This is a genomic window from Aminobacter sp. SR38, from assembly GCF_014843375.1.
Taxonomy (GTDB): Bacteria; Pseudomonadota; Alphaproteobacteria; order Rhizobiales; family Rhizobiaceae; genus Aminobacter; species Aminobacter ciceronei.
Window position 1 is genome coordinate 517,255 of record NZ_CP062113.1, and the last position, 42,959, is coordinate 560,213.

At 62.3% G+C, this 42,959-nt stretch carries 35 protein-coding genes and 1 pseudogene (1 of these 36 running past the window's edge); 15 read left to right on the top strand and 21 right to left on the bottom strand.

The genetic code is table 11. From position 1 onward, the window contains the following. The 10 genes from IG197_RS30230 to IG197_RS30275 form a co-directional block, all read right to left on the bottom strand. A protein-coding gene (locus tag IG197_RS30230; RefSeq protein ID WP_192320277.1) for a polysaccharide pyruvyl transferase family protein crosses the window boundary here: on the bottom strand, window positions 1-413 show its beginning. It extends 748 nt beyond the left edge of the window; only the first 413 of its 1,161 coding nucleotides appear in the window; the start codon lies at window positions 411-413; its stop codon lies off the left edge, out of view. A gap of 235 nt (window positions 414-648) precedes the next feature. After that, complete coding sequence (locus IG197_RS30235; RefSeq protein ID WP_246765451.1) at window positions 649-2,076, bottom strand: methyltransferase domain-containing protein; 1,428 nt, start codon at window positions 2,074-2,076, stop codon at window positions 649-651. A gap of 342 nt (window positions 2,077-2,418) precedes the next feature. Continuing rightward, window positions 2,419-6,861 carry a glycoside hydrolase family 99-like domain-containing protein gene (locus IG197_RS30240; protein ID WP_192320281.1) on the bottom strand — a complete coding sequence of 1,481 codons (4,443 nt, stop codon included), beginning with the start codon at window positions 6,859-6,861 and terminating at the stop codon, window positions 2,419-2,421. A gap of 452 nt (window positions 6,862-7,313) precedes the next feature. Beyond that, window positions 7,314-8,054, bottom strand: coding sequence for an XRE family transcriptional regulator (locus IG197_RS30245; protein ID WP_154384337.1), 741 nt, complete (start codon window positions 8,052-8,054; stop codon window positions 7,314-7,316). A 156-nt stretch (window positions 8,055-8,210) separates the two neighbouring features. Next, complete coding sequence (locus IG197_RS30250; protein WP_192320283.1) at window positions 8,211-9,512, bottom strand: glycerate kinase; 1,302 nt, start codon at window positions 9,510-9,512, stop codon at window positions 8,211-8,213. After that, complete coding sequence (locus IG197_RS30255; protein WP_192320285.1) at window positions 9,512-10,486, bottom strand: D-glycerate dehydrogenase; 975 nt, start codon at window positions 10,484-10,486, stop codon at window positions 9,512-9,514. The genes IG197_RS30250 and IG197_RS30255 overlap by 1 nt, the downstream gene beginning before the upstream one ends. Window positions 10,487-10,645: 159 nt before the next feature. Further along, complete coding sequence (sucD, locus tag IG197_RS30260) at window positions 10,646-11,545, bottom strand: succinate--CoA ligase subunit alpha (RefSeq protein ID WP_067967870.1); 900 nt, start codon at window positions 11,543-11,545, stop codon at window positions 10,646-10,648. 11 nt (window positions 11,546-11,556) lie between these two features. Continuing rightward, the gene (locus tag IG197_RS30265; protein ID WP_154384334.1) at window positions 11,557-12,741 is read right to left on the bottom strand and encodes a malate--CoA ligase subunit beta; all 1,185 of its coding nucleotides are present in this window, start codon (window positions 12,739-12,741) and stop codon (window positions 11,557-11,559) included. 13 nt (window positions 12,742-12,754) lie between these two features. Continuing rightward, on the bottom strand, window positions 12,755-13,720 hold the full coding sequence (locus tag IG197_RS30270; RefSeq protein ID WP_067967863.1) for a CoA ester lyase: 966 nt from the start codon (window positions 13,718-13,720) through the stop codon (window positions 12,755-12,757). An 11-nt stretch (window positions 13,721-13,731) separates the two neighbouring features. Next, window positions 13,732-14,922, bottom strand: coding sequence for an aminotransferase class V-fold PLP-dependent enzyme (locus tag IG197_RS30275; protein ID WP_067967860.1), 1,191 nt, complete (start codon window positions 14,920-14,922; stop codon window positions 13,732-13,734). A 284-nt stretch (window positions 14,923-15,206) separates the two neighbouring features. Here IG197_RS30275 and IG197_RS30280 point away from each other — a divergent pair, with 284 nt between their 5' ends. After that, window positions 15,207-16,457 carry a S41 family peptidase gene (locus IG197_RS30280; RefSeq protein WP_371746578.1) on the top strand — a complete coding sequence of 417 codons (1,251 nt, stop codon included), beginning with the start codon at window positions 15,207-15,209 and terminating at the stop codon, window positions 16,455-16,457. Window positions 16,458-16,462: 5 nt separating this feature from the next. On the opposite strand, the gene IG197_RS30285 is transcribed toward IG197_RS30280, so the two are convergent. Continuing rightward, entirely contained in the window at window positions 16,463-17,788 is a 1,326-nt protein-coding gene (locus IG197_RS30285; RefSeq protein WP_192320287.1) for an FAD-binding oxidoreductase, read from the bottom strand. 133 nt (window positions 17,789-17,921) lie between these two features. Here IG197_RS30285 and IG197_RS30290 point away from each other — a divergent pair, with 133 nt between their 5' ends. Genes IG197_RS30290 through IG197_RS30300 form a run of 3 tightly spaced genes read left to right on the top strand, consistent with a single transcriptional unit; the run spans window position 17,922 to window position 20,588 of the window. Next, a complete protein-coding gene (locus tag IG197_RS30290; protein WP_067967852.1) occupies window positions 17,922-18,863 on the top strand; it encodes a nucleoside hydrolase in 942 nt (313 codons plus the stop codon). Between the two features lie 11 nt (window positions 18,864-18,874). Next, on the top strand, window positions 18,875-19,474 hold the full coding sequence (locus IG197_RS30295; RefSeq protein WP_192320288.1) for a TetR/AcrR family transcriptional regulator: 600 nt from the start codon (window positions 18,875-18,877) through the stop codon (window positions 19,472-19,474). Window positions 19,475-19,490: 16 nt separating this feature from the next. Beyond that, window positions 19,491-20,588 carry a histidinol-phosphate transaminase gene (locus IG197_RS30300; RefSeq protein WP_192320290.1) on the top strand — a complete coding sequence of 366 codons (1,098 nt, stop codon included), beginning with the start codon at window positions 19,491-19,493 and terminating at the stop codon, window positions 20,586-20,588. On the opposite strand, the gene IG197_RS30305 is transcribed toward IG197_RS30300, so the two are convergent. Next, entirely contained in the window at window positions 20,585-21,940 is a 1,356-nt protein-coding gene (locus IG197_RS30305; protein ID WP_192320292.1) for a glucoamylase family protein, read from the bottom strand. The genes IG197_RS30300 and IG197_RS30305 overlap by 4 nt on opposite strands. 512 nt (window positions 21,941-22,452) lie before the next feature. Between IG197_RS30305 and IG197_RS30310 the strand changes: the two genes are divergently transcribed. Further along, window positions 22,453-22,716 carry a DUF1488 domain-containing protein gene (locus IG197_RS30310; RefSeq protein WP_182574363.1) on the top strand — a complete coding sequence of 88 codons (264 nt, stop codon included), beginning with the start codon at window positions 22,453-22,455 and terminating at the stop codon, window positions 22,714-22,716. 68 nt (window positions 22,717-22,784) lie between these two features. Here the strand turns inward: IG197_RS30310 and secD are convergent, their stop codons facing one another. The 4 genes from secD to IG197_RS30330 form a co-directional block, all read right to left on the bottom strand. Next, window positions 22,785-25,319, bottom strand: coding sequence for a protein translocase subunit SecD (gene secD, locus IG197_RS30315; RefSeq protein WP_192320293.1), 2,535 nt, complete (start codon window positions 25,317-25,319; stop codon window positions 22,785-22,787). 99 nt (window positions 25,320-25,418) lie between these two features. Then, complete coding sequence (locus tag IG197_RS30320) at window positions 25,419-25,799, bottom strand: hypothetical protein (protein WP_192320295.1); 381 nt, start codon at window positions 25,797-25,799, stop codon at window positions 25,419-25,421. Window positions 25,800-25,937: 138 nt separating this feature from the next. Further along, the gene (locus tag IG197_RS30325) at window positions 25,938-26,642 is read right to left on the bottom strand and encodes a response regulator (RefSeq protein ID WP_185910437.1); all 705 of its coding nucleotides are present in this window, start codon (window positions 26,640-26,642) and stop codon (window positions 25,938-25,940) included. 65 nt (window positions 26,643-26,707) lie between these two features. Further along, window positions 26,708-29,044, bottom strand: coding sequence for an ATP-binding protein (locus IG197_RS30330; RefSeq protein WP_192320297.1), 2,337 nt, complete (start codon window positions 29,042-29,044; stop codon window positions 26,708-26,710). 33 nt (window positions 29,045-29,077) lie between these two features. Here IG197_RS30330 and IG197_RS30335 point away from each other — a divergent pair, with 33 nt between their 5' ends. The 5 genes and pseudogenes from IG197_RS30335 (at window position 29,078) to IG197_RS30355 (ending at window position 32,258) form a co-directional block, all read left to right on the top strand. Further along, window positions 29,078-29,707: a hypothetical protein gene (locus IG197_RS30335; RefSeq protein WP_192320299.1), complete on the top strand. Its 630-nt coding sequence runs from the start codon at window positions 29,078-29,080 to the stop codon at window positions 29,705-29,707. A gap of 307 nt (window positions 29,708-30,014) precedes the next feature. Further along, complete coding sequence (locus IG197_RS30340; protein WP_192320301.1) at window positions 30,015-30,380, top strand: hypothetical protein; 366 nt, start codon at window positions 30,015-30,017, stop codon at window positions 30,378-30,380. Window positions 30,381-30,493: 113 nt separating this feature from the next. Continuing rightward, a pseudogene (locus tag IG197_RS30345) lies at window positions 30,494-30,682 on the top strand (DUF1127 domain-containing protein); the annotation flags it as partial. A 31-nt stretch (window positions 30,683-30,713) separates the two neighbouring features. After that, the gene (locus IG197_RS30350) at window positions 30,714-31,577 is read left to right on the top strand and encodes an alpha/beta fold hydrolase (protein ID WP_192320305.1); all 864 of its coding nucleotides are present in this window, start codon (window positions 30,714-30,716) and stop codon (window positions 31,575-31,577) included. A gap of 444 nt (window positions 31,578-32,021) precedes the next feature. Beyond that, entirely contained in the window at window positions 32,022-32,258 is a 237-nt protein-coding gene (locus tag IG197_RS30355; protein WP_067967820.1) for a DUF1344 domain-containing protein, read from the top strand. 122 nt (window positions 32,259-32,380) lie between these two features. On the opposite strand, the gene IG197_RS30360 is transcribed toward IG197_RS30355, so the two are convergent. Then, the gene (locus tag IG197_RS30360) at window positions 32,381-32,827 is read right to left on the bottom strand and encodes a DUF983 domain-containing protein (RefSeq protein ID WP_067968489.1); all 447 of its coding nucleotides are present in this window, start codon (window positions 32,825-32,827) and stop codon (window positions 32,381-32,383) included. 361 nt (window positions 32,828-33,188) lie between these two features. Between IG197_RS30360 and IG197_RS30365 the strand changes: the two genes are divergently transcribed. The 4 genes from IG197_RS30365 to IG197_RS30380 are packed head-to-tail and all read left to right on the top strand — an operon-like array spanning window position 33,189 to window position 36,705. Beyond that, window positions 33,189-34,619 (top strand): cytochrome ubiquinol oxidase subunit I, encoded by a 1,431-nt coding sequence (locus IG197_RS30365; protein WP_192320307.1) that lies wholly within the window; start codon window positions 33,189-33,191, stop codon window positions 34,617-34,619. A gap of 4 nt (window positions 34,620-34,623) precedes the next feature. Then, entirely contained in the window at window positions 34,624-35,631 is a 1,008-nt protein-coding gene (cydB, locus tag IG197_RS30370) for a cytochrome d ubiquinol oxidase subunit II (protein WP_067967817.1), read from the top strand. Continuing rightward, on the top strand, window positions 35,631-35,774 hold the full coding sequence (locus tag IG197_RS30375) for a DUF2474 domain-containing protein (protein ID WP_083948827.1): 144 nt from the start codon (window positions 35,631-35,633) through the stop codon (window positions 35,772-35,774). Before cydB ends, IG197_RS30375 begins: the two co-directional genes overlap by 1 nt. A gap of 16 nt (window positions 35,775-35,790) precedes the next feature. After that, window positions 35,791-36,705 carry a hypothetical protein gene (locus tag IG197_RS30380; protein WP_192320309.1) on the top strand — a complete coding sequence of 305 codons (915 nt, stop codon included), beginning with the start codon at window positions 35,791-35,793 and terminating at the stop codon, window positions 36,703-36,705. Here the strand turns inward: IG197_RS30380 and IG197_RS30385 are convergent. After that, window positions 36,702-38,090 carry a PLP-dependent aminotransferase family protein gene (locus IG197_RS30385; protein WP_192320311.1) on the bottom strand — a complete coding sequence of 463 codons (1,389 nt, stop codon included), beginning with the start codon at window positions 38,088-38,090 and terminating at the stop codon, window positions 36,702-36,704. The genes IG197_RS30380 and IG197_RS30385 overlap by 4 nt on opposite strands. A 363-nt stretch (window positions 38,091-38,453) precedes the next feature. Continuing rightward, complete coding sequence (gene hutH / locus IG197_RS30390) at window positions 38,454-39,938, bottom strand: histidine ammonia-lyase (RefSeq protein ID WP_192320313.1); 1,485 nt, start codon at window positions 39,936-39,938, stop codon at window positions 38,454-38,456. Window positions 39,939-40,530: 592 nt separating this feature from the next. Here hutH and ftsZ point away from each other — a divergent pair. Beyond that, window positions 40,531-41,565: a cell division protein FtsZ gene (ftsZ, locus tag IG197_RS30395; RefSeq protein WP_192320315.1), complete on the top strand. Its 1,035-nt coding sequence runs from the start codon at window positions 40,531-40,533 to the stop codon at window positions 41,563-41,565. 55 nt (window positions 41,566-41,620) lie between these two features. Here the strand turns inward: ftsZ and IG197_RS30400 are convergent, their stop codons facing one another. Both IG197_RS30400 and IG197_RS30405 read right to left on the bottom strand, forming a co-directional pair. After that, the gene (locus tag IG197_RS30400) at window positions 41,621-42,028 is read right to left on the bottom strand and encodes a group II truncated hemoglobin (protein ID WP_067967807.1); all 408 of its coding nucleotides are present in this window, start codon (window positions 42,026-42,028) and stop codon (window positions 41,621-41,623) included. A 146-nt stretch (window positions 42,029-42,174) separates the two neighbouring features. Further along, on the bottom strand, window positions 42,175-42,837 hold the full coding sequence (locus IG197_RS30405; RefSeq protein ID WP_246765469.1) for a 5-formyltetrahydrofolate cyclo-ligase: 663 nt from the start codon (window positions 42,835-42,837) through the stop codon (window positions 42,175-42,177). Window positions 42,838-42,959 lie beyond the last annotated feature (122 nt).

Below are 42,959 nucleotides of genomic sequence, written 5' to 3' on the forward strand. Positions count from 1 at the left end.
TCACCGCGAACGCCGATAACTTTGCTGCGGTCCGCGACAAGCTGAAGCAGATGCATGGTTCCTGCAGGGATACCCTCTATCCGCGCGCTATCGACCGTCGGTGCCTGCGCCCCCAACCCAACCATCATGCAAGGCAGCGTGGTCGCTTCGACGAAATCGGCAAGGTAGCCAAAGTCGAAATTCTTGAACAAGAAATTTGCCGCAGGTATCAAGATCATGTCGAAGCGTTCTGAGGCTTCCTTTGGGTTGATCCCGTGACCGAAATGAAAATCCGAAACAGAAATCTCCTCCCGCAAAGACTGCCCTATAAGAAGATTGCCTGTATTATGTCCAAAATATTGGAATTTTTCCCGCCACGATAGCGAGGTATCAGAATGCGGAGCAATCGGCGCTCCGAGAAAAAGAACCTTCATTCAACAGTTCCTACGACTCAACCCAACTACCGGCAGCTGCCGCCCACCATCGGCGTGTTAGAGCATGCGATTGGCCCCTTGGAAACCCTTTGCGATTTCATCCGGTCTAAGTCAAAGGGGCAACGTCACGCCAAACCAGACTTAAGTAAGCGTCCGCTAGTAGCGGCACTTGGCTACCCATAGTAGCCAAGTGCCGTCCTCCGTCGCAAATTTGCCCGGATTTACTCGATCGACATTACTCTCCAGCTGGCTTCACTCGATTCCCGACGCGAGCAGCAGTGGAAGGTTTGCGAATGACATAAAGATCCTGGTGTTCCCACCAGCCTGCGGGCTCGTAGGTTAGGTACTCGGCGCCGGGCAATAGCGCGATATTCGTGTCTACAAATTCCTTTGATGTGATCGTCTGGCCGTATCTCGTGGCATCGGGACCGCCGTGGCCGACATTCTGGTCAAACCAGTAGCCAGTGCCATCCAGCGTCGCCTGCGGGAAATACTGCATACTCGTCGTGCCGTGGGTCGTGAAAAGGAAGATGCCCCCCGGTTGGAGTCCGGCATAAAGCCGCTGGAGCCATCGCCCCCAAGTCGAGCGCGGCATGTGCGAAAAGAAAGAAAGCGCAAAGACGACGTCGTATTCAGTCGGTAGCGAAAGCTCCTCGGGTACGTCTGTCGACGGTACCGACCTGACGCCCAATACGTTAGTGAGGAAGTCATTCGCGTGGACGTCAGAACTGTGCAGGGTGTGTGGCGCCAGCGCTGCCGTTGCATGCCGGGTCACGGCTCCATAACCCGCCGCAAACTCAAGAATAGTCAGCAGCTCTGCACCGCCCGTCCATTCATCGATGATCTTCCGCACCTTGGCGGCGGAACGCGCACCGTCATTGAAATAGTAGCCGATTGCCTCGTCCTTTGTCGGAAACCCCGGATGGTCGTAGACAAAGCGAAAGCTAAGATCTTCCTTGTGCACGTCTGGCAACACCCCGTGGGGATGGGATGCGTTTACGCACATGGCGTGGACCTCAGCCGGCCACCCGTCATCGGCATTGAGAGTTGCTGTTTCCCCCTCTCCCTGCGAAGCCATTCCGAACGGCTTTGTCGCTAGGTACACCTCGGTAAAATCGCCGATAATGCCGCGGCCGTGATCGTGGAAGCGCACTACCTCCACATCCATCCCCGACCATTTGTGAATCAGTTCCGCGAGATCGTAGCCGTAATGGAAGGTTACCAGCGAGTTAGCGTCACTGACGGGGTCGCCGTGATACTCGGGTTCGCCGTAGTGCTCCACAGAGCCGTCTGGTCTGTACAGCGCACGCCGCTCGCTCGTTGCTCGCTCCTTGTACGTCGGCACGGTGAAGAGGTAGACGCCCCCGGGCTTGAGAGTCCGCGCGATTTCGCGCAGCACCTCTGCCGGTTGGTTAACATGCTCCATGACGTCCAGGGTGACGACCAAGTCAAAGCTCTCGTCGGGGAAAGTCTGAAGTTCCAGATTTTCGTTGCGGTAGCCAGCAATCTGCTTGCCGAGCAGCCTGCCCGGAAAGTACTGCGAGGCTACGTAGCCGGCGCAGTCACGCTTCAACTTAGGTGAGATCCCGCCGATACTGGGTGAGGGTTCGTGGATTGCAAGCGTGCGCCAATGCGGAAAGTGGCGCGTCAATACCAGCGCCAAGGCCCGCTCCCTTGGAATAGACCCGCATTGCGAACAACGCAGGTGATCGCGATACCAGTCATACTGCGCCGCGAACTTAGTAGTCGCCTCGCAAATCGAGCAATAACCGACGCGGCTGTAGGGAGAGTGTTGGTTCATCGGACCATTTTCGGAGCGTTGTTGTGCGTCATGGCGGACGCGGTATGAGGGGGAGGGAATCGAGGTTTTCGACATCGCCTTATGAGACGACAACTGCCGTTGAGGCGCGTCTGTCGCGGAAATCTCGTTTCGCTTGATGGATGTCGGACCACGTTGCTCCAACAACGGCCACAGGTTCGTCCAGCTTCGCTTTCTCAAATCTGTTCATGCAGCGCCCTTTGCCCTGCCAGGAGTATCCGATAACTCCGGGTTCAAGCCAAAGCGGGGATGCTTGCTTGTTGCCAGCCCGAACTGCTCGTAGAGCCGCTGTGCGTAGCGGTCTGAAGCGACTTTGGCCGACGCGCCGAGCTGGAACCGTCGGATGGTCTCGCGCTGTACCTGCACGATCTCGCGTAGCTGCCCAAGGTTAAAATTGCCCACAGTGATGCTTTGCTGGTGACGCCGGTGCGAATTGCGCGACTTGGGCGAAAAGGCAAGTGCGCCTTTTTCAAGCAGACGCAGATAAGCCACCCAGTCGCCCGCGTGCCGGAACGATGCGATCTCCTCGCCATGCGAGGCGAGCATCGCCTGCAGCGCATCCCGCCGGAACAGCACCGCGCTGACATTCGGTATGGTATTCTTGACGTGGAGGGACCGTTCTATCTCCTCGCGGCCCTCGGCAACGTAGGGCTTGGTCCAGCGATCGACGTCGATGTCGGCGACATAGTCGAGGTAGTCCTCGCTCAGAATCTTGCCTCCGCCGTCCATCTGACGCGACTGGCAGTAGCTCATGACCACATCGGTCCGCGCAAATGCCGGCAGCAGTTCGCAGAGGAACTCCGGATCGGCGAGATCATCGGCCTCAGCGATCCAGACGAAATCGCCACGCGCCATCTCAACACCTCGCTGCCACTGGCGAAACACAGAGCCGGAATTCTCCGAGTTGACGACCAGCGTCGACGGGATCGGGCAATCAGCAAGGAACTCGCCGATAACTTCGACGCTGGCATCGCTCGAGGCGTCGTCGAGCACGATCAGTTCGTATGGAACCACCGTCTGTGCTGCAATCGAGGCAAGGCGGTTCTTGATATAGCGGGCGTAGTTGTAATTCGGGACCACGACCGAGACCCGCGGCAGCGGGCTACCCGCGAATGCCATCAGGTCATTCAGGTAGTGGCGGAAGCTAAATTCGCGCTCGACTATGGCTCGGCCGTTGCGCCCGAGCTCTGCCGCGCGCATAGGCCCGTTGAGCAGTTCAGCGATGCCCGCAGCCATCGCGTCAGTATTAAAGGGCGGAACGAGCTGGCCGCAACCACGTATGAGCAGGTCGGTGAAGCCGCCAGCACCGTCGAAGGCCACCACTGGTACCTCGACATCGAGCGCCTCAAGTACAACTGAGGGGAATGGGTCCTCACGCGACGTCAGCGCGTAGACGTCGGCGGCGGCATAATATTCCTGCGGCTTTTCGACCAGTCCGGCGAAGGCGAATCGGTTGGCCAGGCCCGCAGCCCGGATTCGCTTCATCTGCGTGTCCATGAGTTGGCGCTCCACGTTGCCAACCCAGACAGCGCATGCCCGTCGGTCACTCGCGAACAGGGCTATGCAGGCGTCGATGAAGAGATCGAAACCCTTTCGGTGATCGCCGTAGCCGACGCCGAGTACGATAGAAGCGTCGGGAGCAAAGTTGAGCTTCTCACGCACCGTGCGGCGGGCTGTGTCCACATGATCTGATCTGCGGAACGGAGTACGCTGGTACAATCCCTGCGGTCGGATCACTGCCTGCTCAACGGACTTGCCGACGAACCTCTCGAAGCCGTCCTGCACCTGACGGGCGGCAAAGACCACTTTGTCCGCATGCCCGGCGATAGCGCGAGCATGGTTCATTAGCTCGTAGCTGTTCAGGATCCCTGGCAATTCATGCACCAGCGAAACCGTGCGGAATCCCGCATGCTTAAGCAGTGGAACCAGCAGGCCCGAAACGGTTGTATTGGCAATTGCGACTTCCGCGCCATTCTCGCGCAATCGCTCTAGTCGCCTGACCACTTCCACTTCGGACTGACTGTTCAGATCGATGCGATGAACCGTGGCCACCTCCGCAAAGCGAGGCAGCAATGGACCTTCTCCGAGCACGATCATGTCTGTGTCGAAACCCAGCTCGCCGAAGGTGCGGGCCATGTGCAAGGCAAGGTACTGCGCCCCATGTGGATGCGCGTCGTGTGATACCACCACCATCCGCTGCCTGCCGGAAGGGTTGGGCTTTGGACCTTCCAACGCGTCACGCGTGGCCTGCAACCAGGCGTAGCCATAACGGGCGTCGGGCTCGAGATGAGCTCCTTCCGCCCACTCGTTCCAGGCATTTACGAAGATCAGCCGTTGGTCCGGGTTAGTGAAACGCTTTTTGGTGTCGTCGATGGCATCGGCCAACCATCCGCGATAGAGCGCGGGCGTGTTGTTGATGAAAGCCGTGCCGGCGTTCTTGCGCCGTGCCGTGTTATCCCAGCCGGGGCAGACAGTTCGGTACAACGAATAGCCAGGGCGGCTGTAGGATCCGCTGCGCTCCTTGAAAATACGCCAATCGTAGACCTTCATCGAGAATTCTGCATGCAGCGGCGTAACCGCTTGCGTCACGTCCGGTGGCTGCGATCGATTTGGCGGGAATTCGATCGCCGCGTCAAAGCCATATACGCTTGGGTCCACCTGCTCGAAGGACTGTGTGTATGCCAGGTGGATATCGCCTATGCCATTCTCGACACACCATTTGCGCCAACGTTGCGCGGTTTGTTTTGCAGATGGTAGCTCGCTCGGACGGTAGACCAAGAGCAGAGGCTTGCCATCGACACGAATGTACCGTGGATCACGCAGATATGGTGCCGCCTCGGCGATGAAGGCAATATCATCCTCTGGCGAGTGCTTCTGGTCGATGAGAATTTCCGCGTCCAGTCCGTCCCAGCGACGCGTCCAGTTTTCGTTCGCCCAACAAAGGCAGAATGGCAGATCCAGGCTCTTGTCGTTCAGCCAGTTCTCGACTGGCTTCTCCAGCAGCCTCTTGCCGCCGAACCAATAGAAATAGAAGCAGAACCCCTCAACGCCATAAAGTTTCGCCAATTCGATCTGTCTGCGCTGCACAGCCGGATTGAGGAGATTGTAATAGCCGAGCTCCCCCGGCACGTGGGGCTGATAATGACCTTTGAACTGAGGCACCGCAGCGCGTACGTTTGTCCACTCGGTAAAGCCCTTTCCCCACCACTGGTCGTTTTCAGGAATGGCGTGAAACTGCGGGAGGTAAAAGGCGATGACGCGCGCGGGCTTTGTCATAAGGGCAGCGACCGTCGTCAACGGTACGGGGACGACGGGCGCATCGTCCAACTCAACCAACGCGTTAGGTCGCCTGCCTTCGGCGCGTCCCTTCGAGATGTAGTGAACAAAGGGGTTCACCCCACGTGCCACGACATCCGGATGGTTCTCAAGATAATAGGAAGTCGAAAAAGTTGGTGTCGGATCGCGTCCTTCCCTCCAGCCGGTCCGAAGATAGTGCAGGAAGGGATCGACGCCAGCAGCTGCGATGTCAGGGTTCTGAAGAAGATAATAGGCGGCGTCGAATTCCCGCTTTGCCCGCCAGCGTCGCCAGAACTCTTTCAGCCTCCGCGGCAACGAACGTCGCCGGCGCCTGGCGGGTTGCACGACGGTTGCGACCGGGTGCGGATCCTGCACTTCGACCTTTTCAACGTCTGCGTGCGTGTCACCGGCGCGCCATTGCTCCAGCGCTGCGCGTAATCCTCTCGCCTGTCTCTCAGCCCTGTCCAACTGAGATCTCAACGTGGCGATTGCGCCTTCCGAGGTGCTGATACGCTTGTTCAGCTCGTCAATTGTACTGTGCAGGTTGCCGAGATAGGCGCCGCTAAACAAGAGGCTATTGGCGACGTCAGGCAATTCCCCCGTCGAAGCAATTGCCACGAAATAGTGGGGCGAAGGCACGCCAGAATGGTGTGCGTAGGCCAACCCGTCTGGACTGTCGAATCCTTCAAGCGGCGAGCGCGCACGCGCTTCCGCCATGATGACCGAGCCATCGATGGAACGCTGTTCCAACAGCACAACATTTGCAAACTGCGACTGCAGCGCCGTACGGAACTCCTCGCGGTCAAGTTCGCGCGCGTGGAACGGATTGGCGTGCTGGTTCTCCTCGGAATATACTGGACGGTTCGGAGACGAAATGATCAGCAAGCCGCCAGGGCGCAAGACGCGCGCGACTTCGGCGAGAAACCGTTCGTGATCGGCAAAGTGCTCGATGGTCTCGAAGCTTGTGACGACGTCGACACTCTCGGCTGGCAGCGGAATGGCGGTTGCGTCGCCGATTTCGAACCTCAGGTGAGATGAGGCATACTGTCCCTGCGCATAACGGATTGTTTCGTCATCGATGTCGACTCCGACCACCGAACTCGCAATTTGCGCAAGAAGGTGGCAGCCATAGCCTTCGCCGCATGCAATATCGAGCACGCTACGGTCACGGCAATATGGGGCCGCGAAAAGATAGCGATGGTAGTGCTCATGTTGGATTGGGCCCGCCAGGCCGGTAACGTAGCGCTCACCAGTGAAATCAATCTTCTTTTCTGGATTTGGGAACGTGAATCGGCCAAGCGTATTGCGACCGGTGCTGTCAATATCGTCCATAGGCAACTCTCGCTGGCTAGCCATTCACATTCCCGCGGCAAAGCCAAATATGCGGCGTTTGGCTGACACCATTGCTCTCAAGCAACGTCGTCTCTCTGTCCTCGATCAAGAATCGTCCCGAATATCGAGAGGTCGACTGCGCATGCCAGACGCCGGCAGCCATGTAAAGCTCTCAGAACTGAACAAAGAACGGCGACCTTCAACGCCCAGGGTTGCTCAAGAGCCAATTCTCACAACTAAAAGTACATCGGGAAAACGGGCGAGACCTAGAGAACGATAATGCAATTGCGATGGCCAGTGCCAGTGATCAACACTGATTGGTCGCCGCCTCAAACGCCTCAGCCACGACCACCTGCAGCCAGAATCCCGCAGCGATTTGCCGCCCGGAAAATGGGGGCATCCGTAAATTCATGGCTGTGAACGGAGCGAAGGCCATCCTGGGCGAGCTGACCTCAGTCCCCGCCGCGGCCGCGCGGATAAGAAATAATCGACAGATACTTGATCGGCAGATGGGTCAGCTCCTCCGGGCCGTGCGGCGCATCGGCATCAAAGAACAGGCTGTCGCCCGGCGTCATGCGGTAGAGATTGTTGCTGTGGCGATAAACGACCTCGCCTTCCAGCATGTAGAGGAACTCCATGCCGTCATGCTGGAAGGTCGGGAAGACATCGGAATCTTCCGACAAGGTGATGAGATAGGGCTCGACCGTCACGCCCGATGTGTCGGAACCGATATGGCCGAGCAGCGTATACTGGTGCCCGGCACGCGTGCCGCGGCGTTCGACGTCGACGCCCTCGCCCGATTTGACGAACACGGCGTTGCGCTCCTCCTCGAAGCGGCGGAAGAAGGCCGTTACCGGCACGCCGAGCGCTCGCGACAATGCCTGCAGCGTTGTCAGTGACGGCGAGGTGATGCCGTTTTCGATCTTCGACAGCATGCCGAGGGAAATGTCGGTGGCCGAGGCAAGGTCGGCGACGGTGATGCCGAGCTTCTTGCGGAAGGCCCGCACCTCGTGGCCGATCGCCACTTCAAGCACTTTTTCGCGCGTGTCGCGGACGGCGTGCGGATCCTGGTGCAGCGGCGGCGAGACGTGAGACAGCGCGGACTTTGCGGCACCGGCTGAAACCGCAGCCGACATGGCCTTGCCATTCTTCTTCGAATGCCCGTTCTTTTCCGCTGCCTTGTCCTTGCTCATATGCCGCCGCCTGTCTCTGCTCGCTGAATCTATTTCACCGAGAGTAAACATTTTCGGCGGCGCGTTCAACAGATTCTGACAAACGCAGCAATGCGGTCAACAGGCCAGCGACTGGCCGAGCGCAGACTGGACAGGTTCCGAAGAGCGCAGTCGCGGCTACTGCATCAGCAGTATTTGCAGGTCGGCGACATTGGTGCCGGTGGCGCCGGTCATCAGCAGGTCGCCCGACGATGCCAGCGCATGATAGGAATCGTTGTTCTGCAGATGCGCCACCGGGTTGCAGCCGAGCTTGCGCATCCAGGTGGTCGAGCCGGCGTCGACGATGGCGCCAGCGGCATCCGTGGGGCCATCGCGGCCATCGGTGCCACCGCTCAGGAAAACCCAGGGGCGCTTGATCGAGGTCCACTCATTGAGCAATGCGAAACGCAGCGCCAGTTCCTGGTTGCGTCCGCCCTTGCCGTTGCCGGCGACGCGAACCGTCGGCTCGCCTCCGGCGACGATCGCGACGGGACCGCGCTGGCTGGCGGCGAACACCGCCATGCGGTGCAAGGTCTTGGCGACATCCGAGACGTCGCCGCTCAGCCAGTCATCCGCCTTGACGACGACCGGATAATTGGCCTCGGCGCTGTGCATCACCCTTTGCAGGCTAATGCCATTGCTGCCGATGACGATGTTCTCGACATGGTCGAAGCTGGTCGCGACCTCGTCGCGTTCTACGAGCAGGTCGAGATGCGCCTTGAGCGCCGGCGACAGCGTCCTGACCAGACCATAACGGTCGAGAATGGCGATGGCCTCGGCCTGTGTCGCCGAAGGCCGCGCGGTCGGACCGCTGGCGACAGTGCCGACATCATCACCGGGCACGTCGGACAGGATGAGCGACAACACTTTGGCCCGCGACGCGAGTTGGGCGAGGCGTCCGCCCTTGAGCCGCGAAAACAGCTGCCTGACGGCGTTGATTTCGCTGATGTCGGCGCCGCAGCGGATCAGCGTGTCGTTGAGCGCGATCTTGTCGGCGAGCGCAATACCGGCGGCAGGAGCGCAGGTGAGCGCTGAACCGCCGCCGCTGACCAGCACCAGCACCAGGTCGCCCGGTTCGGCCGACAGGGCTGCGCGCTCTATGGCCTCGGCACCCCTGATGCTGCCTTCGTTGGGCAAGGGATGACCGCCTGATATCACTTCGACGCCTTCGATCTCCGTCAGGTTCTCGAAATTGGTCACAGCAACAGCGGCAACAAGCTTGTCGCCGATGAACGGCAAGGCCGCGCGCGCCATCGGGCACGCCGCCTTGCCGAAGGCGATCAGGATGACACGCCTTGCCGCGGCGATCTCATCGGTTCTCGTTTCAAGCGTGGAAGTGACCGCCTGCTCGGGATCGGACGCCGCGATACCTTCGCGAAACAGGGCGGTTGCCTGCGCGCGAAGCTTGACCAGTGCCGAGACCGAGCAGTCGAGATACATCACACCACCTTGTCGGGTAAGGCGCGGCCCTCGAAGAAGGCGGTCAGATTGTCCACCGCCTTCATGCCCATGGCCACGCGGGTTTCCTCGGTGGCGCTGCCCAGATGCGGCAACAGCACCACATTTTCCATGCGCATCAGGGCGCCGGGCACGTCAGGCTCGCCGTCATAGACATCGAGGCCGGCGCCGGCGATGGTGCCGCTGTCGAGTGCCGCAACGAGTGCCTTCTGGTCGACCACGTCGCCGCGCGCCGTGTTGATCAGGAACGCGCCGCGCTTCATCGCAGCGAGACGCTCGGCATTGATAAGGTGCCGGTTCTCGGCACCGCCGGGGCAATGCAACGACACGAAGTCGGACGCTGCCAACACCTCTTCGATGCTTGCCAGCTGCCGCGCGCCCATGGCGCGGGTTTCCTCGTCGTCGACCTTCGAGCGATTGTAGAAGACGACATCCATGTCGAAGCCGAAATGCGCGCGCTTGGCCATGGCCTTGCCGATACGGCCCATGCCGATGATACCGATCGTCTTGCCAGTGACCTTGGCGCCGATCATGTGGGTCGGGCACCAGCCCGCCCACTGGCCGGCGCGAACCTGGCGCTCCCCCTCACCTGCACGGCGGGCGACCGAAAGCAGCAGGCTCATGCCGATGTCGGCGGTGCAGTCGGTGAGCACGCCAGGCGTGTTGGTCACCACGATGCCACGGGCGCGAGCGGCGTCCGTGTCGATATGGCTGAAGCCGACGCCGAAATTGGCAAGGATCCTGGTGCGGATGTCGGCATCGGGGAAGACCGACGCCGGCAGCTTGTCGCTGACGGTCGGCAGGATCGCGTCAAAGTTCAGGAACGCCGCCTTGAGCTCGGTCGGGCCAAGCGGCGCATCGCCCTGATTGAAGGTCGTGTCGAAGCGCTCCGCCAGGATCTGCTCGACTGCCGCAGGCCAGCGGCGGGTGACGATAACGCGAGGTTTCATTTCCATTCCTTGGTCATGCTTGGAGCGCCACGAATCCCGGTCGGATGCGCACGACGCACTTTAGCAGTTCGAAACGACACATCATGCGATGGATCATCGATAATCGGCCGGTGCACCAGACGGACCGAGGGGAGCCGGTCGGCGCCGGCTCCCCAGAAGGCCGGGTCAGGCGGCCTTCTTCTGCTGCTCGAGCACGCTGGCGACGGTCGGGCCGAAGGCGGCCGGGGTCGGCACGATGGTCACACCGGCTTCGCGCAGGATCTCGACCTTCTCCTGGGCGGACTCGCCGAAGGCCGAAATGATGGCGCCGGCATGGCCCATGCGCTTGCCCTTCGGTGCCGAAAGGCCGGCAATGTAGGCGATAAGCGGCTTGCGCATGTTGTGCCTGGCCCATTCCGCAGCCTCGGCTTCCTGTGGACCGCCGATCTCGCCGATCATCACCACGGCATCCGTGTCCGGATCGTCTTCGAACAGCTTGAGGATGTCCTTGAAGGACGAGCCGTTGATCGGGTCGCCGCCGATGCCGACAGAAGTCGAAACACCGATGCCCAGCGCCTTCATCTGCGATGCGGCTTCATAGCCGAGCGTGCCCGAGCGGCCGACGATGCCGACCCGGCCCGGCAGGTAGATGTTGCCGGGCATGATGCCCATCAGCGCCTGGCCCGGCGTGATGACGCCGGCACAATTGGGCCCAACGAGGCGCATGCGGTCTTCGTAGCGGAAGCGGCGCATGTAGCGCTTCACCCGCATCATATCCTGCGAGGGGATGCCGTCGGTGATGCAGACGCAGAGCTTCAGGCCGGCCTCGGCCGCTTCCATGATCGAATCGGCCGCGAAGGGCGGCGGCACGAAGACGATGGAGGCTTCGGCGCCGGTCTCGCGAACGGCACCGCGGACGGTGTTGAACACCGGAATGCCCTGGTGGACCTGCCCACCCTTGCCCGGAGTGACGCCGCCGACAACGTTGGTGCCGTAGCGCTTCATGTCGTCGGCATGGAACGAGCCGATCTTGCCGGTCAGACCCTGGACGATGACACGCGTCCGGCGATTCAAGAGAACTGCCATTTCGACCTCCCTTAGTTCTTTTTTGATTTCGCGTAGGCGCGCATCGCTTCGACCGATTTCTCGGCTGCCTCGGCGAGCGTATCGGCGACGATCACCTTTTCGCCCGACTCGGCGAGAATGCGCCGGCCCTCTTCGACATTGGTTCCGGCGAGCCGCACGACCAGCGGCACGTTGACGCCGACCTCGCGGATTGCCTTGATGACACCCTCGGCCACCCAGTCGCAGCGGTTGATGCCGGCGAAGATGTTGACGAGGATGGTCTCGATGTTCTTGTCGGCCAGAACGGCGCGGAATGCCTTGGCGACTCGCTCGGGCGACGCGCCACCGCCGATGTCGAGGAAGTTGGCAGGCTCGCCGCCGGCGATCTTGATCATGTCCATCGTCGCCATGGCGAGGCCGGCACCATTGATGATGCAGCCGATGTTGCCTTCGAGGCCGACATAAGACAGGCCACGGTCGCTGGCGAAGGTTTCGCGCGGATCTTCCTGTGACTTGTCACGCAGCTCCGAAATCTCGGCGCGGCGGAACAGCGCGTTTTCGTCGAAGGACATCTTGGCGTCGAGCGCGATCAGATTGCCGTCCTTGGTGATGACGAGCGGGTTGATCTCCAGCATCGAGGCGTCGAAGTCGCGGAAGACTCGGTAGCAGCCGAGCAGCGTATCGACGGCCTTGCCGATCAGGCTGTTGTCGAGGCCGAGACCGAAGGCGATCTCGCGGGCCTGGAACTGCTGCATGCCGGCGCCCGGATCGACGATGGCGCGGATGATCGAGTCGGGCTGCTTTTCGGCGATCTCCTCGATCTCCATGCCGCCGGAGGCGGAGGCCACGATCATGACGCGCTCCGACTTGCGGTCGAGCACGATGCCAAGATAGAGCTCCTGGCGGATGTCGACGGTTTCCTCGACATAGAGGCGCGACACCAGCTTGCCTTTGGGGCCGGTCTGATGCGTCACCAGCTTGCGGCCGAGCATGGATTCGGCGGCCTCGGAGACCTCGTTGTCAGTGGTGCAGATACGGATGCCGCCGGCCTTGCCGCGGGCACCGGAATGGATCTGTGCCTTAACCACCCATTTGCCGCCGCCGATCTCGCTGGCGCGATAGGTCGCCTGCTCCGGGCTGTAGGCCAGGCCGCCGCGCGGGATCTGCACCGAGTAGCGGGCGAGCAGTTCCTTGGCCTGATATTCATGAATATCCATGTCGAACTCCTCCTCAGTTTGGCAGGCTGTTGCGCGACCGCGCCGACTGCTCGATTGCGTCGTGCATGACCAGGACGTTGCGGGCCATACGTTCGGATGCGGCGTCAATCATCTTGCCGTCGAGAGCTGCGGCACCCTTGCCCTGCTCCTCGGCTTCCTTGAGCACTTCGATGATGCGGCGGGCGCGGGTGACTTCCTTCTCCGGCGGCGAGAACACGGCGTTGGCCAACTCGATCTGCGAGGGATGGATTGCCCACTTGCCCTCGATGCCGAGGGCTGCCGCACGCTTGGCGGCGGCGATGTAGGCCTCCGGATCGGAGAAGTCGCCGAACGGGCCGTCGATTGGGCGCAGGCCGTAGGCGCGGCAGGCAACCGTCATCCGCGACAGGGCGGCGTGCCACTGATCGCCGGGGTAATCGGGGTTGAGGCCACCGATGCTGACCGTGCGCGCCTTGCAGCTGGCGGCATAGTCGGCAACGCCGAAATGCATCGCCTCGAGCCGGCCGCCATAGGCAGCAATGGCCTCGACATTGGCCATGCCAAGTGCTGTCTCGATCAGCGCTTCCAGGCCGACGCGGGTCTTGAAGCCTTTGGCCATCTCGATCTGGGTGACCATGGCGTCGACCGTATAGAGGTCGGCGGGCACGCCGACCTTGGGCACCAGGATGGTGTCGAGCTTGTCACCTGCCTGTTCCATCACGTCGACCACGTCGCGGTACATGTAATGGGTATCGAGGCCGTTGATGCGGACCGAAATGGTCTTGCCTTTGGCGCGCCAGTCGATTTCGTTCAGCGCCTGGATGATGTTCTTGCGCGCCCGCTCCTTGTCAGGCGGCGCCACCGCATCCTCGATGTCGAGGAAGATGTAGTCGGCTTCGCCGTCGGCGGCCTTGCGGATCATCTCCGGATTGGAGCCCGGAACGGCGAGCTCCGAGCGTTGCAGGCGCAGCTTGCGGAGGTGGTGGAGTGTATGGCTCATGCGATCCTCCCTCAGGCTGCCTTGGCGACGGCCGGCTGAGCCGACAGGCGATAGTGTTCGAGTGCGGCACCGACGCCAGAGCCCGGCTGAACCTTGACGCCGCAGTCGCGCAGCGACATCTCGGCGGCCGAGATCGCACCGCACATCATCACTTCGTTGACCCAGCCGAGATGGCCGATGCGGAACACCTTGCCGGCGACCTTGTTGAGGCCGACGCCGAGCGAGGTCTGGTAGCCGTTATAGGCGCGGCGGACGATGTCGGCGCTGTCGATGCCTTCCGGAACCACGATCGCGCTGACCGTGTCGGAATTCCACTTCGCTTCCTTGGCGCAGACGCGCAGGCCCCAAGCGTCGACCGCCTTGCGCACGCCGGTCGCCAGCCGGTGATGACGTTCGAAGATGTTGTCGAGCCCTTCTTCCTGGATCAGGTCGAGGGCAGCGCGCAGGCCGCGCAGCAGTTGGACGGCCGGCGTGTAGGGGAAGTAGCCGGTGTCGTTGGCGCGAATCTGGTCCTCGAACGAGAAGTAGCAGCGGCTGAATTTTGCAGTCTTGGCAGCGTTGAGGGCCTTCTGGCTGACCGACAGGAAGCCGAGCCCGGGCGGCAGCATGAAGCCCTTTTGCGAGCCGGACACTGCGCAGTCGACACCCCACTCTTCCTGGCGGAAGTCGATCGAGCCGACCGACGACACTCCGTCGACGAACAGCAGCGCCGGGTGCTTGGCGGCGTTGAGGGCGGCACGCACGGCGCCGACATCGCTGGTCACGCCGGTTGCGGTTTCATTGTGGGTGACGAAGACCGCCTTGATGCGGTGCTCCTTGTCGGCTGCCAGGCGTTCGGCATAGATCTCGACGGGAACGCCCGTGCCCCATTCGACATCGACGACGTCGACATCGAGGCCGAAGCGCTCGGCCATGTCGACCCACAGATGCGAGAACTGGCCGAAGCGCGACATCAGCACGCGATCACCGGGGCTCAGCGTGTTGGTGATGGCGGACTCCCAGGCGCCGGTGCCCGAGGACGGGAAGATGAAGGCGCGGCCGGTCTCGTTGCGGAAGACCTTCATCAGATCGGTGAACAGACCGCGCGTGAAGGTCGGATAATCCGGCGCCCGCATGTCCTCCATCGGCATGTTCATCGCCTGCCGGACACTCTCCGGAACGTTGGTCGGTCCTGGAACGAAAAGCTGATTGAAGCCGGCCATGAAAAGTCCTCCCGAATATTGTTGCGGCGTGGCGCCTGTCTGTGGCTTTCGGGAGGATGATCGGTTTTGCACCGCCGGCTCACAACACCTGCCGGGATAGATTCGCGGACCTTTGGGCGTTGGACCGGGCCTACTCTTTCAGATGTGCCGACCCCCTGTCGGATAGGGTGAAACCTACCCGGCCACCGCATGCATGGCGCCAGTTCCGCTCACGCAAACTTGTCAGCAAGGGGGCTCGTCCTGCCGCCGCTTAGGCCGATAATGGACCGGAGAAGGAACCGCCCATGGACATCAAGACCCTCGGCTTCCTCATGGCGACAGCCCTCCATCTGCTGCAGCCTTTGGCAGCTATGGCGGATGAGGCACCGCCGAAATCGGGCAACGCCGTCTTTGACCGCGCCGTCGAGCTCGTCATCGACAATTTCCACGACGCCTCGGCGCTGCCACGGTTCAGCGCAGCAGTCAGGCAGGAAATCGGTACCGGGCCACTCAACGCGAACAGTTCGGAGACGCGGGTCGACAAGGCGATCGATATCGTGCTTGCCAGTCTTCAGTCCTCCCACACCGGCCGTTTCGAACCCGACACGATCGCGTACTTCGAGCTCGCCGACATCTTCCGCTTTGCCATCCGCAACGACATGCGGCGGCTGTTTCCGCCCGACGGCCAGGTCAGCTATCCCGGCATCGGCATGATCGCCGAACCGCTGGCAGGGTCGCTGTTCGTCAGCGACGTCTATGACGGCTCCCCGGCGGCCCGGGCAGGGATCCTGACTGGCGACGAGATCCTTTCGGTCGACGGCGCGCCCTATCATGAGATTGCATCATTCAGCGACAAGGTCGGCCGCACCGTCGAGATCAGGCTGCGCCGGAACGCCGGTGCCGAACCCACGACCGTCAAGGTAGCGGTGGAGCGGCTGCGTCCGCTCAGGACATTCGAGCAGGCGATCGAGGCAAGCGTCGGCGTCTCCGAGCAAAACGGAAAGCGCATAGGCTATGTCAGGCTATGGACCCTTTCGGCACCTGATGGTCTCGACATCGTTGCCCGTGAAATGGCCGACGGTCGCCTCAAGGACGTCGACGGCATGGTCGTCGACCTGCGCGGCCGCTGGGGCGGCGGCCCTTCCGATGCGGCCGAGCTGTTTGTCGGCGACACACCGACATTCCGGCTCATCCCGCGCAAGGGCGAGGCGACACTTGCCAATATGCGCTGGCAAAAACCTGTTGTCGCGATCATCGGCGAAGGCGCGCGAAGCGGTCTGGAACTGTTCGCCTATGCGTTGAAGAGCAACGGCATTCCGCTCGTCGGCGCCCGCACCGCCGGCGCGTTGCTGGCCGGGCGTGCCTATCTGCTGCCCGACGACAGCCTGCTCGAAGTGGCGGTCTCCGACGCCGTCATCGGCGACGATGTGCGGCTGGAGGGGATCGGCGTCGCACCCGACATTCCGGTGGCTTTCAGCCTGCCCTACGCCGCGGGCCGGGACCCGCAACGCAATGCCGCCGTGCAAGAGATGCAGCGCATCCTCGCCGGCGGCTGAGCCCATCACACCCCTGTCGTCGGGCGATGCCTGGTGCCGTCGATGAAGCGCTCGTAGCGAAAAGCCGTGGGGGCCACCAAAGGCGTGTCGCCGGTGACGATATCGGCTGTAAGTCGCCCGGCGGCCGGGCCAATGCCAAAACCGTGGCCGGAAAAGCCAGTGGCGATGACCAGCCCGGGCAGCGATTTGACAGGCGAAATCACCGGCACGGCATCCGGCGTGGCGTCGATGAAGCCGGCCCAGCGCTGCAGCGTGGGTACGCCTTTCAGCACCGGGAAGACCTTCTCCATGTTGGCGCGAGCAGCCTCGAGCGGGGCAACTGCCGGTTCGGGATCAAGCGTGCGGTGCCGCTCATAGACACTGCCCTCGCCTTCCAGCCTGGGCGAAAGCCCGAATGGGCCACCGAGGAAATCGCCGAAGCGCAGGCCGATGGAGCGCCACTCCCGCGACAGGATCGGCAGGAAATCGGTGAAGTAGCGGAAGCTGTCGGGGTTCACATGATGATAGCTGATGGTGCCGTCGGCGATGGTGTAGCCGCCGTCGAGACGCTTGCGGTAGGCAAAACCTTCCGTCCAGGCAGCGCCATCGGGGCCGCCTTCGACAGGACCGGTACGCATCACCGACGAGCGCACGGCAAGTTGCGGCAAGCGGATGCCGACCGATCGACAGAGGTGGCTCGACCACGCGCCGCCGGCGACGACGACAGTGCTCGCCCGGATCGGTCCGTTCTCGGTCACCACGCCCGAGACGCGGCCCGCTTCGGTCTCGATCTCGCGCACCGCGCAGCGCAAAAGGATGCGTGCGCCGGCGCGCTGGGCGGCACGGGCGATCGCGGGTGCTGCTTTCTGCGGCTCGGCCCTGCCGTCGCTCGGCGTGTGCAGTGCTGCCCTAAACGTCTTTTGCGCGCCGGGCATGAGATCGGCCAGCGCTCTTCCCTCGATCATCTTCGAGTCGAGCGCATAGTCGCCGGCGCGTCTCACCCATTCGGCATGGTGCTCGACGTCGCTTTCGTCCTGGCAGAGATACAGGATGCCCGTGCGGCGAAAGCCCACGTCTTCGCCGACCAGCTCTTCGATGCCGCCCCACATCTTCAACGCTTCGACGATCAGCGGCAGCTCGCGCGGGTCGCGGCCCATGCGCCGGCACCAACCCCAGTTGCGGCTCGACTGCTCGCCGGCGACGTGGCCCTTCTCGCAGACGACGACCGAAATGCCCTTCCTCGCCAGGAACAGCGCAGCACTGACGCCGATGATGCCGCCACCGACGATGACGACGTCGGCGATCTTCGGCTGGATGTCGCCAGCGGGCACCGGATCGACTGAAGGCCCCATTCATTTCTCCCCGATGTGCCAACGGGAGGTCTGCCAACCCGTCTTGAAAATAACATACAGTACTGTATGCATTGACGCCCAATCCATGCAATGCCGCCGAAGCTATCCGGCGATCGAACCGGGGGGAAGAGCCATGTCGCCGCGAAAGATCATCATCGACACCGACCCCGGCCAGGACGACGCCTTTGCCATCCTGTTCGCGCTGGGCTCGCCCGAGCTCGAGGTGTTGGCGCTGACCACCGTCGGCGGCAACGTGCCGCTGGCGCTGACCTCGCGCAACGCGCTGCAGATCGCCGAGCTCGCTGGCCGGTCCGACGTGCCGGTCTATGCCGGCTGCTCGCGCCCGATGGTCAAGGCGCTCAAGACCGCCGAATATGTCCATGGCCCGACCGGCATCGACGGCTGCGTCCTGCCCGAGCCGGAAAAGCCGCTGCAGGACAAGCATGCCGTCAACTTCCTTGTCGACACGTTGATGGCCGCCCCCGAAGGCGAAATCACCGTCTGCACGCTTGGACCCATGACCAATCTCGGCATGGCGATGGTGATGGAGCCGCGCATCATCCCGCGCATCCGCGAAGTCGTGCTGATGGGCGGCGGCTTCTTCGAGGGCGGCAATGCAACCCCGGCCGCCGAATTCAACATCTGGGTCGACCCGCATGCGGCTGCGGTCGTGTTCGATTCCGGCGTGCCGGTGACCATGGCCGGCATCGATTGCACCTACACCGCCCAGATGACGCCGGAATGGCTGCAGCAATTGCGTGCGCTCGGCACCCGTTCGGCAATCGAAGCCGCCAATATGGCCGATTTCTACCGCCAGTACGGCTCGCACAAATTCCCGACCGAGGCCCGGCCGATCCACGACGCCTGCGTCACCGGCTACCTGCTCGCACCGCATCTCTACGAGCAGAAGCAATGCAACGTCACAATCGAGTTGATGTCGCCCGAGACCATCGGCATGACCGTCGTCGACTGGTGGCACGTCACCGGTCGCCGCAAGAACTGCAACGTGCTGCGCCGCATCGACGCCGATGGTTTCTTCGCGCTGATGCTGGAGCGCTTCGGCAACCTCCCCTGAGGAACGACGAGATGAAGCGCAGCCCGACGTCTCCCGAACGATCGGCCAGGTCCGAAGCACGGAAAACGCTGTCGCGCGAGGCGTGGATTGCCGCTGCCATCGCTGCGCTGGAAAAGAAGGGCATCGCCAACGTCAAGATCGATCACCTGTCGAAACAGCTGAAGGTCACGCGCGGCAGCTTCTACTTCCACTTCAGGAACCTGAAGGATTTGCTCGACAGCCTTCTCGAGGAATGGCGTCAGCGCAACTGCAAGCCGTTCGAGGCACTCATCGACCAGGAGGTCATCGACGGCCCGGCCTTCTTCGACGCGGTAACCGGCGTGTGGATCAGGGAGGACCCGTTCAGCCCGCGGCTTGATCTCGCCATCCGCGACTGGGCGCGCGGTTCGGCAGTGATCGCCCGCAAGGTGCAGGCACAGGACGATTTTCGTATGGCGCTGCTTGTCCGGGCTTTTGCCGCGATGGGCTATGACCAGGACGAGAGCCTGATCCGCGCCCGCATCACCTATTTCCAGCAGATCGGCTACTACGCCACTCACTTCAAGGAGCCGCCGGCGGACCGCAAGCGCTTCCGCTCGCTCTACACCAAGATCCTGATCGGCTCCGACTAGACTTCAAGGAAGCGAAATGTCCCTGCCAGTCCCTTACCTGTCCGCCCGAACGCTGACCGTCGTCAAGAAAATCGACACCACGGGTGCGGCACGCGTCGTCAATCTCGGCCTCAACGAAAGCTGGCTCGGATCGGCGCCCGGCGTGGTCGAGGCTATTCGGGAGGCAGCTCCCAACGTCTATCGTTATGCCGACCCGAACTGCGGAACGATGCGCGCGGCGATCGGCAAGCAGTTCAATCTCGACCCCGCCCGCATCGTCTGCGGCAACGGCTCGGAGGAATTGCTCGATGCCGTCGGCCGCGTCTATGCACGCGCCGGCGACGAGATCCTGTTTCCGGCCTATTCTTTCCTGCAGTTCGCCATCGTTGCCTATCGCCTCGGCGCCAAGGCGGTCGAAGCACCGCTTGGCCCCGACTTCTCTGTCGATGTCGATGCGCTGCTGGCCGCCGTTACGCCCAAGACGCGCGTCGTCTTCCTCGCCAATCCCAACAATCCCACCGGCTCGGTGGTGCCGATGAACGAGGTGGCGCGGCTGGCGCGCGAACTGCCGTCACACGTCGTCCTGGTGCTCGACGCCGCATATGCCGAATATGTCGACCCGGCCGAGGCGGTCGCGACCTTCGAGACCGCCGATCACCACCCCAACGTCATCGTCACCCGCACCTTCTCCAAGGCCTACGGCCTGGCCTCCGCACGCGCCGGCTGGGCCTATGCCTATCCGGAGGTGGTTTCGGCGCTGAACAATGTCCGCGGCATCGGCAACGTCAACGGATTGGCTCAGGTGGCGGCTACTGTCGCGGTCGGCGAACAGGACTTCGTCCAGCACGTGCGGACCCGCACCGCCGAAGAACGCGACTATCTCGAAGGCGAACTGCGCAAGCTTGGCTTCGAGATTTCGTCGAGTGCCGCAAACTTCGCCTTCGTCCGCCTGCCCGGCGCCTATACCGGTTGGGCCCAGGAGACCGTGGCGCGGCTGGCCAGGAAAGGTTTCATCATCCGCTCGAACGAAGACTACGGCTTGCCGGAATGGCTGCGCATCTCGATCGCCGACCGGGCCGATCTCGATGAAATGCTCGCCCTGTTGCGCATCGAGGTACGTGCCGCCAACGGCTAGGTCGCAACAAACCCAGCTGCTTTGCGCCGGGAGGGCGAAGCGTGAACGGTGTCCGCACCTAGGTGGTCCTTCTGCTGTTTGGCTCCAGTTCTGGTGAAACCCAACCTGGCAAGACCAAGCCGGACTTCATGAGCCCCCATGAACAGCTTCCACAAGAGCCCGGTTCTGTGGTTTTCGATCATTGCGACGATGGGGCCCTGGTTTATGGCCAGATAGGTCCGGGCATACCAGTTGCGGTTTTCGCAGAACGCATCGACAAAGCCGAAACGACCCCAGATGCGATCCCTCGGCTTGGTCAGGAAACCGCGTAGGGCGGCCATCGCCTGGTCGGGCACATAAGGAAAACTGGACAGGGCCGCACTCGGCGTAATGACCCCGACATCCCTGTCAGGAGCATGCGCGATGTAGGCAGTCGGCCCGTGAGACGCGGTAAGCCCCCAGCAATCCGCGCCATAGCCTTTGTGACCATGCGGGTTGAGCACGCAATGCTGGTGGTTGATCAATGCGTGGCAAGTATTTTGCTGCCAATAGTCGGCATAGCGATCACTGAGACCGTTGGGATCGAGCCCGCAAAAGGAGTAGTGCGCGAAAAAGAGCGGTCCGCCAAAGTTAGGTCCAAGCGGCAGGACGATTCCGTTGTAGTTACGCCCGTTTTCAAAGGTTGGGGCGCGAGCAAAACCGTCGTGGTAGCAATCCGGATCAATGGCATGATGCTGCGATCCCGCCGCAAGAACGAATGCAAGTAGGCACTCGTTCCAACCCTCGATCGGATTGTTCATGGCCCAGCCATGTCTGGGGCTCCAGTGCCAGTAGAGCTTGCCTTTCCGCGCAAACCAGTCCCACTCGGCCTGAGCCAGCAGCGTGTTCACCCGAGCGCGAAAACGCTGCTCCTCGCTCGCAGTCTGATCAAGATATTCGCGGGCACAAATCAGGCCCTGAAATAGAAACGCCGTCTCGACGATGTCAGCGCCATCGTCCTTTCGTCGGAACGGAATGGTGTCGCCCGTACTGCCGTTGATGAAATGCGGCAACATGCCGTGGTAGCGCGGCGAGCCCTCAAGCAGATCGAGCATCCGATGCAATCGATGAAGGGCTTCAGCGCGATCGACCCAGCCGCGCTCCACCGCAACGATGATGGCCATGATCCCGAAGCCGGAACCACCGATCGCCACGAGATCGTTCGGCGCATCGCCAGCGGTCTTCTGGCGGTCGCGGGCAAGACCGCTGACCGGATGGGCACCCTCCCAGAAATAGCGGATCGTCTGCCGCTGCACGATATCGAGCAGCACGTCATCAGCAAATTCGAGCGCATCGTTTGGAAGGTCGGGCGTCCGACAGGAGGCAAGAATCATGAAGCCAGTATGCAGCCAAATGCGTCGTTGAGACGCTCATTCGCGCAAGCTAACCAGACGCACCCCAATCCATACGCCCTCGGCGCTTGACTTTGCCCAGCGCAAGCAAATCCAAATGCAACGCGCCACGTATTACGTGGCTCTGCTCATTGCCATTTCAGAATCGTTTGCCGCGCGAAATATTTCACAATCCGCATAGACGGGAACTTAATAAAGGCGCAGGGTCGATTGTCGGCCGCTCGTCTTAGGGCGCGGCTGATTGAGGGCGGCCATCGTGCCCTAGCCCCAACTGAAAGGAGGACACCCTTGTCTTCCAACTGTCTGAATTCCGAAAACATGAGCGCGATCGGCGCCCCTGATTAGAGCGAACCGATTTCCAGGCGATGGACGTTTGGGTTCCAATCCGCAGGAAGCCAAAGCTACGCCTGGGACCTAGCGCCTTGGTGGCTCACCATTCGTTGGGCGCCCTTCGGCAATCTGATCTTCCCGACGACATTGTATTGGAGCAACCGATGACACTTGCCTTTCCCAACAGAAGCCGCAGTTATGACGCCGCGAGAAAAGCCATACGTTTCCTTGGATACGACGGCACGTTCGAAGTTCCGTTTTTCGTCGAGGTTCAGGCGCTCAAAGCCAGCCAGCCGGCGGTTGACAATGAAACGCGATATCTTGCCGCCTTCGATGCAGCTCGCATCTCAATCCAGGACGTCGCTCGTGAAGTCTATTCTCACGGGCGCAAGCGCCTGTATGTGCTGACCGCATACGACTTTAAGTGACGCGCTTCCGGCCGGCCTGAGGTCGGCTTTTGTCGGAGTCGCCACAAGGACGGCTCCGACAGGGACAGCTAGGCCTTGGTTGCGGCAACCGCAGTCGATGGCTCGCGGCCTGCACTGCGGTGCTGCCACCAATCACCGAGCAGGAGCAGGATCGGTGCTGCGATGAAGATCGACGACGTCGTTGCGATGAACACGCCGAAGACCATCGGGACGGCGAAGTTCTCGACCGCGCTGCCGCCCCAGATCGCCATCGGCAGCATCGACAGCAGGATGGCGACGGAGGTGTAAATACAACGCGCGAACACCTGATTGATGCTCATGTCGATGATCTCGCGCAGCGGCATCTTCTTGTACAGGCGCAGGTTCTCACGCATGCGGTCATAGACAACCACCTTGTCGTTCACCGAATAGCCGATGATGGTCAAAAGCGCGGCAATGGCCGTCAGGTTGAAGTCCAGCCCGAACAGCGCGAAGAAGCCGACCATCTTGGTGGTATCCAGCACCAGCGTGGCGATGGCGCCGATGGCAAAGTTCCATTCGAAGCGCCACCAGATGTAGACCAGCATGGCAAGGGCTGCCAGCACCACCGCCATGATGCCGGACTGCGCCAGCTCGCCGCTGACCTTCGGTCCAACCACTTCGGTGCGTTCGAACTTCACGCTCGGGTCGAGCTTCTGCACCGCTGACTTGATGGTGTCGACGGCAGCGGTCTGCGCCACCTCGCCGCCCTCCTGGCGCTGGACACGGATCAGCACGTTGCCGTCGCTGCCGATCTGCTGCAGCGCCACCTCGCCGATGTTCAAGCCGCCCAGCGTGCTGCGCAGTTGCGCCAGGTCGGCCGGCGTCGACGTCGCGATCTCGACCTGGATGCCGCCCTTAAAGTCGATGCCGTAATTGAGACCCGGCTTGAAGAACAGGCCGATCGAGGCCAGCGACAGGAAGATCGACATGCCGATACCGAGATAACGCGCCTTCATGAACGAGATCGAGGTCTTTTCCGGGAAGAAGCGGACCAGCGGTTCGATGGTGATGGTCTTCAGGCGCCTGCGGCGAACGACTGCCGCCATCAGGATACGGGTCACCGAAACGGCGGTGAACATCGACAGGCAGGTGCCGAGGAACATGGTGATGGCGAAGCCACGCACCGGACCGGAGCCGAACATGAACAGCAGGCCGGTGGCGATCAGCGACGTCACATTGGCGTCGACAATCGTCGAGTACGCGCGCTTGAAGCCGTTGTCCAAGGCGGCGAAGGCGCTGAGCCCCTTCTTCGATTCCTCCCTGATGCGTTCATTGATCAGGATGTTGGCGTCGACGCCGAAGCCGATGCCGAGAATGATGCCTGCAATGCCAGGCAGAGTCAGCGTGCCGCCGATCAGCGTCAACACACCGAAGGTCAGGATCAGGTGCAGCAAGAGCGCGAAATTTGCGATCATGCCCCAGGTGCCATAGAGCGCCACCATGAACAGCACGACGGCCACGAAGCCGGCGATGCCGGTGTAGATGCCCATCTTGATGACGTCGCCGCCCAGGTCGGGACCGACGGTGCGCTCTTCGATGACGGTCAGCGGTGCCGGCAGCGCGCCGGCGCGCAGCAGCGCCGACAGCGTCACGGTCTCTTCAACGCTGAAGCTGCCGCTGATCTGGCCGGAACCGCCGGTGATCGGTTCGCGGATGTTTGGCGCCGACAGCACCTTGCCGTCGAGCACGATGGCGAATGGCTTGCCGACATTGGCGGCGGTGATCTCGGCGAACTGGCGCGCGCCGACGCTGTCGAAGCGGAACGAAACGAGCGGTTCCTGAGTGCGCTGGTCAAAGCCGGCGCGCGCATCGGTGAGGCGTGCGCCATCGAGCGCGACACGGTCCTCGACGGGATATTGTGCGCCGGACTTGGCGTCGGGCAGCATGGTGACGCCACGCGGCAACGGTTCGCCATTGGCGACATTGGCCACCATGTGGAACGTCATCTTGGCGGTGCTGCCAAGCAGCTCACGCAAACGGGTCGGATCCTGCAGGCCGGGTAGCTGGACGAGCATGCGGTCGCTGCCGACCCGCTGGATCGTCGGCTCGGCAACGCCGACCTGGTCGACACGCTGGCGCACGATCTCGAGGCTCTGCTGAAGGGCTGCGTCGAGCTTGTCGCGCTGGCCAGCCTCGGTCAGCACGACCTTGATCTGCTCGTCGGCAGTGGTGACCTCGATGTCCGGCGTGCCGCCGCCAAGGCCGAGGCCGCCACTGACGGGAACAGCCAGTGCCTGCAGCGTTGCCAGCGCCTTTGCGCGCTGCGCATCGTCGGCGACGTTGACGACAATGGCATCACCGGCAAGTCGCGCCGAAGATGCGTTGATGCGCTCCTTGCGCAGGGCGCCGCGCACATCGTCGAGCAGCGAGCGCAGGCGGTCTGTCTTCAGGGCCGCCGCATCGACTTCAAGCACCAGGTGCGAGCCGCCCTGGAGATCGAGGCCGAGCGTGACCTGCTGTTTCGGGAACCAGCTTGGCAATGCCGCCAGTTGCTTGGCGGTCAGAACGTTGGGAAGCGCGGCAATGATGCCGGCCAGAATGATGATGGTGTATGTCCACACCACCCATCGGGAGGTCCGCATATGATCTATCCTGCAAAGGCCGTCGCCGCGGCGTCGGGACGCGCGGACGACGGCTGTTCGTTCAGCGGCGCGGCGTCGGGCCGCACCATTCACAAATGGTCAGGAGATTGCTGGCGGCGCGCGAGCGCCATAGGTCGGCCCAGAGGGCAAGACATCCGTCTGCAAGACGAGATCGGCCTGCGGACGGGCAATGGCCATCGCAAGCATGTCCATCCTGGAAGGGATGATTGCCGACTTGCCGTCATCGTGCTGCGGCATCGCCTTGACGCTACGCCAATCGACGACGACGAACGATCGTTCGGGAATGGCGGGGCCGCCATGCCGTCCGCGTGCGTCCATCTGACCCGAAGCGGGCTCTGTGGCACACGATGCCTGAGGCAGGCTGTCGACCAGCGACCCGCCAAGCATCACCGCCAAGCACAGCAGCATGGCCGGCAAAAGGCCGGTCGCAAGCGATCTATATGCCTTGGTCTGGTGCATCAGGCGGTGGCGCGGTCCGTGATCTCTGGGGCTGAATTGCCCAAGACGCCTCCCAGTACGGCATTTTGATGGATACGCCAAGCAAGTCTCGCTGCCTGAGGCGAGCACACCGGTGCAAACGCAAGGCCTGTTGCCTGATCAGGCGTAGAGATAGCCGACCCCGCGAATGGTCTTGATCACCTCGGGCTTTGTTGGGTCAGTCTCGATTTTCTTGCGCAGCCGCGAAATTCGGATGTCGATGCTGCGGTCGAACGGATCCCAGCCGCGGTCATGCGCAAGTTCGAGCAACTGGTCACGGTTGAGTATCCGCCCCCTGTTCTCGGCGAACACTTTGAGCAGCCGGAATTCCATCGGGGTGATCGCGATATCAAGGCCGTCGGCGTCGAACAGCTTGCGCTGCTCAAGGTCCAATCGACAGCTGCCGAATTGGGCGCTCTGGGGCCCAAGCGCATTTTCTGCAACACGATCCCTGCCCGTTGTCCTGCGCAGCACGGCCTTCACCCGCGCCAGCAGTTCGCGCAGGTCGACCGGCTTGCCGATATAATCGTCGGCACCGATCTCGAGACCGACGACCCGGTCGATGATCTCGGCCGAGCCCGTCAGCATGATGATCGCCACCTCGGAATGCTCGCGCAGGTAGCGCGCCAGCGAGAGGCCGTCTTCGCCGGGCATGCGGATATCGAGGATCACGACATCGACGGGCTGGCTCTCGACGATCTGGCGCAAGGCCGGCCCGGCATCGGCTGTCGTCACGGCATAGCCGTGGCGTTCCAGATATTCCGCGACCATGTCGCGGACATCGGGCTCGTCATCGCAAACGACGATCTGCGAAATGGCAGTCACCGGGTCCTCACCTCGACTGGAAAACTACCTCGCTTCGGCGAGGGCGGCAAATCAAACGACATCCCTCACACCTGCCTGACGACCAGGCCTGAAACAAACCGGCGCAGTTCGATCGGCTTCACCGGCTTTTCCAGATAGGGCCGCTTGGTGGCGCGCAGGAACACCTGCGCGTCGGGGCTGATCGTGTCGCCGGTCAGGAAGGCGAGCCTGTCGACTTCGGCCGGGTGGTAGTCGGCGATGTAGTTGTAGAGCCGCCGGCCATCCATGCTCGGCATCTTCAGGTCGCTCAGGATGACGGCAAACGTCCGCTTCCTGAGCTGTGTCAGAGCCTCTTCGCCCGAGCGCGCAACGACGACAGTGAAGCCGTCGCGCATCAGGACCTCGGCGATCAGGTCGGCAACCTCCCGCTCGTCGTCCACCACCAGGCATGAAAGCCCTGCCGAGTTCTCCGGCTCGTCGTCTGAAGGTCCTGACGTTTCGACGAACCGGTCGGAAGCCGGCAGCGAGACGACAAAGGTCGAGCCGCCGCCAGGCATGGTCTCGACCTCGATCGTTCCCTGATGGGCCTGGATAATGCGATGGCAGAAGGACAGGCCGATGCCCGTGCCGGCGCCCACCTCCTTGGTGGTGAAGAACGGCTCGAAGATGCGCGGCAGGATTTCTTCCGCAATCCCGGGGCCAGTATCGGTGACACTAATGGTGATGTTGCCGCATTCCGGATGCCGTCCCGTGGCAACGAGTATCTTCCTTGACCCCTCCCAATGGTGGAGCGCGTGCTCGGCATTGACCAGCAGGTTGATCAGCACCTGGCTGAGCTGATCGGGGTCACCCCAGATCGCCGGCAGATCCGGCTCAAGATCGAACATGAGCTGGATGTCGGAAGACCGGATCGAATAGTTGACCACTTCGAGAGCTGCCGAAACAACCTCGTCTATCGACACATTCGTGGCGCGCGTCGGCTGCTGCCTGGCCATTGCCAGGAAGGTCTTGACGATACGGGCGCAGCGTTCCGCTGCCTTGCTGATCTTGTCGGCTCGCTCGACCGTCTTAGCGTCGACCGATGTTTCCTTCAGCGTCAGCGACATGCCGAGCACCACCGACAGCGGATTGTTCAGCTCATGGGCAACACCGGCCAGTAACCCGCCGAGAGCCGACAGCTTCTCGTTCTGGTGCAGCTTCTCGCGCTGGTGCTCGACCTGCTTCTGCAGCTCGATGCGGTCGCTCAGGTCGTGCGTATGGGAGACGATGACCTGCTCGCCATGGAAATCGATCAGTCGCGACGAGATCGAGCACCAGAATGTCTGGCCGTCGCTGCGCTTGAGCTGTGTTTCGAATTCATCGACAGCGCCATCACGCAGCAGGCGTTCGATATATTCGTCGCGATGCGCCTGACTGGCGAAGTGGTCGAGCGCGCCAACGACATCGCCCAGCAACCTCGTCGTCGCCGGGCTGCTGTAGAGCTGCTTGCCGTCGTGGGCGCGCGTCATCTGGATGCTGACGGGGCTGGCCTCGAGGACCCTGCGCACGAGGTCGTCTGCTTCCTTGGCCGCCAGTTCAGCTCGCTTGCGCTCGGTTATGTCGAGGCGGGTGACGACGAAGCCGCCCTCCCGTGTCGGGCTGTTCGAAACGAAAAACCAGCCGCCGTCTGCATGCTGGAATTCCTGCTGGCGGTACTCGCGCCGATCCCTCGCCCGCTCGGCCAACCACTCGTCGATCTTGTCGCCGGGAACACGGAACTGGCTGCGTTCAGCAGTCACCCGCAGGAAGTCGAACCAGTTCACCCCGGGGACCAGCACGTCGGCGCATATGGCATGCATCTTCCGATACTGGCTGTTGGCCAAGACAAGGCAATCGTCCTTGTCATAAAGCGCGAACCCTTCGGCCAGCGACTCGATCGCGTCGGTCAGGCGGTTGTTTGCCTGGCGCGTCTGTTGCTGCGCCATGATCATGGCGTTGATGTTCGTGGCGTTGGAAACGATCACCTTCTTGCCCTGGAAGTCGATCAGCCGCGCCGAAAGCGAGCCCCAGAAAATGGTGTTGTCGGAACAGTATTGCCGCACACGGAAGTCGTCGATGCTGCCCTTGTCCAGCAGGGTGCTGACCAGAATTTCCCGGTCGGCCGGGTTGACATAATAGTCAGCGATGTGAGGGCGATCGCCGTAGAGTTCCCGGCTGGCGGGATTGGCATAGAGCGTCTCGCCTTCGATCGTCGACATGCGTGTCGGCGACGGGCAAGCGTCCAGCACCCGTTGCATCAGCGATGTCGCCTCGCGTTCCGCTGCTTCGGCTTTCTTGCGCTCGGTGATGTCGAGCACGCCGATGACCAGCGACGGGCGCGAACGAAAGACGCTCCGCCGCCAGTTCGTCGAGCACCAGACATTTGAGCCATCTTCACGCTGCATCTCAATCTCGCAATCGCGCAAGATGTCGTTGCCGTGGACATGGCGACAGGCCTGATCGAATTCGTCCGGGTTCACAAAATGGTCGGTGAGGCGCTGTTGCTGTTGCGGCTGCCATTTGCGGCCAAGCAGGTGCGACCCGTCGAGGCTCTCATAAAGGATCTGTTTGCTTTCTTCGTCGACGACCCAGACCGGCAGCGGATGGCTGTCGGTGATACAACGGAAGATCTCGGCGCTGTTGAGATGTGCGATCTGGGCCAGCTTCATTTCGGTAATGTCGGTGCTGATCAGCGCGATGCCGGTGCCAAGGCGGGGGTGGCTCGTCAGCAGTTTCCAGCCGCCGTCGACGGTTTGCGCCTCGATCGGCGGCACGTTCGGCTGCCGCCAGCGCAACGCGGCGCGCCGAACGAAGTCATCGGTCTGTTCCACAACAAGACCGTCGAAGCTGGCAAACTGACGAAGCACCCGGGCGACCGCTGCGAGGACATCCATCGGCGGCTGCTCACCGCGCGGCTGGACAATGCCGCCGAAAATCTCGGTATTGGCGTCGACAAGCATGTCGTCGCTGTCGAAAAGCGCGTAGCCCGTCCGAACATTCACCGCCGGATCGCCAGCTCGCATGATCGTCTCCTCAATCCTGAGCGCGGCCACATCACGGCGGCGTGAGCGCGGCGGATGATTACAAGCCTTCTGTTTCGATATGAGGTCGAAACTCACTCACTTTGTTTCAATTATTTCGGCCTGAGAGCCATTTTCGCGCAATCGCGCGAACAAACGAAACCTTTTCCCCCAGATCAGAAAAAGCGTCGAAACAGGCCTGAGCTAACTTCCGCCATGTCGACTTCGTTGGGTCGGCTCCGGCATGCGGAAGCATCCAGTCTATCAAAAAACCACGGGATGTTGATAGGCGGCCCATCCGCAGGCGAGGCGCCCGGCAAGGTCGAGAACGCGAACGTCCCCAAGGAGACATGAGATGCGATCGACCATTCTAGCCTTTTGCGCTGTTCTGCCGACCTTCGGCATGGCGCATGCTTTCGACATCGCTTCCACCTTTCAATTCCCACCCGCCGGGATGATGTCGTCACTGCACGACCCTGCTAACGCAACGTCCCCGCGGATCGTGAAGAAGCAGCGAACCGACGTCTATTCACGCGTGTCGCTGGGCGCGACACCAGGGCGGCTCACGTCGCGCCGCCTGTTCAGCGGCCTGCCACTGTCAGCAACGGGCGACAACGGACACGGCTCGATCGGGCTTTCGTCAGCAGCTTCGATGGCGGTTGACGTCCCTGCTCGCCCGGGCAGCCGTCATGCGCCCTGCGGCAACCCGCAGATCGACTAAACATCGCCACTGAAACAAACGAAACACTTCTCCCGATGCCGGGAACATGCCCGAAACAGGAGAGGTCTAGATCCGTATCGCCGACTTGGCACAGCTCAAAGGAGTTCCAGGACATGACTACCCTGACCATCCGATCCCCCGCCGCCGGCCTCGTTTCGTCGCTGGTTTCGCGGATCGCGGCCGCCCATCGGGCATTCTGGCTGCATCGCGCCCATCGCCGCGCGGTGTGGAACCTTGGGGAACTTGACGACTACCTGCTCAAGGATATCGGCGTGGCTCGCTCTGAAATCCAGTCGCTTGTCAGCGATCCATCCGGTGACCGGAAGCGCGGCCATGAACACGATGTGGAATAGCGCTAGCTGGCAGTCCGACCCGGGCCCAATCTGCCAGCCTATACTCAGCAACACCGTACTCGCGCTGCACGGCTCGGCGAATACAGGCAGGCTGTGGCAAGGCACCGCGGAATACCTGCGCGGCCGCCACCGGCTGATCGCGCCTGATCTGTCTCGATACGGCAGCGATCGGACGGCCGGCAACATCCCCGATGTTGCCGGCGTCGTCATTGGCGCGATGGCGGAGCCGATGCACCTTGTCGGACATGGGCATGGTGCGGCAGTGGCGTTGGAAATAGCGCTGTTACGGCCGCAACTGGTCAAAAGCCTGACGCTGATCGAGCCCGCATTGTTCCATCTGCTGCGCGCCGGGGCTCCGTCGGATCTGGCCTTGTTCGCCGAGCTTGCCGGCATGGCCGAGAAACTGGCGACAACAGCACGTGCCTCCGGCCCGTCAGCCGGCATGCGCGCCTATATCGACTTCTGGCATGGCGCAGGGGCCTGGCGCCGGACCAGCGAAAACCTCCGGCAAGAGCTCGTGCGCCATGCCGAGCAAGCGGGCCGTGATCTCGCAGCCGCACTTGCCGCAACCTGGCCGGCGAACCGCTGTCGCGCGCTCGGTTGCCCGACGCTTGCGGTGATGGCGCTGGACAGCCCTGTCTTGAGTTTGCGCGTCACCGAAATGGTCGCCGAGGCTGTTCCAGGCGCCAGGCTTGCCATCGTTCCCGATGCCGGACATATGGCGCTGCTGACCGCCCCCCACATCGTCAATCCGATGATCGCAGCGCATCTGCGCGCCGCCGACGGAGTGCGCACGGCCCGCAAGTCGCGGCTTTCAACGACGGCACTCTCCCGTTCGATCTGACCGGCCGGCGCTTGCCGGTCGGTGCGTTTGCGTTTTCCCGTCCGAACTGCGGGAGCGCATCCAGCGCCACGAAGCACGGTCAAACCTCGCCGCTTTCGCCCTCCCCTTTCGATCGCGTTGCCGTTGGCTCGACAGAGCGAGACTGCCCCTCGCGCCCTGGCTGCCGTCATTCCGACAGTCGCCTGCCCCCATCAGCCCTCGCCAAGCCCGATCGTCGCGCGCCGGTGTCTGGTCACAGGCCGTCGTCGTCCCCACACGATCGCTGTTCAAGCAGAACACGCCTGCCCTTTCCAACCGGCAAGCAGCGTTTTGTTTCGCTTACCGGCGGCGACTGAAACAAACGAAACACTTATCGCCGTGTTCTGAAAACAGCTCGAAACGGGACGCCGCTAGAAATGGGACGTCGCCGATGTTGGCGTCACCTCCCAAGAAAGGAACTACCAAATGAAGAAGATCATCCTGGCTGCCGCATCCCTCGCCTTGATGTCGGGCGCAGCGCTCGCGTCGTCGAACAACGGCGTGGTCATGAAGTTCAGCCCGGCATCTCGCGTCATTACCCTCGACAACGGCCACAGCTTCACCGTGCCGCGCGACGTCGGCCTTCCTAATATCCAGATCGGCGAGAAGGTTTCGATCGGGCTCAACGATGAAGGAGACAAGGTCACCAGCGTCCTGCGCTGAACGACACCTCCCCACCGCCAAAGGCAGCTTGATGTTGCCGCAAAGCCATGGGCCGCCCCTGCCCATGGCTTTTTTGCTGTTGGTCGCCACAGCGGCAGGGCTGCGCCGAATACTCCGCCTGATCAGGCGGCCGGCGTCTGGCCATTCTGCTGCTGGCCCTTGGCCTTGGCGTGCCAATCGAAATCGATCGAGCCTTCCTCGGCTTTGTGGAAGAACTGCGAACACACCAGCCAGCCCTTGAGCGGCCGCAACAGTGCCATGCAGCTCAGCACGGTCAGCGGCAAGGTGATGAACAGATGCACCCATAGCGGCAGGCCGAATGCCGTCTGGAACCATGCGCCGAAGGCGAGCGCCGGCACCGCGGCAATGGTCATGGCGAAGAAGGCGGGGCCATCGGCCGGATCGGCGAAGGAATAGTCGAGCCCGCAAACCTCGCAACGCGGCGCAAGCTTCAGGAAGCCCTGGAACAGGTGCCCCATCTGGCAGCGGGGGCAGAGCCCCTTGATACCCGTCTTCATCGGGTTGTCGGTGGGGGTAAACCCCTCTGCCGTATATCTGGACCGAGACATGCGCGTCTCCTTCTTGCGGGTCGCAAACATGCGGGCAACGCCACAGCGCGCCCCTACGCCCCGACACATAAGGCGCTTCAGCCTTGCCGGCAAGGTGCAATATACATATAATTCACATACATTCCTGACAATTGATGAATGTATGGACCTATTGTATGGAGAATCAGCGCGCCGTAAGACGCCTGCGCGGGTCCGCCACATGGGGCAAAATGTCCCCCGGGGTGCGTCGACTTTCCGCGCTGCGCAGATCAAGATGGGGGTCTATTGCAAGGTGTGAGCAATACCTGACGACAATCGACGAGTATTACGCTTCGACCAGCAATCGCGCTCAAGCCGATTGTACATGCAAGAGAGGTCCTTGATGTTCGGCCTAACCGCACTCGAACTGGCCCGCATACAGTTCGGCTTTACCATCTCCTTCCACATCATCTTCCCCGCCATCACCATCGGGCTCGCAAGTTACCTCGCGGTGCTGGAAGGCTTGTGGTTATGGAAGCGCGATACCGTCTACCGCGATCTCTACCATTTCTGGTCGAAGATCTTCGCCGTCAACTTCGCAATGGGCGTCGTCTCCGGCCTCGTCATGGCCTACCAGTTCGGCACCAACTGGAGTTACTTCTCCGCCTTCGCCGGCTCGGTGACCGGGCCGCTGCTCGCCTACGAAGTGCTCACCGCCTTCTTCCTCGAGGCCGGCTTCCTGGGCGTCATGCTGTTCGGCTGGAACCGGGTCGGCCCTGGTTTGCACTTCTTCTCCACCATCATGGTTGCGGTCGGGACGCTGATTTCGGCAACGTGGATTCTCGCCTCCAACAGCTGGATGCAGACCCCCCAAGGCTTCGAAATCGTCAACGGCGTCGTCATCCCGGTTAACTGGTTCGAGATCATCTTCAACCCGTCATTCCCCTACCGCCTGGCGCACATGACCGTCGCCGCCTACCTGGCGACCGCCCTTTTTGTTGGTGCGTCGGGCGCCTGGCATCTGCTGCGCGGCAACGACAACCGCCACACCCGCACCATGATGTCGATGGCGATGTGGATGGTGCTGGTTTCGGCGCCGGTGCAGATTCTGATCGGCGACCTGCACGGCCTCAACACGCTGAAACACCAGCCCGCCAAGATCGCAGCACTCGAAGGCCATTGGGAGAACAAACCCGGCGAAGCCGTGCCGCTGACCCTGTTCGGCTGGCCCGACATGGAGAAAGAAGAGACGCTCTACGCGATCAAGGTTCCGAATCTCGGCAGCCTGATCCTGACCCACAGCTGGAACGGCCAGTTCCCTGGCCTCAAGGAATACGACAAGGAGGACCGTCCGAACTCGACCGTCGTATTCTGGAGCTTCCGGATCATGGTCGGTCTCGGCATGCTGATGTTGCTGCTCGGTGCCTGGGGGCTATGGCTGCGCTGGCGCCAGCAACTCTATGAAAAGAGGCTGTTCCTGCGCTTCGCCACCTTGATGGGCCCGGCCGGTGTGATCGCCATCCTTGCCGGCTGGTACACCACCGAGATCGGCCGCCAGCCATGGATCGTCTATGGCGTGATGCGCACCAAGGACGCCGTGTCGAACCATTCGGTGCTGGCGATGAGCACCACCCTCATTGTCTTCGTCGTGGTCTACTTCATCGTCTTCGGCATCGGCACGAGCTACATGCTCAAGCTGGTCGGCAAGGGCCCCGAAGTCGACGAGCATGATCCGGGCGACGACGATCTGAGCGGCCGGCCGGCGCGGCCGCTATCTGCCGCCCACGAACAGATCGACATGTTCGCGCCGACCCACGCCGACAGGAAAGGCTGAACCGATGGGCATCGATCTTCCAGTTGTCTGGGCCGTCATCATCGCCTTTGGCCTGATGATGTATGTCATCATGGACGGGTTCGATCTCGGCATCGGCATCCTGTTCCCTTTCGTTCGCGACCGCGAGCAGCGCGACACAATGGTCAACACGGTCGCCCCGGTCTGGGACGGCAACGAGACCTGGCTGGTGCTCGGGGGGGCCGCCCTGATGGCGGCCTTCCCGCTTGCCTATGCCGTCATCCTCAGCGCGCTCTATCTGCCGCTGGTGCTGATGCTGCTCGGGCTGATCTGGCGCGGGGTCGCCTTCGAGTTCCGCTTCAAGGCCGACCAGCATCACCGGGCATTCTGGGACAAGGCCTTTGCCGGCGGCTCCTATGTCGCCACCTTCTTCCAGGGCGTGTCGCTCGGTGCCTTCCTCGACGGCTTCAAGGTCGAAAACAACGCCTATGTCGGCGGCGCGCTCGACTGGGTCACGCCTTTCAGCCTGTTCACCGGCTTCGGGCTGATTGTCGCTTATGCACTGTTGGGCAGCACATGGCTGATCATCAAGACCGAAGGCGTTCTGTATGACCGCATGGTCGCACTGGCGCGCCCGATAACGCTTGCCTTGCTGGCCGTCATCGGCATCGTCAGCCTGTGGACGCCGTTCGCCCATCCCGACATTGCCGAACGCTGGTTCAGCTTCCCGAACATCGTCTTCTTCTCGCCGGTGCCGATCCTGGTCCTTGTCGCCACCTGGCTAATTCTGCGCAGCCTGCAGGGCGCACCACATGCCGGGCCGTTCATCCTGGCGCTGTTCGTGCTGTTCCTTGGCTATAGCGGCCTCGGCATCAGCCTGTGGCCGAACATCATCCCACCTGACATCACCATCCGCGAGGCCGCCTCGCCGCCGCAGAGCATGGGCTTTGCACTGGTCGGCGCCCTGTTCATCATCCCCTTCATCCTCGGCTACACCGCATGGTCTTATTACGTGTTCCGCGGCAAGGTGAAAGCCGGCGAGGGCTATCACTGATGGCCGCCCCCTCGCAGGCACCGGTATCGTGGCCGAAGCGGATCGGCTGGCTGATCCTCATCTGGACAGTCAGCGTTCTGGGGCTCGGTGCCGTGGCCTACCTCTTCCGCCTGCTGATGAATATCGCCGGCCTTACCGTGTGAATTGCGGAACGATCTGATGTACAGCGACGTCTCCGAGGCGCCCGGCCCGCGCCTGCTTCATGACCGGATCTATGCCGGCGACATTCTTCGCTTCGGCGCACTTGTGCCGATGGCCGACCTCGTCAGCTTCACCCAAACCTTCCTGGAGGATGCGTTCGCGCCCTTCGCACCGGAGGAAATACATCGCCACCTGTCGCATCACGAGCAGACGGAGAGCTTCGCCCAGCGCCAGCGCGATTTCGCCCGGTCGCCGGAGGTCAGGCGGCTGTGGCGCGATGTCTTCGAGGCCTGCGGCCTGGAGGCGGAAGGGCTCGCACGAGATACCCTCTATCTCAGGTTCCAGCCGCACCAGGATCCGGGGAGCGTCGTGCCGCGTGCCCGCACCACCGCGACCATTGCCTTCCACCGCGACACCTGGGGTTCCAACCTCTATGCCCAGACCAATTGGTGGGCGCCGGTCTACGACATCGATGAAGGGCGCACCTTCGCGATCTACCCCTCGCTCTGGGATCGTCCGGTCGCGAACACCAGCGCCGACTTCGACCTTGCCGCGCTGCTGGAGCGGTCGAAGGCTGGTGGTCGCAACGCTGTCGACGCCGACGCGGCGATACCTCATCTGATCGAGGAGCTTGAGGTCGCAGACGCTACGCCGGTGGTCATCGCACCGGGTCAGATCATCGCGTTTTCCAGCGCTCATGCCCATGCCGGCGTGCCGAATTCGACCGGCCTGACCCGTATCTCGCTCGAAACACGCACCTTATGGATCGACGATGTTCGTTCAGGTCGCGGCGCGCCCAATGTCGACGGCTTTGCGCGCTGGATGTCGCCCGGCATGTTTCGCCGGGTGAGTGACGAGACCCCGCTGCATCAAATCCTTGGCATGAACCGGATCGAGCGTTTCGCCGGCCCACTGCCGAGCGCCATCCCCTAGACGACCATCAACGACATCGCCGACTGCTGCACGAGCAGGTCAGCGACTGTCCCAAGGCTTGCGGCAAGCGACGCCTGATTGGGCGCTGCACCCAAACCGAGGCGCACTGCCTCGGGTGCAGGCCCCGAAACCGAGAACGCATCGCTGGTGACGACGCCGATGCCGGCCGAGCGCAGGCGCGCGGCAAAGTCGCTCCGGCTCCAGCCAGATGGAAGCTTCAGCCAGACGTGGAAGCATTCGGCATTTGCCTGCACAAGGCTGGACGGCAGCAGTTGCGACGCGATCGCTTGCCGCTGCCTGGCTTCGCTTCGAATTGCCGCCAGCACGGATTGTGCAACCCCAGTCTCGATCCAGCGCGTGGCAAGCGAGGCCGTCAGCGGCGAGGCCATGCCGGCGGTGGCGCGGATGGCGCCGGCTAGATGGGCGACCGTGCGCTCCTGCGGCACCACCACATAAGCCACGCGCAGCGCCGGCGCCAGGCACTTGGCCAGGCCGGCAATGTGATAAGTGATTTCGGATGCGAGGGCCGCGAAAGTAGCCACCGGATTGACCCGCAAGGCGCCATAAGCGTCGTCCTCAACGATCAGCACATTGTGCTGGCGCGCGATCGCCACGATCTGCTCGCGCCGTACCTGCGACAGCGTCGTTGTTGTCGGATTGTGCAGCGTCGGCGTGCAGTAAAGCAGCTTCGGCGCGCGCTTGCGGCACACATCTTCGAACGCTTCGGGAATCAGCCCTTCCTCATCCATCGCCACGCCGATGACGCCGATGCGCAGATGCTCGGCAACGGCAAGCAGGCCGGGATAGGTCAGAGCCTCGGCGCAGATGGTTTCGCCCGGTGCTGCCAACGCCCCCAGCAGCGCCAGCAACGCCCCTTGCGCGCCCGGACAGACCATCAACCGACCAGGGCCGATATCGCCCAGACGCGGTGCCAGCCACATGGCGCCCGCGGCGCGGTCGCGCAGCGTGCCGCCGGCTTCCTGGTAGCGCATCAACAGGCCGAGCCCGTCGCCGGCCTGCAGTTCGGCGATGCCGTCCCACATCTTTGCTGCGAGCTCCGGATCGTCGAACCGCGGCGGCAGGTTCATGCTCATGTCGACGATACCGGTCACCGTCGACGGCGAGTTGGACGGACGACGCATCCTGACATAGGTGCCCTGCCCGACCCGACCTTCGACCAGCCCGCGCTTGCGCGCCTCGGCATAGGCACGGCTCACCGTGGTGAAATCGATGCCAAGCTGGTCGGCAAGTGTCCGCTGCGGCGGCAGCCGAAAGCCGCCGGGCAAGCGGCCAGACGCGATGTCGACCGACAAGGCGTCGGCAATCGCCAGATACAGCGGCCCGTCGGCCTTCGAGATCGCAGGCGACCAGACGTTGACTGTCATGGTGCAACAGGTTCCATCATCGTTGTCCATATATAGGCATAATGTATGCCCAAGGCCACCATCAATGCGTGGGTCTGGTTGACTGAACCCCCAACTGTTCGATCCGCAGATCCCTGTGGCTCAATCGCGCCCCGGTGGACGACGCCGAATTCGCATGGGATCATTCTGAAACCAATTGTTTAGGCTGGCTCCGGCTGCCCACTCATGTGGGCGGCCGCGAGAAGACAGGCCGTCTGCGCGACTTGTCGAGACGCTAACCAGGCAAGTTGTTGGCCGGCCTTGCGATCACTCCAAGGGTTGGCTCGTCGATCGGATTAGGAGTCGACCGCGACCAAGCGTGGTCGTCCCTCAGTCGTGGGTTCGCTAAGGCATATCCGTCTCTCGTATGAAAGATCGAACCGTTTCAATGTCCCACGACAGTGGGCGATCGTCGGCATAATGCGCGACACGTTCACGAACCGAGCGATAGATCGCATCCGTTCCAGGCGCGCGCGTTTCGTCGCCAGCCAGGAAGTCATGCGCTTGGGCTGCCGCCATCAATTCAATTGCCAGGATATATTCGGCGTTGTCGATGACCGCCAGCAGCTTGTTGGCGGCAACGGTCGGATGGGCGAGGAAATCTTCCTGCAACCCTGAGGTAACGCCGCCGTCGGTTGCAGCTGGGGCTGCGAGGCGGCGGTTTACATTGCTCAACGAGGCGGCAGTGTACTGCGCGATCATGAAGCCGGAATTGCAGCCGCCTTCGCTGGCGAGAAACGCCGGCAGGTTGTTGACGAGAGGATTGACCAGACGATCAATCCGCCGTTCGCTCATCCCCGCCACCTGAGCCAGCGCGATCGTCAGGCTGTCGGCCGCCTGACCCAGCGCCGGCGCAACGGCATGAGCCTCCGAAAAGACCAGCGGGTTTTCCAGCGTACCCGATACCGCCGGATTGTCGGTGACTGAGGCGAGCTCGCGATCGACAAGTTGCGCCGAACGCTCCGTCACTTCAAGCGCTGCACCGTGCACATGAGGCACGGCACGAAGGCTGAGTGCGTCCTGCGTCCGGCGCCCGCGTGCCGCGCTTATCAGGCCGCTGCCTTCGAGCAAAGCACGCAGCGTTACGCCTACTGCCTCAATGCCGGGTGACGGCCGCATAGCAAGCACTCGCTCGTCAAAGGCCTCCATCTGACCACCCGCGGCTTCAAGCGTCAGGGCCGCCGCAGCATCAGCCCAGCGTAACAGCCGTTCGACGCGCGCCAGCGCTACACACAGGAGCCCAGTTGCGCAGGCGGTGCCATTTACCAGGCTCAGACCTTCCTTGGCGCCAAGCACCAATGGCTCAACTCCAATGGCGGCCAGCGCATCACGGCCATTCATTCGGCGCCCGGCCACTTGCGCCCTGCCCTCACCGATCAGAACCAGCGCAATGTGGGCGTTGTGCGTGAGATATCCCGCTGACCCTCGTGACGGAACTTCCGGAATGCAGTCACGTTCCAGGAAGCGCAACAAGTGCAGAACGATCTCAGGGCGCACGCCAGAGTGACCATGTGCAAAGTTGGCCACCTGCGATGCGATAATGGCCCGGACGCTGTGCTCTGGAACTGGTTCGCCTACCCCGCAAGCATGGCTGAGGATAATGTTGCGCGACAGTCTTTCCTGCAAAGCTGGTTCGACCACCGTGTTCGAAAGCGCGCCGACCCCAGTGTTCACACCGTAAGCACGCACGCCGTTCTCAACGATACGCTTCACGATACGATTGGCATGTGCAACGCGTTCCCAGGCGGCTGGGGCAAGAGCCAGCATCTCACCTGAGGCAACCCGCGCGATATCGCGCCAATTTGGAGGGGTATCGATTGATATTACCATGGCATGCTCGCGAGATGGCTCATTGGTGACAGATGGCAGATGGCTGGCATTGGATCTGAGACGAGCCGCGACAACGCATCGGCTCGCACCAGTATTCCTCTGTCGGTGCCAACAGGCTGCAGACGCGCCTCCGCCAACTTGAGGTTCGCGCGCTGGAGCGAAGGTCATTCCTGCAGTCGCATGAGCAGCCATTGTGACGCCTGCCCACGCTAGCGTTTTTGATAAATGAGCGGTTCCGACAACCAGGCTACGAAAGCGACCTGGACCGGTCGAAAATGCTGCACCAAGGGCTGCCAGACAGGCTGGGCGGAAGATAGCTGTCCTCCACTCCAACCCGGAAGCGGGTGGGCATACCAACTCCGGCGCTACAGCTCGGCTCAAGGCATTCTGACCACGACGCTCAAGCTGTCCGGCCGCGCCAGCAGCGGTCGGACGCCAGATCGAGCGCCCGCCTCCCTCACTTACACGTGCAAAAGCCCTGATCTGCCGGTTAAGAACCGCAATCGACAGGCTATTCCTTGCAGCCTCCCGATCAATCTGATTCCCTGAGCCGGTCCGATTCGGGCAGGGGCGCTGCGCAGGAAACGGAACCATGAACACTTCCAAGAAACCTGAGATCTCGGAAATGAGGCCGAAGCTGACCGTTATCGGTGTCGGCGGCGGTGGCGGCAACGCCGTCAACAACATGATTGCCGAAGGTCTCGAGGGCACAGAGTTCATCGTCGCAAACACCGATGCTCAGGCGCTGACCATGTCGAAGGCCTCGAAGCTGGTTCAGCTCGGCGCGATGGTGACCGAGGGTCTCGGTGCCGGCTCCATGCCGGAGGTCGGTCAGGCGGCAGCCGAGGAATCGATCCATGAAATCATGGATCAGCTCTCCGGCACGCATATGTGCTTCGTGACCGCCGGCATGGGCGGCGGCACCGGAACGGGCGCCGCACCTGTGATCGCACGGGCAGCACGCGCGGCAGGCATCCTCACCGTTGCCATCGTGACCAAGCCGTTCACCTTCGAAGGCAAGCGGCGCATGCAGATGGCCGAACAGGGCATCGAGCTTTTGCGCCAGGCCGCCGACACGGTCATCGTCATTCCGAACCAGAACCTGTTCCGCATCGCCAACGCCAAGACGACCTTCGAGGATGCGTTCGGCATCGCCGACAAAGTGCTCTACTCCGGCGTCAGCTGCATCACCAACTTGATCGTCAAGGAAGGCCTGATCAATCTCGACTTCGCCGACGTGAAGACGGTGATGCGCGACATGGGCCGCGCCATGATGGGCACGGGCGTCGGCAGCGGCGAAAACCGCGCCAGCAAGGCGGCCGAAGCGTCGATCGCCAACCCGCTCATCGACGAAAATTCGATCAAGGGCGCCAGGGGCGTGCTGATCTCGATCTCGGGCGGCATGGACATGACGCTGTTCGAGGTCGACGAAGCCGCCACCCGCATCCGCGAGGAAGTCGGTGATGAAGCCGACATCATCGTCGGCGCGATCTTCGACAATTCGCTCCAGGGTCAGTTCAAGGTGTCGGTGGTCGCCACTGGCCTGGCAGCCCCGGCCTCGCAAGGCGAGCCGGTCGTCAACATGCGCGGCGAGCCTGCACCGGGTTCGATGCAGCCCTACCACTGAGGCCGAAGTGCCGGACCCCGGCCGCCGACGCGGCCGGGGGGCCAGATAGGCTGGCTCAGTCCCTGTTTCTTGTCATCTCGGCGGCAAAGGTGAAGTGGCGCATCACCAATGCCTGCAGGTGCTCGGACAGGCCGGCCTTCGCCACCGCCTGGCGCATGCATGTCAGCCAGAGATCGCGCAGTTCCGGACCGATCGCCACATGCGCGTGGATTTCCTTCAGCCGCGAATGCCCGTGCTTCTGAACGTAATAGCTCGGACCGCCGAAAAAGCCTGAGAGATAGTTGAACTGTTCCTCACGCGAATGCGCGACGCCATGCCCCCTGCGATGCAACAGATGCAGCTCGGCTGCAGCCTCGTCCTGCTCGACGATGTCGTAGAAGATTTCGACCAGCCGGCGTACGGCCTCTTCGCCTCCCAGCTCGAGATAGAGCGAACGCCCCTTTGGCTGTACAGTTTCATTCACGACAGGCGACCTCCTCCCAGTTGCGATCCGTGTCGCACTGACTGTCCGGACATCCGGCATCGCATTGTCAAAGCCTAGCAGCAGAGCCCCTGACGACAAGGGTGGCATACTGCGACTTATTAGCCATCACTCATTCGTCCCATCACTCATTCGTCGGTGACGATGATGTCCATCGGAATGTCGTGCGGCTGCGGATAGATCGTGGCGATCCGGCTGCCTGCGTAGCCGACGCCGACAACGAGCGGTCGCTTGGGCATCGCGGCAAGGGTGCGATCGAAAAAGCCGCCGCCATAGCCCAGCCGGTAGTTTGCCCCGTCGAACCCCACGACCGGCGCGATGACGACATCGGGCAGGATCGCCGGACCATTGGCGGGAACCAGGATGTTCCAGACACCGCGTTCGAGCGGATCGCCCGGCGACCAGGCACGGAACTCCAGCGGCCAAGCCTTCTTGATGACGACAGGCAAGGCGATCCTGCCGCCGCGCCCGATCACCCGGACAGCCCAGTTGCGAAGATCCGGCTCGCCGCGGAAAGGCCAATAGACACTGACGATCCGGCCGCTGACCTTGCCGATTGCCAGGTCGAGTTCGGCAGCGATGCGCTCGGAGCGAGCCTTGCGTTCCTCGGGATCGGCAAGCAGTCGCTCGTCAATCAGGCGCGCCCGCTCCGCCTTGCGCCATCGCGCGACATCAGGCCACGCGTCCATGGGATCCGTATCAGTCCGGAAGCCCGGTTCCAGTTCGTGCATGAAACAAGGGGGCGACGCGTATTCGCGCGTTTCGGGAGGAGCGCCTTTTTGGTCAGACATCATCTTCGTGTCCCGTCTTGGCAGCGAGATCGATCTCGACACGGAAAAGCTGCGCTCCGTCACTCCGAAAGGCAAACGGATTTAAATGCTGCATTGATGCAATTTTTTTGCACTAATGGCGT

What these genes read in the sequence shown, in the direction of transcription:
- IG197_RS30270 (WP_067967863.1), bottom strand. Translation starts at nt 13,720, where the DNA reads ATGAGCCATACACTCCACCACCTCCGCAAGCTGCGCCTGCAACGCTCG.
- IG197_RS30300 (WP_192320290.1), top strand. Translation starts at nt 19,491, where the DNA reads ATGTCCCTGCCAGTCCCTTACCTGTCCGCCCGAACGCTGACCGTCGTC.
- IG197_RS30365 (WP_192320307.1), top strand. Translation starts at nt 33,189, where the DNA reads ATGTTCGGCCTAACCGCACTCGAACTGGCCCGCATACAGTTCGGCTTT.
- IG197_RS30240 (WP_192320281.1), bottom strand. Translation starts at nt 6,861, where the DNA reads ATGGACGATATTGACAGCACCGGTCGCAATACGCTTGGCCGATTCACG.
- IG197_RS30250 (WP_192320283.1), bottom strand. Translation starts at nt 9,512, where the DNA reads ATGTATCTCGACTGCTCGGTCTCGGCACTGGTCAAGCTTCGCGCGCAG.
- IG197_RS30360 (WP_067968489.1), bottom strand. Translation starts at nt 32,827, where the DNA reads ATGTCTCGGTCCAGATATACGGCAGAGGGGTTTACCCCCACCGACAAC.
- IG197_RS30375 (WP_083948827.1), top strand. Translation starts at nt 35,631, where the DNA reads ATGGCCGCCCCCTCGCAGGCACCGGTATCGTGGCCGAAGCGGATCGGC.
- IG197_RS30350 (WP_192320305.1), top strand. Translation starts at nt 30,714, where the DNA reads ATGAACACGATGTGGAATAGCGCTAGCTGGCAGTCCGACCCGGGCCCA.
- IG197_RS30380 (WP_192320309.1), top strand. Translation starts at nt 35,791, where the DNA reads ATGTACAGCGACGTCTCCGAGGCGCCCGGCCCGCGCCTGCTTCATGAC.
- sucD (WP_067967870.1), bottom strand. Translation starts at nt 11,545, where the DNA reads ATGGCAGTTCTCTTGAATCGCCGGACGCGTGTCATCGTCCAGGGTCTG.
- IG197_RS30285 (WP_192320287.1), bottom strand. Translation starts at nt 17,788, where the DNA reads ATGGGGCCTTCAGTCGATCCGGTGCCCGCTGGCGACATCCAGCCGAAG.
- IG197_RS30320 (WP_192320295.1), bottom strand. Translation starts at nt 25,799, where the DNA reads ATGCACCAGACCAAGGCATATAGATCGCTTGCGACCGGCCTTTTGCCG.
- cydB (WP_067967817.1), top strand. Translation starts at nt 34,624, where the DNA reads ATGGGCATCGATCTTCCAGTTGTCTGGGCCGTCATCATCGCCTTTGGC.
- secD (WP_192320293.1), bottom strand. Translation starts at nt 25,319, where the DNA reads ATGCGGACCTCCCGATGGGTGGTGTGGACATACACCATCATCATTCTG.
- IG197_RS30275 (WP_067967860.1), bottom strand. Translation starts at nt 14,922, where the DNA reads ATGGCCGGCTTCAATCAGCTTTTCGTTCCAGGACCGACCAACGTTCCG.
- hutH (WP_192320313.1), bottom strand. Translation starts at nt 39,938, where the DNA reads ATGGTAATATCAATCGATACCCCTCCAAATTGGCGCGATATCGCGCGG.
- IG197_RS30385 (WP_192320311.1), bottom strand. Translation starts at nt 38,090, where the DNA reads ATGACAGTCAACGTCTGGTCGCCTGCGATCTCGAAGGCCGACGGGCCG.
- ftsZ (WP_192320315.1), top strand. Translation starts at nt 40,531, where the DNA reads ATGAACACTTCCAAGAAACCTGAGATCTCGGAAATGAGGCCGAAGCTG.
- IG197_RS30290 (WP_067967852.1), top strand. Translation starts at nt 17,922, where the DNA reads ATGTCGCCGCGAAAGATCATCATCGACACCGACCCCGGCCAGGACGAC.
- IG197_RS30305 (WP_192320292.1), bottom strand. Translation starts at nt 21,940, where the DNA reads ATGATTCTTGCCTCCTGTCGGACGCCCGACCTTCCAAACGATGCGCTC.
- IG197_RS30255 (WP_192320285.1), bottom strand. Translation starts at nt 10,486, where the DNA reads ATGGAAATGAAACCTCGCGTTATCGTCACCCGCCGCTGGCCTGCGGCA.
- IG197_RS30355 (WP_067967820.1), top strand. Translation starts at nt 32,022, where the DNA reads ATGAAGAAGATCATCCTGGCTGCCGCATCCCTCGCCTTGATGTCGGGC.
- IG197_RS30265 (WP_154384334.1), bottom strand. Translation starts at nt 12,741, where the DNA reads ATGGATATTCATGAATATCAGGCCAAGGAACTGCTCGCCCGCTACTCG.
- IG197_RS30405 (WP_246765469.1), bottom strand. Translation starts at nt 42,837, where the DNA reads ATGTCTGACCAAAAAGGCGCTCCTCCCGAAACGCGCGAATACGCGTCG.
- IG197_RS30245 (WP_154384337.1), bottom strand. Translation starts at nt 8,054, where the DNA reads ATGAGCAAGGACAAGGCAGCGGAAAAGAACGGGCATTCGAAGAAGAAT.
- IG197_RS30280 (WP_371746578.1), top strand. Translation starts at nt 15,207, where the DNA reads ATGGACATCAAGACCCTCGGCTTCCTCATGGCGACAGCCCTCCATCTG.
- IG197_RS30295 (WP_192320288.1), top strand. Translation starts at nt 18,875, where the DNA reads ATGAAGCGCAGCCCGACGTCTCCCGAACGATCGGCCAGGTCCGAAGCA.
- IG197_RS30330 (WP_192320297.1), bottom strand. Translation starts at nt 29,044, where the DNA reads ATGCAGCGTGAAGATGGCTCAAATGTCTGGTGCTCGACGAACTGGCGG.
- IG197_RS30310 (WP_182574363.1), top strand. Translation starts at nt 22,453, where the DNA reads ATGACACTTGCCTTTCCCAACAGAAGCCGCAGTTATGACGCCGCGAGA.
- IG197_RS30340 (WP_192320301.1), top strand. Translation starts at nt 30,015, where the DNA reads ATGCGATCGACCATTCTAGCCTTTTGCGCTGTTCTGCCGACCTTCGGC.